Origin of the sequence: Pradoshia eiseniae (assembly GCF_002946355.1) — a bacterium.
Taxonomy (GTDB): domain Bacteria; phylum Bacillota; class Bacilli; order Bacillales; family Pradoshiaceae; genus Pradoshia; species Pradoshia eiseniae.
This window is the reverse complement of the sequence record NZ_PKOZ01000001.1, coordinates 535263-591282: the sequence shown is the minus strand read 5'-3', so window position 1 is coordinate 591282 and position 56020 is coordinate 535263. Positions and strand designations below refer to the sequence as shown.

General features: G+C 44.8%; 62 protein-coding genes and 1 pseudogene (2 of these 63 only partly in view). 24 read left to right on the top strand and 39 right to left on the bottom strand.

The genetic code is table 11. The annotated features are described in order from the left end of the window. A protein-coding gene (spoIIM, locus tag CYL18_RS02895) for a stage II sporulation protein M (RefSeq protein WP_104847944.1) crosses the window boundary here: on the bottom strand, positions 1-337 show its 5' portion. 305 nt of this gene lie to the left of the window's left edge; 337 of the gene's 642 nt are visible here — the first part of the coding sequence; it begins with the start codon at positions 335-337; its stop codon lies beyond the left edge, outside the window. A 165-nt stretch (positions 338-502) separates the two neighbouring features. On the opposite strand from spoIIM, the gene CYL18_RS02890 reads away from it, so the two are divergent. Continuing rightward, complete coding sequence (locus CYL18_RS02890) at positions 503-1066, top strand: GNAT family N-acetyltransferase (RefSeq protein WP_330847560.1); 564 nt, start codon at positions 503-505, stop codon at positions 1064-1066. A gap of 38 nt (positions 1067-1104) precedes the next feature. On the opposite strand, the gene CYL18_RS02885 is transcribed toward CYL18_RS02890, so the two are convergent. Genes CYL18_RS02885 through CYL18_RS19195 form a run of 3 tightly spaced genes read right to left on the bottom strand, consistent with a single transcriptional unit; the run spans position 1105 to position 2030 of the window. Further along, positions 1105-1638, bottom strand: coding sequence for a dihydrofolate reductase family protein (locus tag CYL18_RS02885; protein ID WP_104847942.1), 534 nt, complete (start codon positions 1636-1638; stop codon positions 1105-1107). Positions 1639-1663: 25 nt separating this feature from the next. Beyond that, positions 1664-1909 (bottom strand): VOC family protein, encoded by a 246-nt coding sequence (locus CYL18_RS02880; protein ID WP_146102804.1) that lies wholly within the window; start codon positions 1907-1909, stop codon positions 1664-1666. Next, positions 1869-2030 carry a VOC family protein gene (locus CYL18_RS19195; protein ID WP_161497066.1) on the bottom strand — a complete coding sequence of 54 codons (162 nt, stop codon included), beginning with the start codon at positions 2028-2030 and terminating at the stop codon, positions 1869-1871. Before CYL18_RS19195 ends, CYL18_RS02880 begins: the two co-directional genes overlap by 41 nt. Positions 2031-2411: 381 nt before the next feature. On the opposite strand from CYL18_RS19195, the gene CYL18_RS02875 reads away from it, so the two are divergent. Beyond that, positions 2412-2915: a GNAT family N-acetyltransferase gene (locus CYL18_RS02875; RefSeq protein WP_104847940.1), complete on the top strand. Its 504-nt coding sequence runs from the start codon at positions 2412-2414 to the stop codon at positions 2913-2915. 25 nt (positions 2916-2940) lie between these two features. On the opposite strand, the gene CYL18_RS02870 is transcribed toward CYL18_RS02875, so the two are convergent. Genes CYL18_RS02870 through CYL18_RS02860 form a run of 3 tightly spaced genes read right to left on the bottom strand, consistent with a single transcriptional unit; the run spans position 2941 to position 5200 of the window. Continuing rightward, on the bottom strand, positions 2941-3414 hold the full coding sequence (locus CYL18_RS02870) for an 8-oxo-dGTP diphosphatase (RefSeq protein ID WP_201741229.1): 474 nt from the start codon (positions 3412-3414) through the stop codon (positions 2941-2943). Between the two features lie 59 nt (positions 3415-3473). Then, positions 3474-4649, bottom strand: a complete 1176-nt coding sequence (locus CYL18_RS02865; protein WP_104847939.1) for a TIGR00375 family protein — start codon at positions 4647-4649, stop codon at positions 3474-3476. Beyond that, positions 4649-5200 carry an NUDIX domain-containing protein gene (locus tag CYL18_RS02860; RefSeq protein ID WP_104847938.1) on the bottom strand — a complete coding sequence of 184 codons (552 nt, stop codon included), beginning with the start codon at positions 5198-5200 and terminating at the stop codon, positions 4649-4651. The genes CYL18_RS02865 and CYL18_RS02860 overlap by 1 nt, the downstream gene beginning before the upstream one ends. A gap of 79 nt (positions 5201-5279) precedes the next feature. Between CYL18_RS02860 and mciZ the strand changes: the two genes are divergently transcribed. Both mciZ and CYL18_RS02850 read left to right on the top strand, forming a co-directional pair. Next, entirely contained in the window at positions 5280-5414 is a 135-nt protein-coding gene (gene mciZ, locus CYL18_RS02855) for a Z-ring formation inhibitor MciZ (RefSeq protein ID WP_104847937.1), read from the top strand. 59 nt (positions 5415-5473) lie between these two features. Continuing rightward, positions 5474-6394: an aldo/keto reductase gene (locus CYL18_RS02850; RefSeq protein WP_104847936.1), complete on the top strand. Its 921-nt coding sequence runs from the start codon at positions 5474-5476 to the stop codon at positions 6392-6394. Positions 6395-6433: 39 nt separating this feature from the next. Here the strand turns inward: CYL18_RS02850 and CYL18_RS02845 are convergent, their stop codons facing one another. Further along, a complete protein-coding gene (locus CYL18_RS02845) occupies positions 6434-7933 on the bottom strand; it encodes an aminotransferase class V-fold PLP-dependent enzyme (protein ID WP_104847935.1) in 1500 nt (499 codons plus the stop codon). 317 nt (positions 7934-8250) lie between these two features. Further along, positions 8251-8505 carry a YqkE family protein gene (locus CYL18_RS02840; RefSeq protein ID WP_104847934.1) on the bottom strand — a complete coding sequence of 85 codons (255 nt, stop codon included), beginning with the start codon at positions 8503-8505 and terminating at the stop codon, positions 8251-8253. Between the two features lie 131 nt (positions 8506-8636). Here CYL18_RS02840 and CYL18_RS02835 point away from each other — a divergent pair, with 131 nt between their 5' ends. Further along, positions 8637-9278: a class I SAM-dependent DNA methyltransferase gene (locus CYL18_RS02835; RefSeq protein ID WP_104847933.1), complete on the top strand. Its 642-nt coding sequence runs from the start codon at positions 8637-8639 to the stop codon at positions 9276-9278. Between the two features lie 89 nt (positions 9279-9367). Then, on the top strand, positions 9368-10291 hold the full coding sequence (locus tag CYL18_RS02830; RefSeq protein WP_236636200.1) for an alpha/beta hydrolase: 924 nt from the start codon (positions 9368-9370) through the stop codon (positions 10289-10291). Positions 10292-10306: 15 nt separating this feature from the next. Here the strand turns inward: CYL18_RS02830 and CYL18_RS02825 are convergent, their stop codons facing one another. Genes CYL18_RS02825 through CYL18_RS02820 form a run of 3 tightly spaced genes read right to left on the bottom strand, consistent with a single transcriptional unit; the run spans position 10307 to position 12591 of the window. Beyond that, positions 10307-10561 carry a DUF5316 family protein gene (locus CYL18_RS02825; RefSeq protein WP_104847932.1) on the bottom strand — a complete coding sequence of 85 codons (255 nt, stop codon included), beginning with the start codon at positions 10559-10561 and terminating at the stop codon, positions 10307-10309. 19 nt (positions 10562-10580) lie between these two features. After that, positions 10581-10754, bottom strand: coding sequence for a hypothetical protein (locus CYL18_RS19350; RefSeq protein WP_201741228.1), 174 nt, complete (start codon positions 10752-10754; stop codon positions 10581-10583). A 34-nt stretch (positions 10755-10788) separates the two neighbouring features. After that, positions 10789-12591, bottom strand: a complete 1803-nt coding sequence (locus CYL18_RS02820; protein WP_104847931.1) for a S9 family peptidase — start codon at positions 12589-12591, stop codon at positions 10789-10791. A 663-nt stretch (positions 12592-13254) separates the two neighbouring features. Between CYL18_RS02820 and CYL18_RS02815 the strand changes: the two genes are divergently transcribed. Then, on the top strand, positions 13255-14754 hold the full coding sequence (locus CYL18_RS02815) for a glycoside hydrolase family 10 protein (RefSeq protein ID WP_104847930.1): 1500 nt from the start codon (positions 13255-13257) through the stop codon (positions 14752-14754). A 91-nt stretch (positions 14755-14845) separates the two neighbouring features. Here the strand turns inward: CYL18_RS02815 and CYL18_RS02810 are convergent, their stop codons facing one another. From CYL18_RS02810 to CYL18_RS02795, 4 genes are all read right to left on the bottom strand, one after another. Beyond that, on the bottom strand, positions 14846-15175 hold the full coding sequence (locus tag CYL18_RS02810) for an iron-sulfur cluster biosynthesis family protein (RefSeq protein ID WP_161497065.1): 330 nt from the start codon (positions 15173-15175) through the stop codon (positions 14846-14848). 96 nt (positions 15176-15271) lie between these two features. Continuing rightward, positions 15272-15487, bottom strand: a complete 216-nt coding sequence (locus CYL18_RS02805) for a hypothetical protein (protein WP_104847928.1) — start codon at positions 15485-15487, stop codon at positions 15272-15274. 250 nt (positions 15488-15737) lie between these two features. Continuing rightward, entirely contained in the window at positions 15738-16085 is a 348-nt protein-coding gene (locus tag CYL18_RS02800; protein WP_104847927.1) for a YolD-like family protein, read from the bottom strand. An 18-nt stretch (positions 16086-16103) separates the two neighbouring features. After that, positions 16104-17363, bottom strand: coding sequence for a Y-family DNA polymerase (locus tag CYL18_RS02795; RefSeq protein WP_104847926.1), 1260 nt, complete (start codon positions 17361-17363; stop codon positions 16104-16106). 146 nt (positions 17364-17509) lie between these two features. Between CYL18_RS02795 and CYL18_RS02790 the strand changes: the two genes are divergently transcribed. Then, positions 17510-18007 (top strand): NUDIX hydrolase, encoded by a 498-nt coding sequence (locus tag CYL18_RS02790; RefSeq protein ID WP_330847559.1) that lies wholly within the window; start codon positions 17510-17512, stop codon positions 18005-18007. Between the two features lie 42 nt (positions 18008-18049). On the opposite strand, the gene CYL18_RS02785 is transcribed toward CYL18_RS02790, so the two are convergent. Next, positions 18050-18427: a hypothetical protein gene (locus tag CYL18_RS02785; RefSeq protein WP_201741227.1), complete on the bottom strand. Its 378-nt coding sequence runs from the start codon at positions 18425-18427 to the stop codon at positions 18050-18052. Positions 18428-18640: 213 nt separating this feature from the next. Between CYL18_RS02785 and CYL18_RS02780 the strand changes: the two genes are divergently transcribed. Further along, positions 18641-19582: an alpha/beta hydrolase gene (locus CYL18_RS02780; protein WP_104847925.1), complete on the top strand. Its 942-nt coding sequence runs from the start codon at positions 18641-18643 to the stop codon at positions 19580-19582. A gap of 96 nt (positions 19583-19678) precedes the next feature. Then, a complete protein-coding gene (locus CYL18_RS02775) occupies positions 19679-20113 on the top strand; it encodes a DUF2871 domain-containing protein (RefSeq protein ID WP_201741226.1) in 435 nt (144 codons plus the stop codon). A gap of 139 nt (positions 20114-20252) precedes the next feature. Here the strand turns inward: CYL18_RS02775 and CYL18_RS02770 are convergent, their stop codons facing one another. Both CYL18_RS02770 and CYL18_RS02765 read right to left on the bottom strand, forming a co-directional pair. Next, the gene (locus CYL18_RS02770; RefSeq protein ID WP_104847923.1) at positions 20253-22181 is read right to left on the bottom strand and encodes a fructose-1,6-bisphosphatase; all 1929 of its coding nucleotides are present in this window, start codon (positions 22179-22181) and stop codon (positions 20253-20255) included. Positions 22182-22600: 419 nt separating this feature from the next. Further along, the gene (locus CYL18_RS02765; RefSeq protein WP_104847922.1) at positions 22601-22942 is read right to left on the bottom strand and encodes an HIT family protein; all 342 of its coding nucleotides are present in this window, start codon (positions 22940-22942) and stop codon (positions 22601-22603) included. Between the two features lie 292 nt (positions 22943-23234). On the opposite strand from CYL18_RS02765, the gene CYL18_RS02760 reads away from it, so the two are divergent. From CYL18_RS02760 to CYL18_RS02745, 4 genes are read left to right on the top strand one after another with little or no spacing between them, the layout of a single operon-like run. Next, entirely contained in the window at positions 23235-24191 is a 957-nt protein-coding gene (locus tag CYL18_RS02760) for an ABC transporter substrate-binding protein (RefSeq protein ID WP_104847921.1), read from the top strand. A gap of 2 nt (positions 24192-24193) precedes the next feature. Next, the gene (locus tag CYL18_RS02755; RefSeq protein WP_104848339.1) at positions 24194-25192 is read left to right on the top strand and encodes a FecCD family ABC transporter permease; all 999 of its coding nucleotides are present in this window, start codon (positions 24194-24196) and stop codon (positions 25190-25192) included. Next, entirely contained in the window at positions 25189-25980 is a 792-nt protein-coding gene (locus tag CYL18_RS02750; protein ID WP_104847920.1) for an ABC transporter ATP-binding protein, read from the top strand. The genes CYL18_RS02755 and CYL18_RS02750 overlap by 4 nt, the downstream gene beginning before the upstream one ends. Next, positions 25977-26315, top strand: coding sequence for an antibiotic biosynthesis monooxygenase (locus tag CYL18_RS02745; protein WP_104847919.1), 339 nt, complete (start codon positions 25977-25979; stop codon positions 26313-26315). Before CYL18_RS02750 ends, CYL18_RS02745 begins: the two co-directional genes overlap by 4 nt. 47 nt (positions 26316-26362) lie before the next feature. Here CYL18_RS02745 and CYL18_RS02740 read toward each other — a convergent pair whose 3' ends face one another. The 4 genes and pseudogenes from CYL18_RS02740 to CYL18_RS02725 form a co-directional block, all read right to left on the bottom strand. Continuing rightward, positions 26363-26899 (bottom strand): aminodeoxychorismate lyase, encoded by a 537-nt coding sequence (locus tag CYL18_RS02740; RefSeq protein WP_104847918.1) that lies wholly within the window; start codon positions 26897-26899, stop codon positions 26363-26365. Further along, entirely contained in the window at positions 26889-27272 is a 384-nt protein-coding gene (locus CYL18_RS02735) for a hypothetical protein (RefSeq protein ID WP_104847917.1), read from the bottom strand. Before CYL18_RS02735 ends, CYL18_RS02740 begins: the two co-directional genes overlap by 11 nt. A gap of 312 nt (positions 27273-27584) precedes the next feature. Beyond that, a pseudogene (locus tag CYL18_RS02730) lies at positions 27585-28082 on the bottom strand (GNAT family N-acetyltransferase). A gap of 80 nt (positions 28083-28162) precedes the next feature. After that, complete coding sequence (locus CYL18_RS02725; protein WP_049670461.1) at positions 28163-28363, bottom strand: cold-shock protein; 201 nt, start codon at positions 28361-28363, stop codon at positions 28163-28165. Positions 28364-28817: 454 nt separating this feature from the next. Here CYL18_RS02725 and CYL18_RS02720 point away from each other — a divergent pair, with 454 nt between their 5' ends. Continuing rightward, the gene (locus CYL18_RS02720; protein ID WP_161497064.1) at positions 28818-29141 is read left to right on the top strand and encodes a GNAT family N-acetyltransferase; all 324 of its coding nucleotides are present in this window, start codon (positions 28818-28820) and stop codon (positions 29139-29141) included. On the opposite strand, the gene CYL18_RS02715 is transcribed toward CYL18_RS02720, so the two are convergent. The 6 genes from CYL18_RS02715 to CYL18_RS02690 all read right to left on the bottom strand — a co-directional run bounded on the left by CYL18_RS02715 (position 29134) and on the right by CYL18_RS02690 (position 35031). Beyond that, positions 29134-30330, bottom strand: a complete 1197-nt coding sequence (locus CYL18_RS02715) for an MFS transporter (protein ID WP_104847915.1) — start codon at positions 30328-30330, stop codon at positions 29134-29136. The genes CYL18_RS02720 and CYL18_RS02715 overlap by 8 nt on opposite strands. 102 nt (positions 30331-30432) lie before the next feature. Continuing rightward, on the bottom strand, positions 30433-31191 hold the full coding sequence (locus CYL18_RS02710) for an alpha/beta hydrolase (protein WP_104847914.1): 759 nt from the start codon (positions 31189-31191) through the stop codon (positions 30433-30435). 17 nt (positions 31192-31208) lie between these two features. Beyond that, the gene (locus CYL18_RS02705) at positions 31209-32030 is read right to left on the bottom strand and encodes an ABC transporter ATP-binding protein (protein ID WP_104847913.1); all 822 of its coding nucleotides are present in this window, start codon (positions 32028-32030) and stop codon (positions 31209-31211) included. 13 nt (positions 32031-32043) lie between these two features. Continuing rightward, positions 32044-33060: a FecCD family ABC transporter permease gene (locus CYL18_RS02700; RefSeq protein WP_104847912.1), complete on the bottom strand. Its 1017-nt coding sequence runs from the start codon at positions 33058-33060 to the stop codon at positions 32044-32046. After that, a complete protein-coding gene (locus CYL18_RS02695) occupies positions 33053-34084 on the bottom strand; it encodes a FecCD family ABC transporter permease (RefSeq protein ID WP_104847911.1) in 1032 nt (343 codons plus the stop codon). Before CYL18_RS02695 ends, CYL18_RS02700 begins: the two co-directional genes overlap by 8 nt. Next, positions 34084-35031, bottom strand: coding sequence for an iron-hydroxamate ABC transporter substrate-binding protein (locus tag CYL18_RS02690; protein ID WP_104847910.1), 948 nt, complete (start codon positions 35029-35031; stop codon positions 34084-34086). Before CYL18_RS02690 ends, CYL18_RS02695 begins: the two co-directional genes overlap by 1 nt. 421 nt (positions 35032-35452) lie before the next feature. On the opposite strand from CYL18_RS02690, the gene CYL18_RS02685 reads away from it, so the two are divergent. Next, positions 35453-35680: a hypothetical protein gene (locus tag CYL18_RS02685; RefSeq protein WP_104847909.1), complete on the top strand. Its 228-nt coding sequence runs from the start codon at positions 35453-35455 to the stop codon at positions 35678-35680. A 193-nt stretch (positions 35681-35873) separates the two neighbouring features. Here CYL18_RS02685 and CYL18_RS02680 read toward each other — a convergent pair whose 3' ends face one another. Together CYL18_RS02680 and CYL18_RS02675 are read right to left on the bottom strand one after the other, a co-directional pair. Then, the gene (locus CYL18_RS02680) at positions 35874-36329 is read right to left on the bottom strand and encodes a CoxG family protein (protein ID WP_104847908.1); all 456 of its coding nucleotides are present in this window, start codon (positions 36327-36329) and stop codon (positions 35874-35876) included. Positions 36330-36377: 48 nt separating this feature from the next. Beyond that, complete coding sequence (locus CYL18_RS02675; protein ID WP_104847907.1) at positions 36378-38006, bottom strand: FAD-binding protein; 1629 nt, start codon at positions 38004-38006, stop codon at positions 36378-36380. A gap of 221 nt (positions 38007-38227) precedes the next feature. Between CYL18_RS02675 and CYL18_RS02670 the strand changes: the two genes are divergently transcribed. The 4 genes from CYL18_RS02670 (at position 38228) to CYL18_RS02655 (ending at position 42737) form a co-directional block, all read left to right on the top strand. Beyond that, complete coding sequence (locus tag CYL18_RS02670; protein ID WP_104847906.1) at positions 38228-38869, top strand: TetR/AcrR family transcriptional regulator; 642 nt, start codon at positions 38228-38230, stop codon at positions 38867-38869. A gap of 135 nt (positions 38870-39004) precedes the next feature. Further along, positions 39005-39961 (top strand): oxygen-dependent tRNA uridine(34) hydroxylase TrhO, encoded by a 957-nt coding sequence (gene trhO / locus CYL18_RS02665; RefSeq protein WP_104847905.1) that lies wholly within the window; start codon positions 39005-39007, stop codon positions 39959-39961. Between the two features lie 440 nt (positions 39962-40401). Then, complete coding sequence (locus CYL18_RS02660; protein WP_104848338.1) at positions 40402-41466, top strand: YkvI family membrane protein; 1065 nt, start codon at positions 40402-40404, stop codon at positions 41464-41466. Positions 41467-41645: 179 nt separating this feature from the next. Then, the gene (locus CYL18_RS02655; RefSeq protein ID WP_104847904.1) at positions 41646-42737 is read left to right on the top strand and encodes a YkvI family membrane protein; all 1092 of its coding nucleotides are present in this window, start codon (positions 41646-41648) and stop codon (positions 42735-42737) included. 22 nt (positions 42738-42759) lie between these two features. Here the strand turns inward: CYL18_RS02655 and CYL18_RS02650 are convergent, their stop codons facing one another. Further along, a complete protein-coding gene (locus tag CYL18_RS02650; RefSeq protein WP_104847903.1) occupies positions 42760-43503 on the bottom strand; it encodes a polysaccharide deacetylase family protein in 744 nt (247 codons plus the stop codon). Positions 43504-43720: 217 nt separating this feature from the next. Between CYL18_RS02650 and CYL18_RS02645 the strand changes: the two genes are divergently transcribed. After that, positions 43721-44179 (top strand): GNAT family N-acetyltransferase, encoded by a 459-nt coding sequence (locus tag CYL18_RS02645; protein ID WP_104847902.1) that lies wholly within the window; start codon positions 43721-43723, stop codon positions 44177-44179. 126 nt (positions 44180-44305) lie between these two features. Next, the gene (rarD, locus tag CYL18_RS02640) at positions 44306-45232 is read left to right on the top strand and encodes an EamA family transporter RarD (RefSeq protein ID WP_104847901.1); all 927 of its coding nucleotides are present in this window, start codon (positions 44306-44308) and stop codon (positions 45230-45232) included. A 425-nt stretch (positions 45233-45657) separates the two neighbouring features. On the opposite strand, the gene xylB is transcribed toward rarD, so the two are convergent. Both xylB and xylA read right to left on the bottom strand, forming a co-directional pair. Next, on the bottom strand, positions 45658-47160 hold the full coding sequence (gene xylB, locus CYL18_RS02630; protein ID WP_104847899.1) for a xylulokinase: 1503 nt from the start codon (positions 47158-47160) through the stop codon (positions 45658-45660). Positions 47161-47184: 24 nt separating this feature from the next. After that, on the bottom strand, positions 47185-48504 hold the full coding sequence (xylA, locus tag CYL18_RS02625) for a xylose isomerase (protein ID WP_104847898.1): 1320 nt from the start codon (positions 48502-48504) through the stop codon (positions 47185-47187). Between the two features lie 155 nt (positions 48505-48659). On the opposite strand from xylA, the gene CYL18_RS02620 reads away from it, so the two are divergent. Then, a complete protein-coding gene (locus CYL18_RS02620) occupies positions 48660-49832 on the top strand; it encodes an ROK family transcriptional regulator (protein ID WP_104847897.1) in 1173 nt (390 codons plus the stop codon). 136 nt (positions 49833-49968) lie between these two features. Here the strand turns inward: CYL18_RS02620 and CYL18_RS02615 are convergent, their stop codons facing one another. From CYL18_RS02615 to CYL18_RS02600, 4 genes are all read right to left on the bottom strand, one after another. Then, complete coding sequence (locus tag CYL18_RS02615) at positions 49969-50454, bottom strand: pyridoxamine 5'-phosphate oxidase family protein (protein WP_104847896.1); 486 nt, start codon at positions 50452-50454, stop codon at positions 49969-49971. A gap of 110 nt (positions 50455-50564) precedes the next feature. Continuing rightward, positions 50565-51893 (bottom strand): TrkH family potassium uptake protein, encoded by a 1329-nt coding sequence (locus CYL18_RS02610; protein WP_236636199.1) that lies wholly within the window; start codon positions 51891-51893, stop codon positions 50565-50567. Positions 51894-51908: 15 nt separating this feature from the next. Next, positions 51909-52574 carry a potassium channel family protein gene (locus tag CYL18_RS02605; RefSeq protein WP_104847894.1) on the bottom strand — a complete coding sequence of 222 codons (666 nt, stop codon included), beginning with the start codon at positions 52572-52574 and terminating at the stop codon, positions 51909-51911. A 44-nt stretch (positions 52575-52618) separates the two neighbouring features. Beyond that, on the bottom strand, positions 52619-52807 hold the full coding sequence (locus tag CYL18_RS02600) for a hypothetical protein (protein WP_146102803.1): 189 nt from the start codon (positions 52805-52807) through the stop codon (positions 52619-52621). A 251-nt stretch (positions 52808-53058) separates the two neighbouring features. Between CYL18_RS02600 and CYL18_RS02595 the strand changes: the two genes are divergently transcribed. After that, the gene (locus CYL18_RS02595) at positions 53059-53352 is read left to right on the top strand and encodes a KOW domain-containing RNA-binding protein (RefSeq protein WP_104847892.1); all 294 of its coding nucleotides are present in this window, start codon (positions 53059-53061) and stop codon (positions 53350-53352) included. A gap of 144 nt (positions 53353-53496) precedes the next feature. Here CYL18_RS02595 and CYL18_RS02590 read toward each other — a convergent pair whose 3' ends face one another. Beyond that, positions 53497-56020, bottom strand: the 3' end of a protein-coding gene (locus CYL18_RS02590) for a Cna B-type domain-containing protein (RefSeq protein WP_456238402.1). Its footprint extends 2780 nt past the window's final position; the window shows 2524 of its 5304 coding nt (coding positions 2781-5304); its start codon lies beyond the right edge, outside the window; the stop codon is at positions 53497-53499.

The window sequence follows — 56020 nt, the reverse complement described above, 5'->3', positions numbered from 1 at the left end:
AACCAATGACGATTCCCTTAATGAACAGCAGGATAAGAATAATCGGCAAACCAATGATGGAGATGCCAAGGATCCACATCAGAATGAAATACTTCGCATTCTCCTTCACGCTATAGAAAAACATCTCACCAGATGCCGACACCTTTCCTTGTTTAAGCTCTCCAAAAAACTGGGATAAGTAATAAAAAAGGTCCTCCTTCTGAATCAGTGACAGGCTGTTGACGATGATTGCACCAAAGATGATACCCATCATAAACAGCACTGTTACAAAGATAAAAATGGACCGATAATCTCTCAATGTAATAAATACCGCTCGTCGGTAATAGCTATTCTTCACTAAGATTCAACCCCCTCCTGCTCGTTTACTAGATTCTATGTATTTAATAGGATATGTATTCTAGTAAATTTAAAGAATAGAAGTCAGAATCTTGTGATATAATCTGTTTACTTTTACAAATAGAAAAGGCTGGAGCGTTTTCCAGCTGGGAAAGCAGGGGGATACATGATGAATCCAATCTTATTAGACATTCCAGAGCGAATAGAAGGAGAAAGAATCTATCTTCGCTCATGCAAGCCGGGCGATGGCCCAATGGTCTTTGAAGCCGTGAGCGCCTCTATAGAGGAATTAAAGCCTTGGATGCCTTGGGCGAATGGGATACAGTCAGAAGAGAGGACAGAGGCCAATATCCGGGAATCATACGCTGATTTCATTCTGCGCAAGGACCTCCGCCTCCATATTATGAGAAAAGCTGATGATGCCTTCCTTGGCTCTACAGGCCTGCACCGCATTGACTGGGATGCCTTGAAGTTTGAAATCGGCTATTGGGTGGATAGCCGTCATGCGAAGAATGGCTATGTCACAGAAGCGGTCAATCTCCTTACCCGCTTTGCCTTTGATGAATTAAACGCCAACCGAATCGAAATTCGGGCCGATACCGAAAACAAGGCATCTCGGCGCATACCGGAAAATACCGGATTTACCCTTGAAGGCATCCTCCGTCATGACAGCTATAACTCAACCGGCTCCATTCTTACGAGCACCTGTGTCTATGCCAAAATCCGCTGATGCTTATGCGCGCTTTCTCCTCTAAGGGATGGCGCCTCTTACTTGTTCACCTGATAAGACAGCTCGACAAATTGATTGAACTGCCTCACCCGCTTCAAGGTTAAATCAAGCTCCACGCCGCCCTTTCCAAACAATGGCGTACCGCTGCCAAGTACAGCCGGGGCCACCGTGAGAATCAGCTCATCCACAAGATTCTGTTTTAAGAAGTGATGCAGCAGCTCTCCGCCCCCCACGAGCCAAATGACCTTGCCTGGCTGGCTTTTCAATTGATTCGTCAACTGTGCGGGCGATTCATTGACGAAGGTCACATATTCAGTCTTTTCACGAACAGAGCGCGAAAACACATAGCATTCCTTCCCTTTATAAGAGAATTCACCCTTCTCATGCCTCATGATCCAATCATATGTTTTCCTGCCCATGAGAATCGTATCTACCGTCTCATAGAATTCCCCAATCCCATTGTCCCCCTCTCCTTCAACTTGAAAAAGCCAATCCAATGATTCATTCTCGGCAGTAATATAGCCATCCAAGCTTGTCGCAATAAACACGGATAATTTACGGCTTCCATCCATTCTTCTTTCCCTCCAGATTATTCATTTATTTGCTCGATAAACGTAGCTTATAACCGTCTGGGTCAGCGATAGACGCTTCCTTCCCCCACTCACTCTCATTCGGATTCTGAACAATCAGCACACCTTCCTCTTTAAGCGCCGAGACCATAGCTTCGATATCATTCACCCGAAAGTCCAATCCAATCCCATGGTCTGCCGGCTCTGGTTCACTTGTAAGATGCAGCATCAGGCTAACCTTTTCGAATTCGTCTCCAATCGAGAAATACGCCATTCCCCCCATCCGCAAAATCAAACGAAAGACCGAGCACATCACGGTAGAAGCGGATGGAGCGTTCCATCTCTCTGATATGAATGACAATCATGTTCACTTTTTCAATCTTGAATGCCTTCAAAATATCCCTCATCTCTATTATCTGGTTCTCTTACTATTTTTTCGATAAAAATAAGAAATCTCCTTCTCTTCAAAATTCCCGCTCTATGCCCAGGCAAAAGGGATTAAGGATGGGAAAAAGGTGGGTGAAAGATGGGAGAAACTAGGAACTTCCCACCCTATACCCAGGCAACGCGGGGGGAAGGATGGGATATGCGTGGTCGAAAGCTGGGAGAAGCCAGGCACCTCCCACCCTATACCCAGGCAAGATGGCTGAAGGGTGGGTAAAAGGCGGGTGAAAGATAGGAGAAACTAGGAACATCTCATGGTAAAATGATATAATAATCATAAAATTCCAGAAATGAATGACATTTAAACTAAGTAACACAAAGGAGACTAGATAATGAGGTTAATAACCGACCGACTCCTCATCCAGCCTGTGTCCCCTGAACTGAATCAAGCTGCCGTTAAACAAGGCTACTTCAAGGGGCATATCGAATTATACCTTAATGAGCTAGAAAAGGATCCAAACCAGCTGTATTGGGGACCGTGGTTTGTCATGCTGAAGGAAAGCGTCCATATTATCGGCGACATTGGCTTCAAGGGCAGACCGGATGAAGAACGAATAGCTGAGATTGGCTATGGCTTTTTAGAGGAATACCAAAACCAAGGCTATGCGACTGAGTCTGTCCGAGCCCTGATTGATTGGGCATTTGAGACGGATGAAGCAGATATTCTCGTTGCTGAGACAGCCAACGATAACATCGCCTCCATTAAAGTGCTGGAGAAGCTTGGTATGCAAAGAATTCACGAGGCTAATGGGATGATTTATTGGCAATTGCTAAAAGACGGCATACATAAGGGCATGATCAACGAAAAAGACGGAGAAGCAGAAAAGGAGATTTAAATGAAGTGCTCCTTTTCTCATCCGTTTACGTTTTCTTCATGCTGAATGTACCCTCTTCATTTTTCTCTTCATCCCAAATCACCTGAATTTCAAACGTTCCTTCTTCAAAAAACAATGGGAATCTCCTTCGTATGGAAGGTTGCATAGGGAGGTTATCAACCTCGTCCAGATGAACCCAAACAGGCTTGCCTTCGCGGGCATCTTCCAGCAAGGTCCCGCTAAATGTGTCAGCCTTATAATTAAAAATCATATATCTATCATTCTTGGCCGGATTAACATATTCATATAATCCCTTATATTGAAGATGGCTCACTTCCAAGCCCGTTTCCTCTTTTACCTCCCGAATTGCCGCTTCTGTCAAGCTCTCCGGAAATTCCACTTTTCCCCCTGGAGGGATGTACCCTTTAAAATCATCATGCTGTCTATCTAACAGCAGAACATAATCCCCTTTTTGAATTAAACAAACAGTCCAGAGTCTATAATTAATAGCCATCCCCATCCCCCTTTATGCAAAAAGGAGGCTCCATCATAGAATAGAACCTCCAAATCATCCTTCACTTATTCCTGAATCACTTTCCCATAAATTCCGCCGCCGCCCTTTTGCAGGGATAGTTCGCCTCTCCTTGCTTGCTGGATGAGACTGGCGATTTTCTCTGGCACAACCTCCAATAATTCTTCAAATGAAGCGTCATGGATGACGGCCATTTCTGAGCCAAAGCGACTGACCAGCTTATCAAGCGTTTTTGGACCAAGCCCCGGCAAAAACTCTAACGGGATGTGGTGAACATAGGGTGGTCGGAAAGCTTTCGATTCTTTTGAAGACCGATCTGCAAGCTCATTAATCCGCTCAGCCACACCTTTAGTGACTTGAGTGGAGCCGCAATATGGGCATCTCGCTTCATAGGCTTCAAGCATCTCACCGCAATTCTCACAAACCGTCTCATGGTATTTACCGAGGTATGGGTTCAATCCATAATTAGCGCGAATTCCTCGGCCACCCTCCCCGCGAAGCGCCTTCTTCCATTCCTGAAAGCTTGGCTCTTCAAGCACAAGCTGCTGGTACTCCCGTGCAAGCTTCGGCAAGGAATGGGCATCACTGTTCGTCAAGAACGGATACGCATCCAGCTCGCTTAAATGGGAAGCCATCGTTGTATCTGCGCTTAACCCTAATTCCACCGCATCAATGAGGGCAGGATCAAAAATTTCGGCGAGTGACTGATGGACCCCCTTGCCATAAAGGCTTTTATGCGGAGTGAATATATGAGCCGGAATGAAGAGGCCGCCGAGCTCCTTCACCTTCCTTTGCAGGACGGTTCCCTGCTCATAGATGCGCTGTGAGCTAAGTGTGATATTCTTTACGCGCTCAGAGAACCAATTCGAGAACAGCTCCATTTGCTGCAAAGCCGGAAAAAAGGCGAGCACATGAACCGGCCCCTTGCAATGTTCATCATTGATCTCAATCTCGCTTCCTGGAATCAGCACGGTTCCATCCTTGTATCTCAGACCGCCTTCTTTCAGTTCAGCTAAATCTCCCTGCTCAATCAGCATTCTGAGTTCGCCAATCACCTCAGGCACATGGCAGTCAATGACCCCAACCATATCCAGTCCCTTACGATTGGCCGCATAATCCAAAATGCCTTCAATCGTTAAAGAACGCGCCCCCGTGATTTTGACTGGTTTGCCGCTCAGCGTTCTCCCCACATGGACGTGAAAATCCCCATAATAAATGTTCATTACTTCAATAGCGCCTCTTGCAATTGCAAGTATTGAATGGCGTAAGCTGTTTTCGCATCTTGAATTCTCTCTTCCTTCACAAGCTCAAGCGCTTCTTGAAGCGTCACTTCCATTAAGTCAACGAATTCATCCTCATCAAGACCCTTTGCATTCTCTTTCTTTTTTAGGCCCTTCGCCACATAAATATGTATGATTTCATCCGCAAATCCAGGAGAAGTGTATAGGGATATCAGCTTGTCCATGGATTCACACTCATAACCTGTCTCCTCTTCCATCTCGCGCATTGCACAAGCAAGCGGCTCTTCACCCTCATCCAATTTCCCGGCTGGAATTTCCACTAGCGGTTTTTCCATCGGCTTGCGGTATTGCTCCACTAAAACGATTTTTTTGTCATCCGTCACCATGATGATGGCCACTGCGCCTGGATGCTTAATCAATTCTCTCGTAGATGTCTTGCCATTTGGCAAAAGAACCTCATCCACTCGGACATCCAAGATACGTCCTTTAAAAATCGGTTTTGTGTTTACGGTTTTCTCTTCATACTTATACATTCTTATCTTCTCTCCTTTGGTCTAACAGATGCATTTGTTCATATATTCTATCATATAGCATGTCCAAAGGGGTGGGGCAATGAGAGTGAAAATTAGTGGAAATCAAATAATTATGAGCGGAAAAGCCTGGGAGATACGGGCAAAATTACGGGAATACAGCCAGAAATATGTGTATGTCATTGACATGATTCTCGATGTCCCACGTATAAAATGACGGATGTCACTCCTTCCTATACAATAGAATCAGTGCATAAAAATCGAAGGAGTGATCTCATGAAAAAACGCCAGCTTGGACAATCAGACCTATATGTATCTGAAATGGGACTTGGCTGCATGTCACTGGGCACAGAGGAAAAGAAAGCTTCCTCCATTCTCGCCGAGGCGCTTGATTCTGGCATCAATTATTTCGACACAGCTGATCTGTATGATTTCGGGGTAAACGAGGAAATCATCGGCAAGGTTCTAAAGCCGCACCGCAAGAATCTCATCCTCGCAACCAAGGCAGGCAATCGCTGGAATGAGGAGAAGACAAGCTGGAGCTGGGACCCGTCAAAGACCTATATTAAGCAAGCGGTCAAAGACAGCCTCCGCCGCCTGCAAACCGATTATATCGACCTCTACCAGCTTCACGGGGGAACACTGGATGACCCAATCGATGAGACGATTGAGGCATTCGAGGAATTGAAGCAGGAGGGATTGATTCGTGAGTACGGCATTTCATCCATCCGACCGAATGTCATTCATGAATATGCCCGCCGCTCCGGCATCATCACCAACATGATGCAATACAGCCTGCTTGACCGCCGTCCGGAGGAATGGTTCACACTTCTTAAGCAGCATCACATAAGCGTCATTGCGAGAGGACCGCTCGCCAAAGGGCTTTTATCAGAGAAAATGCTCGCCAAAGCCTCGCAAAAAGTACGCGAAGATGGCTATCTCGATTATTCATACGACCAACTCAAGGAACTCCTCACTTCTATTAAAGAAGCATTCAGCGAGCGCTCAATGAATGAGATTGCGTTCCAATATGTTCTTTCTTCACCCGTGGTCGCTGCCGTCATCCCTGGTGCCAGCAGCCCCGAACAGCTCCGCGAAAATGCCGCAGCTGTCAAAAGCAAGCCGCTCAGCGAGGAAGAAGTTGCGCTGCTTCGCTCACTGGCAAAGTTGAACGTCTATGAAGCGCATCGCATCTGATAGGCAAAAATCCCCGGCTAGATGGCCGGGGATTTTTTTTCATACATAAAAGAGCCAGTCGAAATCCTCCCGATGCAAATCTTGATAAAAATAATCATTCGTCATCGGATCATACACATATTCCTGCTGCCACTCATCAAGATGATCCATAATGGCCCGCATCGCCAGCAAGAATTCATGCGCCTCCTTATTCGTCATGACAGGATGCAGCGAAAATCGAATCCACCCCGGCTTGGCGGATAAATCTCCTGCCTCCACTGCCTTCGTGATTTCATTGGACTGTTCCTTTGAGATGTTCAGCAAGCAATGCCCATATGTTCCTGCACAGGAGCAGCCTCCGCGGACCTGGATGCCGAAGCGGTCGTTGAGCAGCTTCACGATTAAATTATAATGAACGCCTGGAACTATAAAGGATATAATACCCAATCGTTCCTCCTGGCCACTGAGCACCTCTATTCCCTGAATCGCCTTTAAGCCAGGCAGGATGATTTCTAACAATTCCTTTTCCCGAGCGAGCATCTTCTCAACTCCCATCTCTTCCTTAAGCCTTATACATAAAGCTGTTCTTATGCCTTGCAAAATCCCAGGTGTGCCGCCGTCTTCTCTTGTCTCAATATCCTCATAATAACTATGCCCGCCCCAAGGATTCGTCCACTTCACCGTTCCGCCGCCCGGGTGGTCGGGTACTTGATTATGGTACAAGGACTCGTTCAGCACCATCACACCGCTCGTCCCAGGGCCCCCAAGAAACTTATGAGGGGAAAAAACAATAGCATCAAGCGCCTCAAGCGGATCGCCAGGATTCATATCTATTCGGACATATGGCGCAGATGCCGCAAAATCAACGATGCATATTCCGTCATGCTGGTGCATAATGCGGGCGAGCCTATGATAGGGGGTCATCAAACCCGTCACATTCGAGCATGCCGTAAACGAGCCAATCTTTAGCGGCCGCTCCTTATATAGCGAGATCAGCTCCTCTAAAGTATCCGGGTTCACTTCCCCGTTCTCCCCCTGCGGCAGGACGATCACATCACAAACCGTCTCAAGCCAGGAGGTTTGATTGGAATGATGCTCCATATGCGTAATAAACACAACCGGCCGGTCCCTCTCTGCCAGCTGCACCTGCGGCATCCATGCCTCTGGAATACGCAATCCAAGCATACGCTGAAGCTTATTAATAACAGACGTCATCCCGAACCCATCCAAAATAAGCGCATCCCTCTCCGATGCGTTGACATGCCGCTTAATGATTTTTTTCGCATGATGATACGCATTCGTCATATATGACCCTGTCTGATTTGATTCCGTATGTGTATTCGCCATAAAAGGCGCAAACTCTTTCATGATTTTCTCTTCAATCGGCCCATACAAACGACCGCTCGCGGTCCAATCCGCATAAATAATCGGCATTTCCCCATAAGGTGATTGGAACGTCTGATTGATACCGACAATCTCTTTCCTGTACTTTGAGAAATGCTGCTCCAATTCACTAAACCACGTCATTTCCTGATCACCAATTCGAACCGATAACACCATTCATCTCACCTTCAATCCACAATCAATCACAAACAGTATATGTGGAGCAGGGCGAATTGCCATTGTTATTTGCGGGCGGGGATTCTCGGTTGGGGAAGCATGCTTTGACCACTCCTTTGGCAGACTTTCGACCGTTCTTTCTCTAACCCTTCACCTTCTTTGCCTGGACATAGGGTGGGCTTTCTCTGACGATTCCCACCTTTTGTCCACCCTTTCCCCATCCTTCACCCACCCATGCCTGGGGCAAGAATAGGAGCATTACAGCAAAAAAGACGGAGAAAAACGCCACAAGCGTTCTTCTCCGTCTTTTTTACCTATTAACCTTTGAACTTCTTCCAGTTCAGGTCGCTTTCATTCAATAGCTCTTCAAAGCTTTTATTCTTTTCTCTGCGCTTGCGTTCCTCGCGCTTCAAACGCTCCGCTTCTTCCTGGCGCTTCTTTTCGGCCTCTTCCCATTCACCTTTCTTCTGACGCAGCTTACCTAATACGTCGTCATTAAGCAAGTCACCAAGGTGAAGGCTTGTATCCTCTTGTTTGGCAGGTTTTCGCTGTGGTTGTTTTTTTCTGGCCATAATGCTGTTCTTTCTCCTTTTTTCTTACAGTATATCACTCTATGCCTTGTTATTTTATCAGAATGGACGGCACGTTAAAACTCCTTATTCATATAGATATGATAAGAATTAGTGAGGGAGATGGATAGAGGATGGGCAGGGAGTTCGATCAATTATTTGATGAGTGGGCATCAACCTATGATGAGACCGTTTCGGGGATCGATCCTGAGTATGCGGAAGTGTTTATGCACTATGAGAAAATATTGGATGCCGTAAGCACTAAGGTCAGCGGCTATGTTCTTGAATATGGCGTCGGCACTGGAAATCTGACGGAACGATTAGTGAATAGAGCACAAAAAGTGATTGGCATTGAGCCATCTGCAGAGATGCGGAACATCGCCCGGACAAAACTCGGCTCCGTTCCTGTCATGGATGGCGATTTCTTTCTTATTCCTACTACAAATCACCCTATTGATCATATCGTGAGCACATATGCCTTTCATCACCTGACCGACCAGGAAAAGGAGAAAGCAATCGCCCTTTACTCATCGGTACTGGCCCCGGGAGGCAGCATCGTCTTTGCGGATACGATGTTTCTCACCGATGAAAAAAAGGCTGAAACCATCCAAAGGGCGGATGCAGCGGATTACAAACGCCTCGCCGAAGATTTACGAACCGAATATTATACGACCATTCCTTATTTACAGTCTTTGCTGGAAAAGCATCATTTCACCTCTTCCTTTAAGCAGTTGAATCCGTACGTCTGGATTATGGAAGCGGTCAAGCGTTCATAGTTGGCGCCTCTTCCTTTTCTTTTTTGATTATTTTCATTTTCTCAAGGAATGATAAACTAATATCATAGAGAGAATTGGAGGGACATCAATTGAAAAAAAAGAAGAAGTGGCTCGCTCTTGCAGGAGGGGTGGCCGCTTACATCACCGGGATTGGCCTCTTTGCATCAAGTCAGCTTATGTATATGAAGAAGAAAGAAGTCGAATTTGTCCTTGAGCGTGAGCAAAAAGCCGGCCGTTTGGACCCCGTGGCATTCAAGAACATGCCTCAAGAAGAGCGCTGGATACAATCTAAGCACGGCTATCGCCTTCATACTATCTTCGCCGAACCACATCCAGAATCAAAGAAATGGATGATTATATTGCACGGAATTACCGAGAATAAATGGAATTCCGTACGCTTCGTGCAATTATTCGCCAAAAAAGGCTTTAATGCGGTCATCTATGATCATCGCCGTCATGGCCAGTCAGAGGGGAAAACGAGCAGCTACGGCTATTATGAGAAGGATGATTTGCAATCTGTCGTTGAGGAACTAAAGGCATGCAAGGGTGAGGACATCCTGCTCGGCATACATGGGGAATCCATGGGGGCCGCCACCCTTTTGCTTTACGCAGGAATGAAGGATGGCGGGGCAGATTTTTATATAGCCGATTGCCCATTCTCCGAGTTCTCTGAGCAAGTAGCCCACCTCCTGAAGCGAGACTACCACATCCCCAGATGGATGGTGCTCCCATTCAGTGATTGGTGGCTCAAACGACGGGATGGATACACGCTCAAAGATGTATCACCATTGAAGGCAGTCGAAAAAATCAAGGAACCGGTCCTCTTCATACATACACTTGAAGATGCCTATATCCCACCTTCGATGAGTGAGAAGCTTTATGAGCATAAAAGAGGACCAAAGCAATTATTCCTTCCCGAAAAGGGTGCTCATGCTCAAGCCTTCAATACGAATCCAGAAGCCTATGAAAAGGCAATTGACTCGTTTTTGGAGACGTATGTGCCCCGCGCTTAGTGTGCGGGGTTTTCTTTATAAAAGATAAATCAAGCCCGCCACCCCTAAAGAGACCATTCCAACCACCCCTGAAATCATCGCTATTTTCGTCCGAAAATGCCTTTCTTCTGCCGTTTCTGATTGAAAATTTGCTCTGTATTGTCTCCCATCTGTCCAAGCTCCAATGGTAATGCCGGAAATCAAAAGACCTATCATACCAGCAATAAGGAATATCTCCACATTAAGTCCTCCCTTAATAAAAGCAAAGCCGCAAACATCTAAATCTACCATGTTTGCAGCTTCTTCTTTTCTATCCCTCTATCTTATTCGTCGATGTTTTTAATGCCCCATTCTGGTCAAGGTAGATATCCAGAAAGGTTCCATCCGTAAATTTCATGACGACCGCCATATCCGTAACCACGATATCTTCAACTTTCCGCCCTTTTATTTTTTCGGGTGTCACTTCGAACTCTTTTACGTTCATTTTAAAATCCCCTTACCATTTTAAGTCTCTACGCTTAATGTACATTGGCTGTTTTAGATGCATATTTCTCCATAAACTCCAGCACCTGTCTAAACACCGCAATCTCATTTTCCTTCTTGGCAAATCCATGACCCTCGTCTTCCATGACGATGTAGGTGATATCCCGACCCTTTTCCTTCAAGGCTTCGACGATTTGGTCGGATTCTGCTTTGACGACACGGGGGTCATTCGCACCTTGAACGACCAGCATTGGCTTAATCATTTGATCGATATAGGTACTTGGTGAATATTCGATTAGTTTCTCACGGTCTCTTTCCGGATGCCCGACCCACGCATCCATGGCAGACTTCCAATCTTCAGGGACTGAATGGATGAAGGAGAATAGGTTCGATGGGCCGCATACATCGATGACCGCCTTGAAATAATCAGCATGGCGCCCATGCAGGAGCAAGCTCATGTATCCGCCATAGCTCCCGCCCATCACGATGATTTCACCCTTCTTGGCATAGCCTTGGTCGATGAGCCAATCTAGGGCAGCAATATTATCCAAACGTGGACCCGCTCCCCATGCCCGCTCCACCATCTTCGTGAAGTTCAGCCCATAGCCAGTGGAGCCGCGGAAGTTTGGCGCGAAAATGCTGTATCCATTGCTCAGAAAATATTGAAAAATGGCATTGAAGGATTTTCGTTCCGCATGCTGCGGTCCCCCGTGCGGCCACAAAATCATTTCACCCTTATCATGCTCCTCTTTTGCTTTATAAAATAAAGCCTCTATCTCAAGCCCGTCAAAGGATGGATAGGTCACGACTTCCGGTGCAACGAAATCTTCTTCTGCCATGCCGGCCATTTTATTGCGGGTAATCTGGACCCACTTATCCCCTTCACGCTTATACACATTTCCGAGCTGCACAGAGCCTCCGCCGAGAAGATAGACGGTGCCTGATTTCGCGACAGCCACCTTGGTGATTAAATCACATGGAATCACCATATTCCCCCATAATCCTTCATCCAAATGATAGGCGTACAGTCTGTCTTCCACACCTTTTTCAGCGGTGATATAAAGAATCCGATTTTCCTTGTCATATATAAGGGTAGTGAAGCCTTCTTTCGGTATCTCCTTTACTTTCGTAAACGTCTTTGTCTCCAAATCAAACTTGGCGAGATAAGAGAAATCAGCCTCATAATCCGTTACGAGATACACTTCTGTCGGAGATGTGAGCACAGCAAAGCTGACCGTATGTTCCTTTTCAGTCGGAGGCGTCAATAAAATCTCTTCCTCTCCCACCCTTGCGTAATAACGGGAATTTGTATTCGAGAAAAATTGGTAATAAAGAGTGGTTGTCTCATCCTCACTCACTTCTGCTATGTACGTGGTGCCGCCGCTTCCCTCTAATACGGTCGTTTCCTCGCCAGTGCTGAGCTGCAGACAATAGGTGTTTAGGTAACTGGGATTCTCTTTTGAGGAGGAATAATATAGTCGCTCGCCATCGCTAGATAATTGAGGACTGAAATTGCGGGTGTTTTCCTGATAGACTACTTTTTTCATTGCTCCGCCGTGAGGCTTAAGGGCATAAAATTGTGTGTTCTCGTCACCGTCATGGTCAAATCCGGCAATTACGAACCTTCCTTCCTGGTCATAAAGCAGCTCATGGCATGGCTGATTGTTAAATGTTAGCCGATAGGGAAATGCATTGGGAAGATCCATTGCCCAAAGATTGTACTTCCCGCTTATGTTTGTGCAAAATATAAACTGTTTCTCATCCGGACTTACGGCAAAATCAATAATCGATACAGTCTGCAGCATTTCTTCCACGTCTGGCTTCGGAAATTCTATCATCTAAAAACCCCCTTATCGTTTGGTTTAATCATACCAAAAATATACATTTCTGTTGTATATTTTTTATAAAAACGTATGCCATCAGAAAAAGGCCTCTCGAGACTTATACCAGTCCTCGTTTCTGCTTAAAATCTGTTTATACTTCTATATATCTGCTTACTTAACATCCCGTAATGCCCATTGGTTCCTTCGCTCCATAGACACGATTCTATCTTATTGATAGAATTTAAGAGACATTTGGAATTATATGTAAAATAAATGCAATAAATCTCATACATCCAGGTTATTCCTATCCATAAATCCATGACAAAGAAAGGAGAAAGTTTGTATGAAATGAACTTTGTCTTAGTTCTTCATTGAAAGCCGCCGACATGCTATAAAGTCGAAAACTATCAAGAGTGATAAGAATGCTTCTCTCAATACGCAGAGCTCTCGTTCTTATTCAGCCGATATAAAATGCCTAGAGTAATAAACTCCCCCTCCCCTGCCTTTGACTATATACTGACAAGCCTCCAAACACCGTTAAATAGACAAACATTCTTTTCACACTGGACATCAAATCATCTGCCTATAACAGCCGATATAACAATTCAAATGAACCATTCCTGGCATGTATCCTTATGACCATGGGCTATCCTATTAATCTATTAATGAGGTGAGAATATGAAAAAACGCTTGTTGATGATTTCCTTAACCTGTCTGTTTATGGTATCCGGTCTATTTCCAAACCAGCCAGACGCCGCTGGAACTGGGCAAGATGAATTCAGGGCTTTTTGGGTTGACGCCTTTCATGATGGATTTAAAACAGAGGACCAGGTAGATCAGCTGATTGAGGATGTGGAAGCAGCCAATGCGAATGCCGTGATTGTGCAAGTCCGCAGAAGGGGTGATTCCTATTTCAATAAAGCATTGGAGCCGCGCACACAGGACCCATCCTTGCAGGAAGACTTTGATGTTTTAGAGGATCTAATAGACAAAGCCCACTCAAAAGGAATTGAGGTTCATGCCTGGTTAGCCACCCTGCCAATTTGGAACTCCCTCACGCCGCCAACTAGCCCTGATCATGTGTTCAATACAAATGGCCCCTCTGCTGAAGGCGAGGATTTTTGGCTCATGACGAATGCAAATGGCGCGATGCGCTCAGGGGCAGATTATGTGCTTGATCCCGGCCACCCAGATGCCCTCGATTATACGGTTGATCAGTACGTGAATGTTGTGAAGAACTATGATGTTGATGGCATTCACCTTGATTTGGCCAGATATATGGGAACAGATTGGGGATATAATCCGACAAGCATTGCCCGCTATCAGGAAGCCTTCCAAACAGACAGCATCCCAGAGCCGAACGATCCAAACTGGGCAGAGTGGAGACGAGAGCAAATCAACTCCATGGTCAGGAAAGTCTACCTGAAAGCCATCGCTCTCAACCCGCAGGTGAAGGTATCCTGTGCCACAATCGCTTGGGGAGCCGGTCCGAAAACACAGGAGGAATACAATAACACGCGCACGATGACCGAAGTATTCCAGGATTGGCAAAGCTGGCTGCGGGATGAAATCATTGATCTGGCCATTCCAATGAACTATGACAGAGAGCATGTGGAGAGCCAAAGACAATGGTATGATGAATGGATTGCCTTCCAAAAAGCCAATCAATTCAACCGCCAGATTGTGGCCGGGCCGGCCGCTTACCTCAACTCCATTGATTCGACGCTTGCTCAAACAAGAAGGGCACTTGCTCCTGATGATGAAGGCCGCAAGCTTGCCGGCGTCAGCTATTACAGCTATGCTGTCACCGATATGGACAATCAGCCCCGCAGCACCTTTTTAGATGCGCTTGTGAACGGGACCGAAAATGAGGCTGCCGTCTTCCCTGGCAAAGCAGACGTCCCTGAAATGAAGTGGAAAACGAAGCCGAAAAGCGGCTATTTAATGGGACAAGCACTGACCTTCAAAAAACAAGACATCACTGATTCCACCTTGGAAATCAGAGGAGCAAAAGGATTCAAGAAAACCATCAAAACTGACGGAAACGGCTGGTTTGGCCTTAGCGGCTTAAAGCCTGGAGTCTATGTCGTCAAACTGTCCGGCGAGCACAAATCCCCTGCCTATCCCGTCATCATAAAAGCAGGAAAGGTCAAGAATATGACGGTGATTGGAAAATAAAAAAGAAACTGACCTAATGAGCTCCGCAGGCGGGCTTTTAGGTCAGTTTTCGCTTTTAGAGATAATCTTATTTGGTTATTCCGCCTGTTTTTCATCCAGCGGATACAATCTTGCAAGACATCATCGGATTTAAGTATTGATTGGGGCTTTTCAGCTGAAATGTCCCTGCCCCATCCGTATAATCAATGAGGATTTTCTCATCGAGAAAGACTTCATGATTTTCGTTAATGTAAACCGGGTAAGCATTCGTCTCCCACTTTTTCATCCCCTCCGGCACCTCATCTAGCACAAATAGGTTCCAGACGCCGCTCATGACACAGCCGCACCCTTCGGTTTCATATTTCAAATGGAAGTGCCCTCCTCTTCCTTGCAGCTGATCACTTAACTTATCTAGCGCTCGTTCTGTCCAGATAATTTCCATTTCACTTCCTCCTTTTACTTTCCTGCTTATTTTACCCATAAAAAAACGGTATTCTTTTATGAATACCGCCTGCTCTCAAATGAAAGCGTTTTATTATCAATGCAAATTGGTCGTTCTATGTTTTTCGATCAGGTTTTGTAAGACTGCGACAGCTTCGCCCCCGCTATAGGTTCCTTTGTATTTAAAGCCGTGTTCTTCACAATACTTCTGTCCCAGCGCTACTGCATCTTCTTTGGTCATTTCTTTTTTGAGCTCACCGATGACCATTCCGTATGGCGCTTCATAGATTGTACTGTATTTTTCTTTTTCCATGTTATCCTATACCCCTTTGTATTGTTATTCCCTTGACTAGCCTTCGAGAATCACAGATAACAGCGTTCTTTTTGCCGTTAAATGACCATCTATACTAAGTGGGATGGTCTTTCTACCATTATAGTATACTATTATCGGGGATTTTGTCTAATTATAGGATTTTTTCTGTGAAATTCCTCCTTCCGTTCCCTATTTCCAGCACATGACCTACCTTCCTATTCTTTGATTATATGCACCGCTTTCGTTATGCTTACCTTGTTTCATTAATGAATTGGACATCCGTCAGCTCAGCATACGGAACAAATCGGGTTTCGCCATTTTTGCCGGCTATATGCAGCTTTCTCGCTTGGTCGTTGCAGAAATGGATGCACCCCTCCACGGATTCGTAGCGGTGGGCATTCGCTTTGTAATAGGTGATACGCACCATTGCCCCGTATTCCATCGCTTCAGCAATGGTATGACTGATTTCCTCTATTCTTTGTTCATCCAGTTCATTTCGTGTTTCGTAGCTGTCCTCCCGGGCCCACTCTCTCAGCAAGGAGACATGCTCCGGCAGCATCAATGATGTCCATTTAATCTTTCCTCGGTCCCGAATCATTTAATCTCTCCTCCAAACTTAGGCTTGATGCCCTCCGACCAATGTGCTTCTCTGCTTAGCCGTGCCGGCCGACGTATAGGACACGGCCCGCAAAATCGCGTCAGATCCATATTTACGGCGCATGCGGTCCATGACAAAGCCAAGCTCCCGCTTGCGCCAGCCATCCTGGTCGAAGAGACTGATTTGCATTTCCCTCTCAGGCGTAACATTCGAAAGCGTGATGGAAAGCTTCCGAACCGTCCTCCCCGTATAAAATTTGTCGAATAAGAAGAGACACATTTCATAAATATCCATCGTGATATTGGTCGGCATCTCCCGTGTAACGGAACGGTGAAAGCCTCCGCCGAATTCATCCTTGCTGTAGTAAACGCCAAGGCTGACAGTCCGCCCGGCCATTCCTCCTTGACGGGTCCTTCTCGCCACCTCTTCGCACATTTCCAAAATCACATGCTTGATTTCTTCCCGCTCCTTATAATCACGCAATAAAACCTGCCCCTTGCCGAAGCTGACCTGACCTTCCATGATAGGCGCTCCAATCTCGGATAAATCAATTCCCCATGCATGGTGATAAAGCTGATTGCCCATGATGCCGAATTTCTTCTCGAGAGCGGCGAGGTCATAGCGGGCAAGCTGCCCGACAGAGAAGATGCCCATCGCATTCAACTTCCGCTCCAGTGGTTTGCCAATACCCCACATCTCGCTCAAGGGAGAAAGCGGCCACAGCTTTGTCTCGACATCCTCATAGCCCCAAGCCGCGATGCCCTTCTTTTTCGCCTCAAGATCGAGGCAAAGCTTCGCCATCAGCATATTTGGGCCGATTCCAATCGCGCATGGCAGCTGGAACTCCCGGTCAATCTCATCCTTGATCTTCTCCGCGACCTCCCATACATCTCCCCAAAGCCTCCCTGTTCCGTTCACCTTTAGGAAGCTTTCATCCACACTATATGTATGGATGGCGTTCTTCGGCACATACCGATTGAATAGCCGGCTGATTTCCGTCGAGATTCGTAAATAAGTGGACATACTAGGATTAACAAGCTGAATCCGCGAATCGTGTGGAATTTCAAACAGCCTTGACCCCGTCTTAATGCCGAATTCCTTCTTCATCTTAGGAGATGAAGCAAGCACGACCGAACCGCTCCGGTCTGTGTTGGCCACCACCGCCAAATAGCATTCAAGCGGGTCTAGTCCCATCATCACCGCAGAACAGCTAGCAAAGAAACTTTTCATATCTACACACATCACATAATCATTTGGCAAATTGCTGTAATCCATCATCCCATGAACCTCTTTCCAATAAAAACAGAATATATGTTCGCATTGCATTATACCCATAATCTTAAGCGAATATACGTTCGTATTCAATGGTAATTTATTTACAATCAGTTTCAAAAAGCTTCTAGCAGGGGCAAAAATGGATTATAGTGGAGAAAAAGATAAGTGAAGCGCCATTGGAAAGCGGGGATTATATGGGATACATAATGGAGTTGCGCAAAATAGTCGGGAGCAGGCCGCTCTTAATGGTAGGGGCATCCGTTTTAGTGGTGAATCCCAAGGAAAACCTATTGCTGCAATTGCGCAAGGATAACGGCCACTGGGGATTGCCAGGAGGGGCGCTTGAGGTGATGGAATCGTTAGAAGACACCGCAATCAGGGAATTGCTTGAGGAAACCGGCCTATCGGCAAATGCCTTGGAATTCTTTGGAGTGTTCTCAGGTATGGAATTTCACTATATTTATCCGCATGGTGATGAAGTATACAACGTGATCGCCGCCTTTGTTTGCCGGGCATATGAGGGAGAATTGAAAGCGCAGCCTGAAGAAGTTTCCGCCCTTCGCTTCTTTCCGCTTAATGCTTTGCCGGAACAGATAAACGGCCCAGATTTTCCCGTCATCAAGCGTTTTATAGAGGAACGAGGATAGCCTTGTTCCTCTTCTTTTTATGAAGCTGCTTTTTGTCTGCCCTTAAGCAGCAATGGCCGTTATCCAAAAACAAATGGCTGTAAGTAAAGCCAACGGAGCCATCACCCATTTTTCCTTTCTGCTATTAGAAAGCAGGTTCATAATCATATTGAATGTCAGGTAAGCCGCAAAGAAAAAACAAATGCCTTTTGTGAGGCTAATCGTGAATAAAGAGGGTATAATACTAGCCGTCTGCAACAATATGATGATGGCAAATAGCTGGACACATACAGAAAAGCCGCAAAGAATTCTCATTCTTTTAGGCATTATGATATATTTACCGCCCATTGCGAATTCTCCATAGGGAAAGCCTAAAACAAGCAAAGCATATAGGATAGCAACGAATATAAAAGCCATGCTTCCAATAAGCGCAATTATCATTTAATGGCCTCCCTTTAAAAAAATTTACTTTAGTAAATATTCTTATTATCCACAGTTCTTATTCATCACAAATAAATCCTTCTTCCCCCTCTCCTATCAACACGAAACAAAGAAACCTTTGCGAAATCAGCTATTATTTAAATATAATTGAACGAGAGTATAGACTTCTTAAGAGATTAATAATCTAGTAGCAGGAGGAGAAAAAGAGAAAACATGAAGAAAACCATCATCATTATCTCCATCATTCTCGCCCTGATCATCGCAGGGATTATCGGAGCGAGCTTTTACTTCTATAATGTGGCGGTGAAGCGTGCGGACAAGGATTTCCTGAATTCAGACCCGAATCTCGCCGTTTCAACCCCTCAGACCTTGCAGACAGAAGCAAAAAAATGGGCTGGTACCGTTAACTTTGAAGAGATTGCAATCACCTCCAATGACGGTCTGGCATTAACAGGCTATTATTTGCCGGCAGAGGAAAAAACAAATAAGACGGTTATCATCGCACATGGCTATGCCGGGCATGCCATCGGGATGTACGCTTACGCGAAATATTATTATGAAGCACTCGGCTATAATGTCTTGATGCCTGATGCACGCGGACATGGGAAGAGTGAAGGGGATTATATTGGATTCGGCTGGCATGAACGCAAGGATTATATCCAATGGATTGATTATGTGCTCGACCGAAACGGCAAGAACAGCAAGATTGCCCTGCATGGTGTTTCCATGGGAGGTGCGACCGTTATGATGACAAGCGGCGAGGAATTGCCGAAGCAGGTGAAGGCTGTTGTCGCAGACTGCGGCTACACATCGGCACTCGATATCCTCAGCTACCAGCTTGGAGAAATGTACAGCCTGCCGAGTTTCCCGCTTATCCAGAGCACTAGCCTTCTAACAAAATTACGTGCCGGCTACTCATTTGAGGAGGCTTCGGCAGTTGAGCAAGTGAAGAAGACCTCCCTGCCGATTTTCTTCATTCATGGGGAAAAGGATACCTTTGTGCCGTTGGAAATGGTCCATGAGTTGTATGAAGCGGCAAACGGGGAAAAAGAGCTCTACATCGTACCGGGTGCCGAACACGGAAATGCCTATAATGCAGACCCGGAAACCTATGAGAAAAAAGTGGCAGAATTCTTGGCTTCATACATGAAATAACAGCAGGCCGTCCTATGAGGGCGGCCTTTTCTAATGCTATCACCCTCATAAAACATTATGTTAAAATAATATAAAAATATAGAAAGGGGATACATAATGAAAAAGCTCTATTATTCCGCCGTCACCTATATGGCCCTGGCACTAATCAGCGGCGTCTTCTTCAGAGAGTTCACAAAACTGAACGGGATTTATGAAACGACAACGCTCGGAAAAGTGCATGGCCACCTCTTTTCATTAGGATTCATCGTGTTCTTGATAGCTTTATTATTCGAGAAAACATGCCAGATCACTCAGGATGACATGTTCCAATTCTTCTTTATCGCCTATCATATTGGTCTAGGTGTCTCAGCAACAGCTATGACAGTAAGAGGTGTCCTTTCTGTCCTTGAGCTGAAAGGCAGCCTCGAACTGTCATCAGGACTTGACGCCTCCATCTCAGGCATATCCGGCATGGGGCATATCGTCATGTCCATCGGCCTCGTTCTTTTCGTCCTGATCTTGAGGAACCGGCTCCTAAAGCCTTCTGCTTGACTAAGGCTCAAAATCGTCCCGAATGAGGGATCCCTGCAAAGCAGAAATGCTGTATATCATCAGTATTTCTGCTTTTTTTATATGGCGCCTAAACAAAAAAAGCTCAGCCAGAAATCCTGGCTGAACTGCCTTATTGTTGTCATTTCATATAACGATATTCGCGCAAGCTATTTAAGATTTCAATTTCCTGGATGATTTTCTCTCCAATATTGGTTTCCCGAACCTTTTTCCGCTTTAATTCCTTATCGACCAATCTCTTTATGGAAAGCACATCTGTCCCATTAAGCAGAACATCTTCCTTTGAATTAAAATGCTTATGGGCAACTAACTGCATGCCATAGGAATTATAGAGTAATGTATACCCCGCGATGCCGGTTGTGGATTGATAAGCTTTGGAGAAGCCTCCGTCAATGACAATCATTTTTCCATTCGCCTTGATTGGATTTTCCCCATCAATTTCTTTCACCGGTGTGTGTCCATTGATGATATGGCCCGCGTCAGGGTTTAAATCAAATTCCTCAAGGATTTTGCGGCAGACCTCCTCATTTTCCCGTAAATGATAGTATGGGTTCTTTCTCTCTTTATGGGTTGCCTTGTCCTTGATAAAGTACCTCTCAAAGGTTGTCATTTCTCTTTTTCCAAAGAGGGAGGAATATTCCCCTGTCCATAGATACCAGACCATATCTGTCGCAAGGTCATCCGTCTCTTCAGGATGAGCGAAAGAATGACGTAAATATTGTTCAAACACATCCAGTAATTCACGGCCTGAATACGTGTTATTTTCGATAGACATTTTCTCCATCTTGCCATCTTCATCCAACGGAATGCATCCATGCATTAATAGGTTGCCATTATATTTTAAGTAAAGGCTCCCCTTCTTCATCAGGAAATTCATATGTCTTGCCAGCTTTTCAGAATGCTGCACAGAGAATAATAGCCGTTCCATTACCTGCTTTTCTTCCTCTAACAATTGACCAGGCTGCTCAGAGTTTACCGTAGCAAAGCAGGTGTTTTCAAGAGGATACGTCTTCCCGTAAAGCGTGATTTCTTTTTTGTCATAATCAATTTTCTCCAGCAAAAGTCTTTCTGACATATTGAAATACGGTCGTCTTTTGATAATCGGCATTTCAAGTTTGAACTGGATCATCGCAATGGCTTGGTGGATTTTCGTTATTTGCAGCTTTTCATGATTTGATAGCTTCTTGTCTGAATGTACCTTAGGTCTAAAAGCCGGATTGTCCTCATAATATTTTTCCGCAAGGGTTAGCAGCGGCCTCAGGTTGATTCCGTATACATCCTCAATGATATCCAGGTTGTCATATCTTGCGCAGATACGAATGATGTTTGCGAGACAAACGAGTGAGCCTGAATACGCACCAATCCACAGCACATCATGGTTACCCCATTGAATATCAAGAGAATGATAATTAATCAGGGTGTCCATGATTTTATCTGGTTCAGGTCCGCGGTCATAAATATCGCCAACGACATGGAGATGATCGACGACCAATCGCTGCGTTGTATACGCAAGGCCCGTCAAGAGTTTATCAGCCTGGCCTAAGGAAATGACTTGGTCGACAATCTCTTTGTAGTATGGCTCCTTGTTCATTTGATTCGTTTTATAAAGCAGCTCTTCAATAATAAACACGAACTGGCTAGGCAATGCTTTTCGCACCTTTGACCGTGTATATTTCGATGAGGCATGGGAAATAAGCCTGATCATTCGCTCGATGGTCACGATATACCACTGATTTAATTCTTGCTCATTATCAAATTGATTTTTGACTAGCGTTAATTTTTCTTCCGGATAATAAACCAGTGCCGCAAATTCATTAATCTCTTTTTCTAACAAAATATCTTGGAAGAGGTCTCTAATTTTCTCTTTTACATTTCCAGAACCATTCCTCAATACATGCTGAAAGGCTTGATATTCGCCATGCAAATCACTGACAAAATGCTCTGTCCCCTTCGGCAGATTAAGGATCGCTTCCAAATTGATAATTTCTGTTACGACTTTTTCTTCACAATCATATTGTTGAACAAGTAAGTCTAAATAATTTGCTTTCAACTTATGTATCCCCTTTACGATATTTATCTCAAGTTATCTGATGAATAATTAGTATAATTGTTCTTCCGCGCAACACTCGTCACCCTTCAGGTGACGGATCCATTCAAGCTCTCCACTAATCTTGGATTAGTGATAGCAGTTTTAATCCTCTACTATATAATCTAAACTACCTATCTCTATTAGGCAATATTTCAATAGCAATATGTATATCATAATAGTTTATCAAAGTGTCTGATTACGAGCTTTTTCAACAAGCGGATATTCCAAGTTGTTATTCTTGAAGAACACATAAAAGAGCAGGGAAATTCACCCCCGCTACTTTACTGACGATTATAAATATCAAGGAACATGTCGATACCATCTGCACGCAAGGCCAATATTATCCTAATCAATTATATTGCAACAGCGCCCTGACCCACCTAATCCGTGATGCGCTCTCCGTAATGTACATGCCAATGCATATGCTTATTACTTTGATAGCCGCCTATATTGGTCGATACCTTACAGGCGCCATATTTTTCATTTACCGATTTGGAGACTTTCTGAATCACGGCAAATAGATCGACCATCAGATCCTTTTCCTCCGGTGTCACATCGATTAATGAAGGTATATGTTTTTTAGGAATAACGACGATATGTACCTCATAAAACGGACGTGTATGATAAAAAGCCAGGGTATTTTCTGTTTCCCACACTATATCGACCGCTGTATTTCCGCTTAACACCTCATCACAATAAAAATCCTCTACTTCATTAGCCATTCATTCCAACTCCCAACAAGATTGATTCATTATACTAATACGGCAACAATCTCTTATTCCCTGCTAGACGAATTAATTTTCCCGTCAAGCTCTGAAGTCACATAATCCGCTCCGATATTACATCTTAAAGTGCTTTTTTCCTCTCTTTTCCGCTATCACCCAAATGGTTTTCATTAGAAATATTGCACTTTTTTCCATATTAAGAATTGACAGTCTAATTGATAACGATTATCATACTAAGTGATAATGATTATCATTACCAATTAATCAGAAATAGGGAGGACTTACGTATATGCGACAACGCTTCATTTCACCTGCATTAGCAATCACTTTTCTGCTTGGCGCCTGCAGCTCTGAGGATGCGAACAGTAAAAGTAAAACAGAAAAAACGGGAGATTCAACTTCATCCATAACGCTGACTGATTTCGCCGGACGCGAAGTTTCCATTGAGAAAGTGCCTGAAAGAATCGTATCCTTGAGCGGCGGGGATATGGATATCATTTATGCGCTAGGCGGTGAGGTTGCTGGGCGACCGACCTCTTCTCACGAAGAAAACGATGCTCCATATAAAGATGCTATACAAATTGGTTCCACTCATCAGTTCAATCTTGAGAAGATTGCCAGCCTTAAGCCAGATGTTATTATTGGCAATAATCCAATGAACACAAAGGATGTTGAGAATTTTGAATCGATTGGCGCTGAAGCTCTCTTAACCTCAGCCAACTCAGTCGATGAAATCAAGAAACAAATAACCCTATACGGAGATATGCTTCAAAAGCAGGAGGAAGCAGAGAAATTGACTGAAGAGATAGATGCGGATATCAAGAAAATGTCGGCTGGCAGCACGGAAAATGAAAAACGCGCCCTGCTTGTTTACGGAGCCCCAGGTACATATATGGCCGCTCTTCCTAATTCATTGAGCGGGAACCTGCTTGAGCTTGCCGGGGGAGAAAACATCGCCTCTGATTACCCTGCGCTCGAGCAATATCCGCAATATGCACAGCTCAACACAGAACGCATTGTGGAAGCAAATCCAGAATACGTATTTTTGCTGACACACGGCAACCCAAAGGAAGTTAAAGCCGGTTTTCTAAAAGAAATGTCTGAAAACCCAGCTTGGAATAACGTTGCTGCCGTCAAGAATGACAAGGTCGAGATTCTCCCTGCTGATTTATTCGGAACCAACCCAGGCACAAGAATAACGGAAGCCATCTCTTATCTAGATAACATCTTGAATGCCGAAGAATAATGATGAAGATTGAACAGCGAACATTCAGAAGGAAGATGCTCTTTATTGTTTTGCCGGTTTTCCTGCTGCTTGCTTCCATCTACGGATTGACTTATGGTTCAGTGCCCCTTTCCCTTGTAGATGTATGGAATGCGCTGACCAACCAAGGCACAGACATACAGGAGACCATCATTAAGGATCTGCGCCTGCCCCGAGTCATCATCGGATTATTGGTCGGTGCATGCCTGGCTGTATCTGGCGCACTATTGCAGGGAGTCATGAAAAATCCGCTCGCAGATCCAGGAATCATTGGCGTTACCGCAGGAGGCGGTCTGGCAGCCTGCGTGATTATGCTTATCTTTCCTGCTCTATCGTATTTATTGCCGCTCGCAGCATTTGCCGGTGCCTTCCTGACCTCGCTCATCATTTATTTTCTTGCCTGGGACAAGGGAGCCTCCCCGCTCAAAATCATCCTAGCGGGTGTCGCCATCAGTGCCCTTTTGAGTGCTGTGCAAAGTGGCATCATGAATATTTACAGTGATCGGGTCCAATCCGTCCTGTCCTGGCTGTCCGGAGGATTGAGCGGGCGGAGCTGGTATCATCTTGAATTCATGTACCCTTATGCGCTTACAGGTCTTGCATTATCATTCTTTGCCATCAAGCCAGTCAACCTCCTCCTGCTTGGTGATGATTCTGCGAAGCTGCTCGGCCAAAGGGTAGAGTTGACCCGTCTTATCATCATTTTAATTGCCTCGTTCCTTGCCGGCGCGGCGGTAAGCGTAGCTGGGCTGGTCGGTTTTGTCGGCTTGGTTGTGCCGCATATCATTCGCATTCTGATTGGGAGCGACTATCGATACCTATTGCCGTTTTCTGCCTTAGGCGGTGCTTCCCTCGTCGTGTTCGCCGATACGATTGCAAGATCTTGGTTTGATCCGATTGAATTACCGGTCGGCATATTGCTGGCCGCTATCGGTGCCCCGTTCTTTATGATTTTATTGAAGAAAAGGAGTTTGGTAGGATGAACGCCATTAGAGCGAGTAACCTGTGCCAGAAAGTCGGCTATTTCCAACTAAAAGACATCAGCCTTTCCATTCCAACAGGCAAAATGACGGCCATTATTGGGCCGAATGGTTCAGGAAAGTCCACCTTCCTGAAAATCACAGCACAATTAATGGGAATGGATGAGGGGGAAGTCCTTATTCACGACAAACCGATTCATACATACAAAAGACGTGAACTGGCCAAGACCATTTCCATGCTTCCGCAATCAAAGGAAGGATTGCCAAACTTGAGCGTTAAGGAACTCGTCTCCTATGGACGTTCACCCCATCATTCATTTTTGAATCAAGGCAGCAAAACGGAGGATGAGGCTATCATTGACTGGGCATTAAAGATTACCAGTACGAAAAAGCATGAGAACCGGATGTTCCATGAGCTTTCCGGTGGGGAACAGCAAAAGGCGCGGATTGCGATGTCCCTTGCGCAAAAGACGGATATCCTGCTTCTCGATGAGCCAACAACTTATCTAGACATAGCCCATCAGCTAGACTTAATGGAAATGCTGCAGGAAATTAATGAACAGTATGGAATAACCATCGTCATGGTTCTGCACGACCTTCAGCAGGCCGCGGCATACAGCCATCACATGATTGCTTTAAAGGGGGGATGTCTCGTAGACCACGGAAAGCCCAGGGACCTTCTAACTGCATATTTTTTACAGAAGGTTTATAATATTAATGCACATGTTTATTTTGAAAACGACTATCCAATCATTATTCCACAACTCAAACAAAGGAGATTGATACCATGATCGTTGTACAAAACAAATTCCAAACGAAAAAAGGCTTTGGCGAGAAAATGGGTGCCCGATTCACCCAAAATAACTTAGAAACATTCAAAGGATTCATCCGTGTAGAGGTTCTCTTGACTCAAGGCATGGAAGAAACGGACGAGCTAAGCGTCAATATGTACTGGGATGACAAAGAAAGCTTTGAAACTTGGAGAAACAGCGATTCCTTCAAGAAATCTCATGCGCGCCCAGCTGAAGGCTCAACGGAAGCGCCAAAAGAATCCCCAATCATCAGCAATAAAATCAGCATCTTTGATGTGGTGGCCGTTAAAGAAGGAGCAATCTCCCAGCAATAATCAAAAACAGCGCTCGATATTCACCGAGCGCTGTTTTTCTTATCATATTAACTCTTGAAGATTGTACTAATGATTTTATCAACGGACATAGTGCTGTCGATTTCAAATACGCCTAGACGAAGCTTGCTCTCGACACCTTTTTTCTCAACAGCCTTAACGAAGCTGGATGCATCCTTAATGATTTTCCCAGCCACGAGGACCTGCGCTACATCACCGCTCGTCATGCCGCTCGCGACATTGATGATTGTTTTATAGACAACCTTGTCTGCATTCTTTTCGGCATCCTTTTCAGCTGCGGCTTTCGCTTCCTCTGTTGCTGCTGCTTTTGCTTTCTCTTCAGCAGCTGCGATTTCTTTGGAATATTCATCACTCGTCAAGACCACATAACCAGCAGTCTCAAGTTCGCTCTTCATATCCTCTTCAGATAATACCTCTGTTTCCGTAACCGTAGCTGATACGGTCTCTTCCTTTTTAGAAGTTTCTTTTGCATCGGCATCCTCTGAGGAGAAGAAATAAATTCCGCCAAGGATGGATGAAGCAACCAAGATGCCTGAAGCAAAGCTGCTCATTACTTTATGCGTCATTTGCTAGCTTCCTCCCTCTGTTCCTTCCGGAGTCATAAGGAGCCAGGATCTCTTCTACTTCCTGCTCAGCCAACTTCGTTTGAGCAGCGATACTCTTAATGGAATAGCCCCTCTTATAAAGGTCAAGCATCTTTCGCATTGTGCTGCGCGCCTCAGAGTTCAAGCCCATAACACCGGCTTCCTGAGCGGTAATTTCCTCGTCCATTTCTAGCTTCCGGATTTGCTCTTTCAATTGATTCGTCTCATCTAACATAACCGCATAGTATGTATCGATTTGTTTTTGATCGTCTCTTGACTGTTTTTTCATTTTTATGAAAGAAGCAATAAATAACACTGCGGAAACCGCAAATAAAATCACTAAAGCCATTTGCATCTGTCCATGTTCCTCCTACCTTAGAAATCTCTCATTCATTATACATGCAAAGTCGAGTTTTTTCGATGATATTCTCTAATCCCCAGAAAAACCCATCATTCTCCCTATACTTCCAGCTAACCCTTCATCCCTTCCAATTTAAATAGTTCCTTATTTATAGAATACGGCAGGAATACCAGCTTTTTGTATGTCGAATAGCACAAAATTTGTCGCATACTGCTGAAATATATGCTATACTCGTAGAGACCTAAAACTGCAAACATTTTACTTACCATTTTACATCGCCCTGCTGAAATTCAGCAGGGCATTTTTTTACGTGTCCTGCGCATCAATCACTTTATATAAAATTTCCGCAAGAAGCCCGCCGATTTCACACACTTTTTCAGATTTGAAAGCCATATCTTCGCAATATCTTTCTCGAGGGGAAGTTTTGAGGGTCTATGATTGCCTTCAAGGAAGTTATCCCTGCGGCCACAGCTTTCGTGATCAAGGCTCCGGCGATTTCTGTCCCATACCCCTTCCCCCAATGCTCCGGCCTATCATATAGCCAATTTCATCCTCTCCACCCTTTTTCTCATCAGGCGTTATATGACCAAGACCAAGGTATTCATGCGTACTAGCATCGAATATCTTATAAGAACCGCTATCTGCATATTTCTGATTGCGTTCAAGCAATGCTTTGAAATTTCCTTGCGCTTCCTCTAAAGGGATAGAGCGTTCCGTAATCTGGGCCATAACCCTTTCATCAGAAACGAGTGCAAAATAATAATGAAAATCGGATTGATGAAACTTCTCTAATACAATGCCCATCGTGTTCCCCCCATAAGTACTGAGAAAAATAAAAAAACAGACCCAATTACTCGGGTCTGTTTCGATAAGTTAAACTTATATTAGTTTTTTTGAACGTTAGTAGCTTGAGGTCCGCGTTGACCTTGTTCTACTTCGAAAGTTACTTCTTGACCTTCGTCAAGAGTTTTGAATCCTTCACCTTGGATCGCTGAGAAGTGAACGAATACATCGTCTCCACCTTCACGTTCGATAAATCCAAAACCTTTTTCTGCGTTAAACCATTTAACTTTACCTTGTTCCATGTTTGTTGCCTCCTAGTGCGATAGCACATTGTATTACTATCCTTGCTTATCGATCGTAAAGACGAAATATTGTTCAACTTTCAACCGTAACAAACAAAAATAATTCTTCCTTATAATAACAGGTTAGTGAAAAAAACGCAAACATTTTAGAAGCGTTTTCTTTCTTTTTCTTTTCTTAAGAATGAAAAACCTCTAGAATGAAATCGAAAGGCACATACATTTATTTTTTCCGCGTCACTAAAGGATTTCCTTGAACACTCTGAAGTATTCCGTTTGCATGGCACTACCCCTTATCTATCACGTCTTTCCGATAAATACCCGTTCATACAATAACTAGCCCGATGAGAAACAGGATTATAAACTGATAAAATAAAAACATTTCGGAGATGATGAATTTTGATAAAAGAAATAAACCTTCTATTCCCCCCTCGCAGCCTCAAGCAATATCGACTCAGTGTATAAAGACTATAGACAAATTCCGAACAGAAAGCTATTTGGCTGCCAAAAAGATAGCCAGTTAATCGGCTGCATAGGCGGGGAACAAAATAGTGATACTTTCATCATCCGGCATATCGCTGTTACCCAAGAGAAACGCGGCTGCGGCGTCGGCAGTTCTATGATTCAATTTATTTTAAATGATCCCTCAATCAAGACAGTCATCGCCGAAACAGACAAAGAAGCTGTCAGCTTCTACCGCAAATTCGGCTTCCACATTACCTCTTTAGGTGAAAAATACCCAGGAGTAGAGCGATTTGCTTGCCAATATACACTCAAGTAGCCTTACGCACAGCCTTCATAGAATATAACTGGATCCACACACCACCAGCCAGCACAACACTGAAGACAGCCATAATGACGGCTGTCGCTTGAAGGCTGAAGATTTCCGCAAACAATCCAAGCAAAAAGGTAAATAAGATTTGGATGCTGCCGAAAACAATTGTAGCCGCACTGCCGAACCGGCCCATTAAATGCGCCGGAACGTTCTGTTGATAATACGTTTCGTATCCTGTGTTACAAAAGGACATAACAAATCCAAGCAGGATAAAGCTTGCTATGCCAAGCCACAGGACGTTAGTTGCATAAAAAACGGTATAGAAAAACATCGTGAAGAAAAGGCCGAATCCAATATACGCTTTTACAGACAGTTTCGCCGTCAAGAATGCGGCTGCAATGCCGCCGGCAATGGCTCCTCCGCCTGTCAGCGCGACAATAATTCCGTATAAGCTATCTGATGCTCCGAGGTTCTGTTTAATGAAGGTCACCTCTTGAGAATCTAGGGCAAATGCAATCATTAAGGTCATTTGAAAGCCCACATAGAAAACGGCAAACGAACGATTGCCTCCGAGAAATCTCCATACCTCGATAAAATCCTTCCCTATAGCCGCAACCGTAATCGGGTTCCCCTTCAGCCTCTCTTCATCCTCCACCTTAGGCAAACGAGAAATAATGAGCGCACAAATAAAAAACGTCAGGCTGTTCAGCCAGATGGCAGCATCAGTACTATAGAAAAGGATGATGAGCCCCGCCAATGCTGGCCCGAGTAAAAAGGACCCAGAATTGAATGTCCCTAAGATGGCATTAAACCGCTGTCGCTCCTCGTTTGGGATGTGTTTCGTTATGTAGTATGTACTGCTTGGACCAAAGAAGCTTCCGGCTACATTGGCAATAAAGAATATGACATAAATGGAAGTAATGGAATCCATAAAGGGAATAAGCAGTATTAAGAATCCTCTAAGCAGGTCCGCCCATACCATCAACTTTTGTTTATCCATCCGGTCGATGAGCGACCCGGCAATGAAACTCGTCAATATCTTTGCCGTGGGCCCCACTATATAAATACCAGCCACCGCGCCGGGTGAATGGGTCAAATTCAGGACATATACATTCAAGGCGACAAGATACACCCAGTTCCCTAAATAGGAAACACCAAGCCCGCTGAGCAGCCAGTGATACTTCCTCCAGATCACTGAACTCCCTCCTTTTTTCTCACTCTACCTAAATACTATTCCCCCTAAGGGTTGAAATTCCCTTTTCCAAAAATGAAATAAGACCCTCCATTTAAGAGAGCCTTATCCATTTTCTCTATTAATATAGCGCAGCGCCCTGCTTAGCACAGTCGGCACAACCGAGATATGATTTTCACCAGGAGCTTCGATAAATGCCGCCCGAATCTTGCCGGAATCCTGCAGCCTTGCATACAGGTCCTCTGCATCCTGCCTTATACGCTCCTTCTCCTCAGATCCGACAGCCACAAAAAGACGCTGAGCATCAATCATAGATTGGCTTAAGAAGTCCTGCTCAAGCCCTTGCATCAAGCGGCGGTTCCACCAAAGTGACGGGCTGATTGCCATATAATTTTGATAGGCACCCGGCTTCGCAAAAAGCGCATAGACCGTAAAAAGGCCTCCAAGTGAATGGCCAAAAAGTGTTTGCTCCAGTCGATTTACCGGGTAGCGAGCTTCCACAAATGGCTTAATAACCTCCTCCAACGTACGAAGAAAATCCTCCGCACCGCCTGATTCTGGCCATGGCAGTCCATTTGGTCTCGTTGGCATATTCAGCGAATCCTTCTTAGGTGTATAATCCCAAAAACGTCTTGGATGGAACGGAAGATCTCCAGGATAGCCAACCGCACACACAATTGCTGGTCCTACTCCTGTCTTTTCATACCGTCTCGCCTGAAGGGAAACGATATCGGCTACCGTACGGAAATACGCATTTCCATCAAGCACATAAATAACCGGAAAGCCCTCTGGAGGCGGCGTTGTGTCTGGCTTGTATAGAAATAGCTCATAATCATCTATGCCATGCTGCTCTGTATGTCGCATTCCCTTCCCCTGCCTTTCTAGTTCGATAAGATTTCCTTATAGATTGTTTCATCCGTCACACTGTCATATCCCAAGCAGACAGGGACACCATCATAGGGATCCTTGATGATGCGCGCATCAATATCAAAGACATCCCGCAGCACATGAGAAGTCATAATTTCCTCCGGCTTGCCAATTGCCTTAATTTGACCTTCCTTCATCGCAACGAGCTGATCGGAGAAACGGGCAGCGTGATTGATGTCATGAAGCACCATGACGACTGTGCAGGCATGCTTCTGATTTAATCTCCGGACGTTTTTAAGAACATCAAGCTGATGGGCCATATCCAAATAGGTGGTCGGTTCATCCAATAGGAGCAAATCGGTCTCTTGGGCGAGGGCCATGGCAAGCCAAACCTTCTGCCTTTGCCCGCCCGATAATTGATCCAATTCCCGCGAACGGAAGGCTGTTGTTTTCGTGACCTCCATCGCCCATTCAATCACTTTCCAGTCAGCTGAGGTGAGCCTATGCCCCCTCTTTTGATGCGGGTATCTTCCATAGGATATGAGCTCCTCCACCTTTAGCTCGGAAGGCGCGGTCGGGTTTTGTGACAATAAGGCAAGCTTCTTTGCAATATCCTTTGTCGCCATCTGACTCAGGTTCTTCCCAAGCAGGAATACCTTGCCGGACTTTGGTCTCAGGATTCGCCCCATTGCTTTCAGCAGAGTGGATTTTCCGCAGCCATTTGGACCGATAATGGTTGTTATGCTTCCTTCATTAATAGAAAGGCACAGGTCACGGAAGACCGTTCGTTCCTCATAACGGGCCTCTAATTGTTCGACCGATAATATAGTTGCCATATACGCTTCCCTCCTATTGCTTCCTTTTCACGAGTAAATACAGAAAATAGGGCACACCAATTATGGAGACGACAATTCCCACCGGAATTTCATTGGGCGCGAAAGCCGTTTTCGCGATAAAGTCAGCGATGAGCACCAAGAGCATCCCAACGGCGCCGCTCACTGGAATGATAGACCGGTGCCTTGTTCCGACCAGGCTTCTTGCGATATGCGGTGCCATAAGCCCGATGAACGATATGCTTCCGGATACGGATACACAGCTGCTGATGATCCCGATGCTTGCCAGCAGCAGAATAGACTTTTCACGCTCGACCTTGACACCGATGCTCGTTACGGTTGCTTCCTCGAGCTGGAACAAATCAAGCAGATGCGCCTTCTGGAAAACCACTGGCACCAAGATAAGGAGCCAAGGCAGCATCGACAAAATATAAATCCAATTCGCATTATAAATGCTCCCAGAAATCCATACCGTCGCCATTTCAAAATCAGCCGACTTCATCTTCAAGGACAAATATAAGGACAGTGCCCCAAACCCGGATCCAATTGCGATGCCCGTCAGCAAAAGGCGCTCTGTATCAAGCCTTCCCCCTTTAAAAGAGAAGAAATAAATCGTCAAGGCAGCGATTAACCCTCCGACAAGGCCGAATATAGGCTGCAACATAATGCCCATTGTGCCAAGATCACTTATCTGCCCTTGAAAGAAGAACATAAAGATGACAATGGCCGCTCCTGCTCCAGCATTAATGCCAAGGATGCCAGAATCAGCAAGCCCATTGCGGGTAATCCCCTGAATGACCGTCCCTGCCACCCCGAGACCCATGCCAACGAGCGCGGCAATCACAATCCTCGGGAGCCGAAAATCAAAGATAATCAGTTCGAACCTCGGGTCATCATTGGTACCGAGCAATGTCCCAACCACCTCACCGACAGTCATATCAAATGCCCCATTCGTTAAGCTGATATAGATTGTCACCACAATTAAAAGGGCAAAGACAGACAGCGTACCAAACAGACGCTTCTTCTTACGCATGCTTTCCTCCTCCCTTCGTCCGAATTAAGTAGAGGAAGAACGGAACACCAATTATGGCTGTGACGACACCAATCGGCGTTTCAAATGGATAATTGATGAAGCGGCTGGCCAAATCACAGCAGGCCAGAAAAATGGCCCCGATTACGCCCGAACAAGGAATGAGCCAGCGATAATCAACCCCAACCAAAAAGCGTGTGATATGGGGAATGATTAGTCCTACAAAGCCAATCTTTCCGACAAGCGCAACAGCCGTCCCAGTCATCGCGATGACCGCAATCATCGCCAATGCCTTCACGACCGTTGTACGCTGCCCCAAGCTAACAGCCGTCTCATCGCCAAGGGAGAGAATCGTCAATGAACCTGACAGAAGCAAGGCGAGAATGAACCCGACGAGTCCTAGCGGCAAGGCCAAAAGCAGCATGTCCATATCTGCCTGATGAAGCTTGGCATTATACCAGAAGCTAATGTCCTGTGAGATTTGGAAATAGGTCGCCATCAATGCTGACAGGCTACTCAGGAATGTTCCAATCACCGTCCCAATAATGGCGAGACGCACCGGGGACAAGCCGCCCCGGAGCAGGGAACCGAAACCAAAGACAATCAAAGCGCCAAAGGCAGAACCTGCCATCGACAGCATAATCATCGTCAGATTGGAGGCTCCAGGCAAAAGGATCATCGCAATCGTGATAAAGAAGGCAGAACCATCGGTAACCCCCATGATAGAGGGCGAAGCAAGATAATTACGGGTCATCCCTTGCATGACAGCTCCCGAAATAGCCAAGAACGCTCCAACCAATAAGGCCGCCAATACTCTTGGCAGCCTAGAGGTCACGATAATGGCATGGTCGACATTTTCCCGGTCGTAATGCAGAATCGCATCAAGCACAATCGAGAAGCTCATATCCTTTGCCCCATAAAGGACAGACAAGATGACCACCGCCACCATAATGAAGGGAGCGACAATGAGGATGGCTATAGGCTGGGCAGGCTTCCATTGTGCACTCTTTTCCTTACCCGTAATCATTACTTGCTCAAGTTTTGCTGAACGGCTTCAAGGAATTTTGTCTTGCTCCAGGCTGTTCCGCCTTGGGCGAGCGGTTCAACGCTATTGACGAAAACTTGATCAGTTTTTACGGCATCAAGCCCATTCCAAATCGCATTCTTTTGAAGCTCGTCTAAGGCTTCCGGTTTATCCGCATTTTCGCTTTCTTCAAACTGAAGGAAGATATAGTCCGGATTCATTTCCGCTAATTTTTCAAGCGAGATTGCTTCCTGTGCTTTTGCAGCAGCCACTTCATCCGGAACCGCAAAGCCAAGATCAGTGTATAATACCGGGTTTAAGTATAAGTCAGTTCCATAGATCATTAGATTGCCGGCACGAAGGCGTATGACAACCACTTCTTTGTCCTTCATTGATTCAGAGACAGCATCCTTCACTTTTGCGGCATCTGCCTTGTAATCCTCAAGAATCTTCTTTGCTTCATCCTCTTTACCGGTCAGCTCAGCAACCGCTGTTAAGTTTGCTTCCCAGTCGGTTGACACATGGGAGATCGGCATCATTGGCGCGATTTTCTCAAGCTGTGTTTTTACATCTTCCTGAAATTTAGATGTACCAAGAATGATATCCGGATTCAAACCAAGAATGGCCTCATAATTCGGCTGTCTCTTATCACCGATAAGTTCAGCCCCTTCTAGGTCCTCAGCTAAATAGGAAGGAAGCTCATCACCCACAGCAAGGGCTCCAGCCGGCTTCACGCCTAACAGAGCCAAGTCTTCCATAGATTCAAGGCTCGCAGCCACGATCGTCGGTTCAGCCGGCACCTTATACTCCTTGTCCATATATGTAACGGTATGCTCCTTTGGCTCCGCTTCAACCTGTTTCGACTTGCCGCTTGTAGCCTCGTCCTCTCCACATGCAGCTAAGAAGAGTGCTAATGCAGCAGTAAACCCAACCTTCCAAAATTTCTTCATATGCCCTAACTCCTTTGTCAAAATAATATGTATTGATAGTGATATTGATAATCATTATCATTTATATACATTACCACTTCCTGCAATCTTTTCAAGAAAAAATCAGTCTTTTTGGAAAATTAGGTATAAAGATTCAATTTATTCTTACTAGTTAGCAAGTATTAAGAAATAACAGTCTCTCACATAGCGATGAGATAATAGTTTTTTGAAATAGGATGGAATGTGGCATCTTCTCTTGGCAGGGGCAAGGAATTCAGGTAGATACTAGGAGCATAAAGACGATAATATTCGATGAATTCGAGGATTATGAAAATATCAATAAAGGAAGGCTGTTTTCATACAGATTTCTCTTGAAACAATATTTTCAGTATTATATTATATTAAAAAAGTAAGATATGTTTTAAAGCAAGGAGGCTATATCATGTTTAAAAATCCAGCTATATGGACAATTATAACCGCTATTATTACAGCTCTTGTTTATATTGATGTCTTTTATCTTGACCTCTTTATATTCACTATTCCTTTAGCCGTTGTCATTGCTCTTATTTCTACCATTGTCGCCGTAAAACAAAAACAATATATTTATATATTTTTCAATATACCATTAGCGATCATTGCATGTGCGTGCTATGTCATATTCCCTTGGTAAAAATCAGCTTTCAAAGGATGCCTCATTCAGGTGTCCTTTTTTTATTTGTCTAAAATGATGAAGGGAATCGCATGTTCCAAAACTTCTGCTGGATAGGTAAGACAACGCAAGTCCTTTCTCAGCAATCTAAAGCTGCATGCAGTCAAAAGAAAACCGAAGGCACTAAATTGCCTTCGGTCATATGTTTGATGGGTTAGATAGAAACGCCATTAACTTCTTTGATTTTATTAGCTACTGCAACAGTCAGCTCTTCAGCTGTTTTCGGAACGAAGTTCTTTAGGATAGAGTTCACCATAGGTCCCATCGCGCCACCTGCTGTGATATCAAGATTGCCTGTCATGGTTGTATTATTCTCATCGATTGCTTCTGCCTGGAAGTAGCCGCCGCCTTTAAAATTATCGGATAATCCTTTCAAATTAAAGGTTACAGTTGTCGGCTCTTTCCACTCTGTAATATCAATCTTCAGCTTGACAGTTTTCTTCATGAATCCTAGGTCTCCCTTAAACGCCCAAGTAGATTCATTTTCATTAATAATCTCATGCTCAATATAACCCGGAACAAGCGGTGCCCACTTGTCCATATCGCTTACGAATGTCCAAATTTCCTGAATTCCTACTGGTAATTGTACTGTATGTGTTCCTGCTGGCATGTGAAATGTCCCCTTTTTATAATGGTTTAGTTAACTTCTTTCCCTTGGTTACTCTGCTTTGCCAATCGCTAAGCCGGCAAGATAGCCGAATGTGATAGCTGGTCCAATTGTTCCGCCAGCACTCACATATGATTGTCCAAAGATACCCATTGCTGCGTTTCCGGCTGCATACAATCCTTTAATAGCTTTGCCGCGGTGATTAAGCACTTGGCCATTCTCATTAATGCGCGGTCCGCCATTCGTTCCTAATGAACCGTAGTAGACAGGAACGGCATAGAATGGTGCCTTTTCAATCTTGCCAAGGTTTCTCTCTGGTGTTCCTCCGCCAATTTCGAGTCCTTCAAAGAAGGTTGTCCCGCGGTGGAAGTCAGTATCCTCTCCTGCTTCAACCTGTTCGTTCCAGCGGTTAACCGTTGCTTCAAGCGCATCTGCATCAATATTGATTTTCTCTGCCAATTCACGGATGCTTTCAGCCTGTGGTACCCATTCAGGAGCCTCTTCACCAGGCATCATCGTGATGATCATCGTACGGTCCTTCATCTGCTGGTCAAAGACCATCCAGTTGTTCTTCTCGTTTGGCCACTCCACATTGACTGGGTCATAATGATGGAATGCTTTTGGTAGATCATTATAGGTAGAACCTTCATGAACGAAGCGTTTACCTTTACTGTTGACGAAGATGCTGTTAGGGCCGAAACGTCCGCTGCCGCCCAATTGGTTCATGACGCGATCTTCATATTCAAAGGTTGGATCCTGCATCGCTGGATACCACCATGCTTCACTCATATTACCCAAGGCTGCGCCTGCTTCCATCGCCATGATCAGCCCGTCTCCCTCATTGCCCCAAGGAGTAAGCGGGTGCGTGATTTCGCCTTTTAAGAAAGTCTTGATCAATTCTTTATTCCATTCGAATCCGCCAGAGCCCATGATAACCCCTTTGGATGTGCCGATGTAGATTTTTTCATCTCCTTGCTCTGCAACAAGGCCGATTACGTCTCCCTCATCGTTCAAGACAAGCTCTTTCCCTGGTGTTTCCAAAATGATTTCAATACCGCGGTCAAGGCAGCCTTTCACCATGGAGGCAATCAAGGAACGTCCCATTGTAACGATATTATTTTCCATCCGCTCGGCAATCTTCATGAAGTCGATTCCGCCCTTTGCTCCGCCCTCTTCAAGCGTTAAAGGAGGGAATGTCGGGTTATTACGGATTAAAGCGCCGTATTCTCCGATTTCGTTCATGTCATATGGCAGCGGGTCAAGAGAGCGGCCTGCCTTTGTGCCTTCGAAATATCCATAATACTCTGGATAGTTTTCCGGTACAGCAAAACGGACTGGTGTATTTTCATGCAAATAGTCAATCGCTTTGTAAGCGTTATCAACATATACTTCAAGCAGCTCAGGATCTGGTTCTTTTCCTCCTGTGATTCTGCGAATGTATTTCAAGGCATCTTCTCGAGTATCCTCAATACCCTTTTCCTTCATATAACGATTCATTGGAATCCAAGGTACCCCGCCCGAGAAGGCTGTTGTTCCGCCGATTTGATGTGTTTTCTCTAAAACTAGTACTTTTAACCCCTGATCATGCGCCGTGATGGCAGCTGTTAAGGCCGCACCGCCTGTGCCCATGACCACAACGTCAACTTCGCGGTTCCATTTCTCTGGTTTTCTCGCTGGCATAGCCGTTCTCCTCCTAAATGTAAGTATGATGACAATCCTGCAGAAACTAACTCCCTAAATGGTCGTTTCCATAAAATGATAGTTCAACTATCATTTTCATTTACATCCTACCAAAAGATTTATTAGCTTGTAAAATAATTCGCTTACAATTTTTTATTTTAGAAAAATTCAAGTTTATGATAAGGTTTATATCGTGGACAATAGTATGAGGTGATAATGAAATGGCCAGCCATTTAAGCAATAGAGAACTAGCGAAGAAAAAAAGAAAAGAAACCATATTGGCTGCGGCCGAGAAACTGTTTCTTCATAAAGGTATCGATAATACGACAATGGACGAGATTGCAAAGGAAGCCGATATTGGGATTGCGACATTATTCCGTTACTTCCCGAAGAAGGAGATCATTATCCAGACTGTCGCAACGGCCAAACTGCAAATCCTGATGGATGCCTTAAAGGAGATTGAGCAACAAACTTCCTCCTGCATGGAAATGATGACAGCCGTCATGGATTTCTTTATTAACCAAATGTCCGAAGATGAGGGTGCCTTGCCTAAGCTGCTCGATAATTTCATCAACTATAAGGCCGTCGCCATTGATTCATTTGATGACCTCGACATGTACTACGAAATGCGGGATGAGATATCCATCGTATTCACTCGCATGATTGATAAGCACAAAAACGACGGGACCATCAAGCAGGAGCTGAGTACAGCTCAAATATTATCTACCATTCTAAGTAATTTCTCCGTATTTACATTCAAGCTTTCCCTAAAAGGAAACGAGAAACTGCCAGCACCTGAGCTTACTTCTGAGGAACAATTAATCATCATGAAGCGCGTCTTCCTGGATTATTTAAGACCGTAACAATTTCCATTAAGTTTCCGAATTAGTACATTTTACTAATCCCTGCTATAATATTCATTTGTAAGAGAACAGTATCTGAAAAATCACCTTTTTAATACGTATATCTTGCAAATATAAATTTAGGGTGGTAAGAACATGAGTAAGTACAGAGTATTGCTGTATTATTACTACACTCCGATTGAGGAGCCAGTAGAATTTGCGGCGGAGCATTTAGCGTTTTGCAAGGAGATTGGCTTAAAGGGCCGTATCCTCGTTGCCAAGGAAGGCATTAACGGCACCGTGTCAGGAGATTATGAACAGACACAGGCCTATATGGACAAAATGAAAAGCGATCCTAATTTCAAGGATATCGTTTTCAAGATTGATGAATCTGACGGGCACGCCTTTAAGAAGATGCATGTGCGCCCGCGCCCAGAACTCGTGAATCTAAGCTTAGAGGATGACATTAATCCAAATGAGCTGACAGGACGCTACTTAAGCCCGAAGGAATTCTTTGAAGGCCTGCAGGATGAGAACACCATTGTCCTTGATGCCCGCAATGATTATGAATATGATCTTGGCCATTTCCGCGGCTCGATTAAACCGGATATCAAGAACTTCCGTGAGCTTCCGCAATGGGTACGCGATAACCGCGATATGTTTGAAGGCAAGAAAATCTTGACCTACTGCACAGGCGGAATCCGCTGTGAGAAATTCTCCGGCTGGCTCGTGCGCGAAGGCTTCGAGGATGTCGGCCAGCTCCATGGCGGCATCGCGACATATGGGAAGGATCCGGAAGTTAAGGGGCAGCTTTGGGACGGACAAATGTATGTCTTTGACGAGCGCATTGCCGTGCCGATCAACCAGGTTGAGCATGTCATTGTCGGCCGTGACCACTTCACTGGCGAGCCTTGCGAGCGCTACGTGAATTGCGCCAACCCAGAGTGCAATGATCAAATTCTCTGCAGTGAAGAGAATGAGCACAAATACATGCGCAGCTGCAGCCATGAATGCCGCACCCATCCTCGTAACCGCTACGTTGTTGAGCATGATTTATCGGAAGAAGACGTACAGGAACGATTAAGCAAGCTTGAAGCAGCATCTGTAAGCTAAGCTGCTGAATGATATTAAGAGGAGAAATGTTGAGTACCAGCATTTCTCCTCTTTTTTGTTGTCGTTTAAGCGGAATGTCTGGCAAAATAGTGTCTTAAGAATAACGTTTTTGTTCCTCGTTATACTCTCATCATTGCTCAATTGGGCAAAACTTCAATCTTTAAGGACGAAAAATTTCCAAATATGGCCGAACACCTATATTAAGAGCGAAAACTTTTCTTTATGAGCGAAACAATAGCCGTAAAGGCAGTAATCATGCGACATGTGGTATATGATCAATGTATGAGTGAAAGCGGAGATTTTTTGGCAGAATCTCACTAAAAGCATAAAAAAGGATTATCTTCTAATATTTGGGGTATGAGCGAAAAGGAGGGTTTTTACCTAGAGGAAGAATGAGCAAAAATCCTCAAATCTTTTTCATAACCATGATAGGAGGCCATATGAAGAATAGCATAAAAATCGCCAGCGCCTTTATCGGAATTATAATTGGCGCAGGCTTTGCATCAGGACAAGAGATTTTGCAATATTTCACAAGCTTTGGCATGATGGGGACCGTTGGTGCGGCCATCTCCATCGTTTTATTCGGATTTTTAGGGATGGTCTTAACAAAGATTGGCAGCAGGCTTGATACCGATTCCCATAAGGAAGTCATTTATAAGATCAGTGGGCGCTATTTAGGGATCCTCATTGATTCTATCCTCGTATTTATCCTTTTCGGCATAGGAGTGGTCATGATTTCCGGCTCCGGTTCAATCTTTGCCCAGCAATTCGGGATGCCGCAATATGTGGGTATCATTCTCATGACTGTCCTTGTATTGATCGCCATCTTATCCAATGTCGATCAGGTCGTAAAGATTATCGCCTCCATTACCCCTTTTCTCATTATTGGTGTCGTGGTCCTATTCGTGTATAGTCTGGCAACGAAGGATTATTCCTTCATGGAATTAGATGCCTTGGCGAAGGAGCAGCCTTCTGCCACCGCTCATTGGTTCACATCCGTCATTAATTATGTTTCACTCGCCATTACAATGGGCGCGTCGATGACACTCGTAATGGGCGGTGATGAATCGAAGGAGCGAATTGCCTCATACGGCGGTATGCTAGGCGGTATCGGAGTCGGTATCCTTATTGTCATTCACCATCTGGCCATTCTTGCCAAGATTGATGTGGTTGGAGATTACGATATGCCATCCCTCGGGCTTGCTAATCATATTTCCCCGATTTTTGGCGTCATCTACTCTGTCATTCTGTTCGGGATGATTTTTAATTCAGCCGTTAGCATGTTCTTCTCGTTCGGTACTCGCTTCTTTACACCGAAAACGAAGAAATTTAATTGGTTTGTCGGCGGTACTTTGCTGATTGCATTTGGAGCCAGCTTCTTCGGATTCAAGCAATTAGTCTCCATCTTCTATCCCCTTTTCGGCTATTTGGGCATGATTCTGATAGCAATCCTTATTATTGCGTTTATTCGGATGCGGCCATTAAAGGAAATAGAGAAGGAATGATTTAAGGAGGGGAGCATGGAAAGAAGATGCTCCCTTCTCTTTGTTTGTTTTTCCTTTCCGTAAGACCATATCGCTTTCAATTTCCACAATATTCCTTTAATCTGGTGTTATGTCTTGAAAGCTTATAGTACAAATACGTTGAAATCTACAGATTTCATCCAAGAAGAGGTATCCTACATATGAAAAAAAGCATTTATTTAGCCGGGGCTTTTGTCGGTGTCATCGTTGGCGCCGGGTTTGGTTCCGGGCAGGAAATCCTGCAGTTTTTCACTAATTTTGGGATGTTTAGCATCCCCGCGATTCTATTGTCTACCGTTCTATTTGCCTTTGTTGGCATGCAGGTGGCTCAGCTAAGCAGTCATCTTCAAGCCACATCACACAAAGAAATCATCACGGTCCTCTGCGGCCGCTATCTCGGCAATGCGCTTGATATCGTTCTATCATTCTTCTTATTCGGCGTCGGGGTCATCATGATTGCCGGAGCAGGTTCCATCGTTACGCAGCAATTCGGGATTCCTGCTTTCATCGGGGCTATAGGAATGACGGTCATCACCGTCCTGACGATGCTTTTGAAGGTTGAGCGGATTATCGGCATCATAAGCTCAATCACTCCATTCCTGCTCGTGATTGTCATCGTGATTGTTGCCTATGCGCTGATGAAGAATAGCATTAACCCGGATCAAGTCAATCAATATGCGGATAGCACGAAGGCATCCGCTGCTAACTGGGTCTTGAGCGGACTGCTCTATGTATCCTTTAATGTCGCGGTTGGTTTTTCCATGCTTTCAGTGATTGGCGGAACATTCAAGGACAAGAAGCAGGCAGGAATAGGCGGCATCATCGGGGGAATACTGCTAGGGGTTCTGCTTCTTCTTATCAATGCCGGTATGATGACGGATTTAGCCGTCATTAAGAACATGGACATGCCAACGCTTTATTTAGCGAATATGATATCGCCAATCGTCGGGAATGTCTTATCTATCATTCTGCTTGCGATGATTTATAACACATGCGTCGGCATGTTCTACTCCTTTACTGTTCGCTTCGTTCCGCAAGGACGTTATTTTGGGGTATCGGTCAGTGTGGTTGGCATTATCGGTTTTGCGCTGAGCTTTGCCGGGTTCACCACCTTGGTCAATACGGTCTACCCAATCATGGGCTATGTCGGCTTTATGCTGCTTGCCGCCATTACATGGTCATGGATACGATCGGTTCACCATGCACCGCTCCAAAAAAGCTCCATGCAGATTAAGGCGGATAAATTTAATTAACAAACCATAGAAGGCATCGGATCTATTCCGATGCCTTCTGTCTATTTCTATCCACTCGCTTAGCGAATTCATCTAACGTCATGGAACCCGTTACGAAAATTCGCGACAATTCATACTGCCTATCTTTCCCTCCGCTCTCATTAATGGACGTTGCCAAGCCGAAATCATACACCTTTTTCGTTTCATCAATCACCCTTTGATTGAAGCTTCCAAATGGATAGGCTAAGGCTATTACCGGCTTGTTGGTGATTTTCTCGATTGCTTCCTTCGAGCCTTTCAATTCAGCAGCCAGATCTTTAACCTTCGTCAGATTCGGATGAGTCGCTGTATGAGATTGCACAGAAATCAGGCCTGATGCAGCCAGCATGTTTAAATCAGATTTTGATAGACGGTTTTTGCGCCCTAAAAAATCAGAAATCACGAAAAATGTCCCTTTCGGCGTGAAATCATCTGTTTTAAGCTTCTTAAAGATTTCATAGGCTTTCAAATTGTTCTTATATCCATCATCGAAGGTCAGGAATACAGGTTTATTGACCTTCTCCCGCTTATCCCATTCCTCAAAGGTAAGCGGGGTAAATCCATGTTCACGCAAATAAAGAATCTGCTTCTCGAAATCCTCTGGAGACACATATAAATCTTTGTCCCCTTTCCCTTCGAATTTAGCAATGGAATGATACATCAGGATTGGAATTTTCTTTTCCGCCAATACACCACCCGGCAGGCAAAGGACAAGCAAGCAGGCGAGAATGATACTTTTCCGCTTCATAAGATAAGCCTCCTTTTTGTCCTTAACATTTCCCATGGCAGGGATATTATGCTATTGGAGACACAAAAAACTAAAATAGACAAGAGGTCGATGTGCCTGGAGCTATTCCTGCTTTGATTTCTTTACCTTGTCGAAAAGATTTCCGCCGCCCCATATACTTATTATGGTAGGTTATAAATAGAGCGGCTTATTCATTATCCAGCAAGGAGGGAATGCTTTGGTTAAATTAGAAAAGATGAATTCAAGTGAGTTTCAAAGATACCTCCGTTTTGCCATCAAAAACTATGCGGCTGAACATGTTAAAGCAGGAAATTGGGACGAGTCAGAGGCAGTTGGCAAGGCGGCGCAAGAATATGAAAAACTATTGTCTGACGGTGAAAAAACGGCCAATCAATACCTTTTCACCATTCGAGATGGAGAGCATGAGGTCGGGATTATTTGGCTTGCCAAGCGCTCGTCCGAAAAGGGGTTTATTTATGACATCTATATTAGAGAAGAACATCAAGGCAAGGGTTACGGAAAGAAAGCCATGGAAGAAATAGAAAAAGAGGCAAAGAATCTTGGTTTAAAAAGCATAGGACTCCATGTCTTTGGCCATAATGCGGCAGCCAGAGGTTTATATGAAAAAATAGGCTATACGGAAACAGATATCCTCATGGAAAAGAAGCTCACATAACCCTAGCTCATGCCTTCCCTAGTCAAAAGAACTCTCCAGATATCATCCATCCATATTCCCTTATTCCGGATACAGGAGTATAATGAAGGACAGCAAAATGCAGAACTTACAGAAAGAAGAGTGGGTATGGAAAGAGAGAAGAAATTAGGAATTTTGGTTGGGGCAGGCTCTTATTTCATTTGGGGCATCCTGCCGATGTATTGGAAGCTCGCGGGGGAGATTGATGCCATTGAAATACTGGCCCATCGTATGATTTGGTCATTTGTTTTTATGGTGATATTGATTGGAATCTTCGGCAAACGGAACAGTGTCATGGCGGAGCTTAGGCAGATTAGCCGACAGCCGAAGACGCTATTCGCCATCACAGCAGCAACCCTGCTGATTTCCGTGAACTGGTTCTTGTTCATTTTTTCCGTGAATGGCAATCATATTTTATCCGCTAGTCTTGGTTATTACATAAACCCGCTCGTTAATGTGGTTTTTGCGATGTTGCTTCTGAAAGAAAGACTCAGAGCTAGCGAGACAATCGCGGTCTTAATCGCAGCAATTGGCGTGATTCTCCTATCCATCAGTCAAGGGGCCATTCCATGGACTGCCATCAGCCTTGCGATTACATTCAGCCTGTATGGATTGATTAAAAAAACGGTCAAGGTGAATACATGGACCGGACTGACGGTTGAAACCATGCTTCTAACCCCATTGGCGCTTATTTACTTGCTCTTCTTTGCCGAACATGCCTTCATGGGCTATGGAGCAAGCTTGAATGCAGTTGCCATCGGGGGCGGTCTTGTGACGGTCGTGCCGTTGCTCTTGTTCTCATCGGCGGCCAAGCAGATCAGTTATATCATGCTCGGCTTCCTGCAATACTTGGCGCCAACCCTCATGCTGATTGTGGCGGTATTCGTATACGGGGAGACATTGACTGCCTTTGAATGGATATCCTTCCTAAGCATTTGGATAGCCCTTATCATCTATACAACAAGCAATATCGTCTTTGCTAAAAGACAGAAACGGATAGCTCAGTATAAGATGAATGCCAATCACTCCGTATAAATAAACAACGGCGGACAGTTTTCTCTGTCCGCCGTTTTATATGCACGTAACCTTTCAACATATTCGTGAGAGAAATAATTTCAGAAGACCCGGTATGCTCAAACGCACCCAGATTCTCGCAACAATGAATCCGCATAGACTGAAACGTTGGATCATCCGCATGCTAAACAGCTGTTTCATGGGAGTTTCTATCCCCATGCTTTTGCCTATATACTCTTTTCCTTTCCCTGAATTATTCTTCATGGTTTTCCATCCATTTCTTCTCTTCATTTTCGACCACAAAAATTATATCACAATATCATATTATTCCCGCTTTTCTATTAAAATTGTTAGATTGGAGCATAAAAAAGAGACCCTCATCAAAACAGTACTTACTGCTTTGATGAAGGCCTCAGCCCTATACTAATCTTTCGCTTCTTCACACTTTAACGGTATTCCATCAAACTCTCGCATATTTCCTTCGTTTGCGGATACACCTTCTTATAAAGTGCGTAAAGCTTGCGATAGTGCTCCACATTCTCTTGATTTGGCATATATTCATCCTTATAGGCGGTGAATACTTTCGCGCATTCTGCTAAGCTTGCGAATAAGCCGGCGCCATAGGCCGCAAGAATAGCCGCCCCAAGAGCTGGACCTTGCTCCTTATTTAATGTGACGACACGGGCTGAGAAGATATCGGCCTGCATTTGCAGCCACGCCGGATTCTTCGCACCGCCGCCTATTGAGACAATCGTATCAATCGTTTTTCCCTTCTCCCGGAAAATCTCAATCGATTCATTCAAGGAAAATGTAATGCCCTCCATGACAGCCCGGGCGAAATGGGCTCTCGTATGGGTCGCATCCACTCCGATGAAGCTTGCGCGTATCTTCGCATCCGGATGCGGTGTGCGCTCCCCGGATAGATAAGGAGTAAAGAGGAGACCGTTCGCGCCGGGGTGAATATCCTCCACTCCGGCAAGCAATTGCTCCATCGTTTCCTCTTTCGCAAACTGTTCCTTAAACCAGCTGAGCGAGTAGCCGGCGGAAAGTGTGACTCCCATCGTATAGAAGGCATCTTCTTTCCCATGATTGAAATAATGAACGAGTCCGCCGAAATCAAGGTCATCCTCTGCCTCATAGGATAGAATGACTCCAGAGGTGCCAATGCTGCAAAGAGTAGCGCCCTCACTTAGTATATTCGCCCCAATCGCCCCGCAGGCATTATCCGCTCCGCCTGCAAACACCTTCGTTTCTGCTAAAAGACCTGTGTTCCTCGAAAATTCAGGCGTCAGCGTCCCGGCAAAGCCATGTGACTCAAGAAGCGGCGGACAAAGGCTATCCTTTATCCCAAAGATATCACATATCTCCTTGCTCCACTTCTTATTCGGAACATCTAAAAGGAGCGTTCCGGCCGCATCCGAATATTCGCTATGAATCGCCCCTGTCATCTTAAAACGTACATAATCCTTCGGCAGCATGAATACGGACGCCCTCTCAAAAAGGTCTGGCTCATGCTCCTTCACCCATAACAGCTTTGGCAGGGTGAATCCTTCCAAGGCAGGGTTTTTCGTGATAGATAGAATACGCTCCCTGCCTGCCGTCTGATAGATTTCCTCACATTGCTTTGTCGTTCGCGTATCATTCCAGAGAATGGCCGGACGCAGCACTTCATGACTCTCATCCAAGAGAACAAGCCCATGCATTTGCCCAGAGAAGCTGATGCCGACAATATCATCCAAGTTCCCTTTCCCTTCAAACCGCGTGACAAGCTCCTTCAGCACCTCTGTTGTTTGCTCCACCCAGTCCTCCGGTGCTTGTTCACTGTAGCCTGCTTTCTTTTGGATGAGCGGATAAGGTTTCGTTGCCTCACCGCACACCTCTCCCAGCTCATTCATAAGCAAAGCCTTGACCGAGCTTGTCCCAAGGTCAATTCCAATCACATACTTCATCTCTACCGGCTCCTTCCACATCCATTAGCGAAGAACATCTAGTAAATAAGCATTCACAATCGCTCTCAATCGTTCCTGTCTGCCAGACTGATTAGCAATCTCTCCAAGCCCAAGCGCATATTGCTCCAATGACTTCAAGTCTGCTTTTCCTTCGACGATTTCAAGCCCTATGCCATCCTTGAAGCTGCTGTAGCGATCCTCAACGAACTCATCCAGCACCTTGTCATCGATTAACTTCTGCGCGACCTTCGCGCCAATCGCAAAGCTGTCCATGCCAGCGATATGGGCGTGGAATAAGTCTTCCGCTTCAAAGGAGCCCCTTCTCACTTTCGCGTCAAAGTTCAACCCTCCTCTTCCAAGGCCGCCATTCTTGATAATTTCATACATCGCTAATGTCGTAGAATACAAGTCTGTCGGGAATTCATCCGTATCCCAGCCAAGGAGCGGGTCGCCTTGGTTTGCATCAACGGAGCCGAGCATACCATGAATACGGGCAACGCGTAGTTCATGCTCAAATGTATGGCCGGCAAGTGTCGCGTGGTTCGCTTCTATATTAAACTTAAAGGAATCCGCCAAGTCATAGGCTTGCAAGAATGATAGGGCAGTCGCCACATCATAATCATATTGGTGCTTGGTCGGTTCCTTCGGTTTCGGTTCAATCAGGAACTGGGCATCAAAACCGATTTCCTTCGCATAGTCAACCGCCATATGGAAAAGACGGGCCAGATTATCCAGCTCAAGCTTCATATCTGTGTTCAATAATGTCTCATAGCCTTCACGTCCGCCCCAGAACACATAGTTCTGTGCGCCAAGCTCCTTGCCGACTTCAAGCCCCTTCTTAACCTTCGCTGCCGCGTAAGCAAATACATCAGCATTCGGGCTAGTGCCTGCCCCATGTACCCAGCGCGGATGGGAGAACATATTAGCCGTGTTCCAGAGAAGCTTTGTCTTGCTTGTTTTCATGTAATCCTTAATCATCGCGACAATAGCATCCAGATTTTTATTCGTCTCAGCAAGGCTCGTTCCTTCCGGTGCAATATCGACATCGTGGAAGCAGAAGAATGGGACTTGCAATTTTTCGTAGAATTCAAATGAAGCCTCTACACGTGCCTTCGCCAAATCCAATCCAGATAAGTGGTTGTATGGTCTTAGCATCGTGCCTTGTCCGAATGGATCCGTACCCTCTGCGGTAAAAGTATGCCAATAAGACACAGCGAAACGCAGCAATTCTTCCATCGTCTGTCCATTCACTTGCTCTTTCGGATTGTAATAACGGAATGAAAAATCCTTTTGGCTGTTCGGTCCTTCATACTGAATCTGCTGTACATTTGAAAAATAGCTCATCTTTTCTTCCTCCTCGGTCCTTTATGTAATCGTTTACAACCTACAGGAAAATTGTAGCATGGAAAACTTTGTTTGTCTAACGAATAAACAAAGTTTTTAAATTAATCATTCTTATGGTATAACTAATTATAGGAGTACACGAAGGAGAGGAAACAATGAAGTGGAATCAGCAAGTTGTCAAACTGAACAATAAACAAATCATCCTGCAGGCAATCCGCGATAAGGCGCCAATCTCACGTGCCGACTTATCCCAAATGCTCGGACTGACTAAAGGAACAATCTCCTCTCTAGTGAGTGAACTGATTGAGGAGAATCTTTGCTTGGAATCAGGCCCCGGAGAATCAAGCGGCGGCAGACGCCCTGTCATGCTTCTATTCAATAACAGCGCTGGATATACCATCGGCATTGATGTCGGTGTCAATTACATACTCGGCATACTGGCCACCTTGGACGGAGCGATCATCCGCAAGAAAAAACAACGAACCGAAAATAAGGATTATCCCGCTGCTGTCGCCAAGATTATCTCCATGATTCAGGATCTTCACCAATCCGTTCCTGAAAGCCCTTATGGCGTTGTCGGTATCGGCATCGGAATTCCCGGTATTGTCAATAACGAAGGCGATATCTTACTTGCCCCAAACCTTGGATGGGAGCATAAGAATCTCCGTCAGGAAATCGAGAACGCTTTCTCTATCCCAGTCATCATTGAAAATGAGGCAAATGCAGGCGCCTATGCGGAGAAAACCCTCGGTGCTGGCCAGGAATGTGACAATATGGTCTATGTCAGTGCCGGCATCGGGATTGGCGTCGGCTTTATCTTGAACGGACAGCTCTTTAAAGGGTCTAACGGGATATCCGGTGAAATGGGGCATATGTCCATCCAATATGACGGACTCCCTTGCCCATGCGGAAATAAAGGCTGCTGGGAGTTATACGCATCTGAACGCGCATTGCTTAGGAAGGCCGAATCCCTTCTGCCTGACCAGAATGATCTTTCCCTGGAGGATTTGATGAATCCAGAAGCTCATGATCTGAAACCGCTATTTTGTGAGGTTGGAACCTTTCTCGGCATCGGCATCACCAATATCGCCAATACGTTCAATCCTGAGAAAATCATCATCGGCAACCGGCTTGCTATGGCAAAGGACTTGATGACAGATTCCATCATGTCAACGGTAAAGAAAAGAAGCCTAAAGAACAGTCAAACCGATCTTCAAATCAGCTTCTCCAATCTATCCGTCTATTCGGCCGCATTAGGAGCCGCCGCCTTTGGGGCAGAGCATTTTCTTGCGATGGATCTGCATCAAAAAAAGGTAAATATCTTTTAGTATTTACCGATAAGTATCATGTAAGAGTAATCGCAGCTGCTCTCAATTCCTTAAAACCCTCCTTCCTGCTGGTTAGGAGGGGATTTTTTTGCCTAAATAAGGAGCCTGCCCTAATTGAGCAAGCCCCTTTGCTTTACTAAAACTTGATGGTTTTATTCATGTCAGAAGGATCTTTTTCATCACTGCCTGTCATTTTCTTGAACAGGTTAACCGCATTCTTCGTCATGCTGCCCGTTTCCCAATACTCAGCAGACCTGACATTCACCTTCAACAAAACTAAATTAGGATCATCATAGGAAGTATCAAGCATCTTCTCATACGCTTTATTCCAATACTCACGCTTCTTGTCCATGTCCTCAACGATTTCTACTTTCCCGCTGACAGAGACATAGGATTTGCCTGCATAGGAGACGTTCACTTCACTATCATGCAGGATCTCGCGGTATTTATCCGTATCCTTCATCGTGAAGAACCAGAGGTCGCCATCAAATTCGACCTCCTGTGTCATCATCGGGCGTGAGAGCAGCCCTTCTGGTGTGCTCGTTGTCAGCATAGCTGTATCAATATCTTTAATTAAATCACGCAGTTTTTCAATTTCTTCTTTGTTATAGTTATTCATCATCCTGTTATTTCCTCCCTTAGCTTTTGTAGGTATGATACCCTTCTAGATTCCTCTTAATCATTTCTAGCGATATAAAAAACAGCCAAGCAAATGGCTTTGGCTGAAGAACGTTATCCGATAAAAATATCTTCCTCTGGATAGCGGATTTTCGATTCCTTTGATCTTGCAAAAGAGAACGCCAATGTCAAAGGTCCAATACGACCGATGAACATGAGAATAATAATCAGTATCCGCCCAACCAGTGATAAATCAGGTGTAAACCCCATCGAGAGCCCAACGGTCCCAAAGGCCGAGAATGACTCAAAGAGGATGACAGACATTGGTGCCTCCTCGGTAATGGTCAGCAGGAACGCTGTCAGAAAGACAAAGAAAAGTCCAATCATGGTCACTGCCAATGATTTGATGACAACGGTTTGATGAATGTTGCGTTCAAACATAGCCGGATTCTTCTGCCCCCGGATATAGCCCAAAACAGACCAGACGATGACGACGAAGGTTGTTACCTTAATCCCGGACCCGGTAGAAGCGCTGCCGGCACCGATAAACATGAGCAGCATAATCAAAAGCAGGGATCCGTTTGTCATATCGGCGATATCAACTGTATTGAAACCAGCCGTACGCGGAGCAATTCCCTGGAAATATGACACCCACAGCTTCTCTCCAAGCGGCAGCGAGCCAATCGTCGCCTCGTTTGAATATTCGAGCAGGAATAACAAAAGAATCGCTGTCACATTCAGCACCAATGTCCCGATAAGCATGATTTTCGAATGGAGCTTCAGGTTCTTAAAATTCCGCTTATTCGACAGATCAACGAATACAGTAAACCCGAGACCGCCGGTAATAATAAGAAAAGATATGACCAAATTGATGAGCCCATCATGCGAAAATCCAATTAAATTATCCGAAAACAGGGCAAAACCCGCATTATTAAAGGCCGAAACCGAATGAAACAAGCTATAGAACAAACCTCTCACAGCCCCATATTCCGGAATCCATTTGAGCGAGAGAATGGCAGTGCCGGCAAGCTCAACTGCGAGCGTAAAAATGAATAAGATTTTCACGAGGCGGATGACACCGCCAATAGAGGTTTGGTTAAATGATTCCTGCATGAGGAGCCTCTCCTTCAGGCCAATCCTCTTCCCAAGCAGGATGAGCGTAAAGATGGCAAAGGTCATCAAGCCGAGGCCTCCGATTTGGATCATGACAATCATCACGCATTCCCCGAAGACCGAGAGAGTTGTCCCTATATCTATCACGCTAAGCCCAGTCACCGTCGTCGCTGATGCCGCCGTGAAGAACGCCTCCATCCAGGTGATTTCCGCCTTGGTCGAGATCGGCATCTTAAGAAGCAGGGTTCCCAGGAGGATAACGAGCGCAAACCCCAGCGCCAGAACTTGAGGGGGTGTGAGATTGATCATTTTCCGCTTTCTTTGCTTCATCCTCATCCCCCTATGCTATAATTCTTTTTCGCTAAATTGGGTGAGATCTGATTTCTTGCCAATCATCATCAAGATATCCCCCTCTTGGATGACTTCACCCGGAAGTGGCGTCATAATTAACTCAGCGTTTCGCCAAATGGCCACAACCGTGCAGCGGTACCGCTGGCGAATGTTAACCTCAACCAGCGTTTTCCCTGCAAGCTTATCCGTCGCCTTAATTTCCATCATGCTATGCTCTTCTGTTAGTGAAATATAATCAATGACATGCTGGGAGACGAGATGCTGTGCGATACGCGTGCCCATATCCTTCTCCGGGTGTATGATACGGTCAGCCCCAATCTTCTCAAGCACCTTATGGTGATACTCATTCTGAGCCTTCACCCATACATTCTCCACGCCGATTTCTTTTAATATCAAGGTCGTGAGGATACTTGCCTGGATATCATCTCCGATCGCAACGATGACATAGTTGAAGTTCTTGATGCCAAGCGCCTTAATCGTCGCTTCATCTGTCGTATTGGCAATCATCGCATGCGTAGAGTAAGCAGAGTATTCCCGGACCAAGTCTTCATTGGCATCAATCGCTAAGACCTCACGTCCCATATTGAATAGCTCTCTCGTTACCGCGCCGCCAAATCGGCCAAGTCCGATGACTGCATATTGTACTTTCGATCCCATCATCAGCCCTCCCTGTTCGTCATTAGTATATTGAAATACAATAAATTTCATCCAAAATCTTTAAGTTCAGGAAATATAAAAAGCAAGGTTAGTGGTGCTAACCTTGCTTCTGCGTTAATTCCCCATTTTTCTTGAGGTAATCTTCTTATAATTCTCTGTTTCCGTTTTCTTTGACACATCTGAAATCGACTTCCTGTTTCCGCCTTCTCTTCCGTTGCTTCAGCAGCCTGCTTCACCGTCCTGATGCTTCCCTTTTTCCCTGAGCAGTCAAACAAAAGAACCCTACAGACAATCATCATCCAGCAACCTATTAATCTCCTCACCTTAATATATCAATATAATTCATTTCGTATTTTTAAACATAAGCAGAAAAAAAGGTATATTCTATTTAAGAAGTTGTGTGCAGAGAAGATTACATTTGCTAAAAAAAGGGTAAATATAATTGTATAAAGTTCGACCAAATTCGACATAAAGGATGTTGAGAACCATGAAAACATTCAAAGTTGGTGACCGAGTCTATGTAAAAGAGGGTACCGAAATGATTGAGGGCACAGTTGCCAAAGTCGATATGGACAATGGAATTGCAACTGTTTATTTCGAAAAACCTTACTACAACCTAAGAACAAGAAAATTCCATTATACAGCCTTGCGTACAATGGACGAAACAGAATTAACAGCTGATGACTATTTAGACTTAATGAACCTAGCCCTCTCTCTTGGGGATGATGAGCTATTCGAATCTTTCAAGCAAGATTTGAATAACTGCAATACGCTCAGCTAATTCTTTCCCATCTATATAAATAGCAGGATTCAACTTAATCGCTAGGCGGAGATGACTCCGCCTTTTTGTTTGCTTACATATGAAGAAAAGGATGGCTGCCTAAATTCGGCGCCATCCTTTCTTTACTGCTTACTGGTCATTCGATTAATGTTTATCTTTTGTTCTCGTATAATATAAACCGATACCAGCAAACATGAACATAACTAATGCTAAGAAGAGGTTCAATCCATCATCGCCTGTTTTTGGATTCACAATATCCTTCACAGTCGCCACTACCTTTTCGGTTGTGGTTGGCTCTTCCACCTCAACAGCCACTCCTAATACATCTGTGACAATAACCGTTGCTGTAGCTTTTTGGACGATTTCTTCCCCATCAATCGTTACAGTTGCTACTGCAAGGTTGGTTAATTCACCGATATCATCACTAGTCGCTTCATGGGTAACTGTGAATGTTTTAGTTTCCCCTACATCCAGCTGGCTGATTGTTTCATCAAGGCCAACCATTTCATCGATGACCTTCACATCAGTCAATGCTGTATTGCCTGTGTTAGTGACATCGATGGTGTAGGTGATGGTTTCACCCACTTCGACTTCGTCTTTGTCGGCTGTTTTGTTGATTGTAAGACCTGGGTCACTTTCAACAACGATTATTGCATCATCTTCGTCAAAGATACCTGTGTCGTTGTCGCCAACTTTGACTGTTGCAATATTCTTATATGTTGTACCGGCCACATCTGTCATCGGAATCTCGAAGTAAACATCAAATGTTCTTGTTTCTCCAGCTGCCAAATCAAATGGACCATCATAACCCTCAGCAGTCAAATCGATATATCTTTCGCCGTTTCTCAAGAATACACCTTCTAGGGAGATACCTTCTAAATCCACATTACCATCATTCGTTACCGTAATAGTATAGTGGACCTTGTCCCCATTTTTGTATTCCTCTTTATCGGCTGTTTTATCGATTTTAAGGCTAGGTTCACTTTCCACAATGACGATTTCTTCATCTTCGTCAATGATTTCAGTGTCGCCAACTTTAACTTTGACTTCAACAACATTCTTATATGTTGTACCGCCTTTGTCAGCTTCAGGAATCTTGTAGTAGACATCAAATACTACTGATTTACCTGCCTTCAAATCAAATGGACCATCATAGCCTACAGCAGTCAATTGCTCGATATCGCTATTGCCGTCTTTGGAGAATACACCTTCTAGGGAGATGCCTGCCAAATCCACGTTGCCATCATTGGTTACCGTAATAGTATAGTGGACTTTGTCTCCGTTTTTGTATACTTCTTTATCGGCTTTTTTAACGACTTTAAGGCTAGGGTTTTCTTTGATGTTTTCGATAGTTTTCGCAACAACTTTATGATCCTTATCGATTGTTACCTTCCACTCTGTTTGTTTACCAAATAGGTAACCTTCAGGAGCTTTCGTTTCCACTAATGTGTATTCACCATATTTAAGTTCATCAAATGCGGCAAATCCATTCTTATCAGTTTTTACGATTTGCTCATTACCATCTTTGTCAGTAAGAGTGAATTCTGCACCTTCCAAGACTTTAGTATCGTCTTTGGAATCAACTTTCTTCACTTCTAAGCTACCTACAGGCCCATAAACGTTAACAAACGTGACTTCAGAAGTGTTATTTTTCTTAACTTCTATTACACCAGAAGTATAGTCGTTTTCTGATTTACTGGCAGCTTTTCCATTCACATGGACACCATTAAGGATATATCCATCGTATGCATCACTTGGATCAATTTCCACAATGGAATATTCACCAGGTGTTAAGGCTGTAAGTGTTTTACTTTCTCCAGCAGGCAAGGTAATAGTTTGTTTATAATCCTTACCTGTAATGATGAAGGTGAACTCAGCTCCCTCTACATTCATCTCATCATCTTCAGAATCGACCTCTTTTTTCACCGTCAAGCTACCACGTTCGTAGTTATTGGTGATGGTGTAGCCGTTAGCCGCATCGCCAGTGATAACTGCGGTGTAGCCTTCCACCTCTTCTTCTATCACGGTGTAGTCGATCCGCTTACCATTTTTATTCACGTCGAGGTTTGTCCAAGTGTACGCCCACTCATTCTCTGCATTTAACTTAACTGGTTCACCAAAGGCTTCGCCATTGGCTTGAAGCTGCACTGTTACGGAGTCTGGGCGCTTTTCATCGTGGTTATCTTGGTCATCCCATTTCTTCTCGACGGAGACGGTAGTCTGCGCAACCTTATGGGTGTTGGTGATGATGTAGCCGCCTTCCGCTTCGCTGATAGTTGGCGTATAGCCTTTTACCTCATCCTCGACCACCGTGTACTTGATCTGCTCACCATTTTTATTCACGTCGAGGTCTTTCCAAGTGTACGCCCAGTCGTTCTTCGCGTTAAGCTTAACCGGGTCTCCATAGGATTCCCCATCAGCCATAAGCTGCACTGTTACGGAGTCAGGACGGATGCCGTCCTGGTTATCTTGGTCTTCCCATTTCTTCTCGACGGAGACATTAGTCTGCGCAACCTTATGGGTGTTGGTGATGATGTAGCCGCCTTCCGCTTCGCTGATAGTTGGCGTATAGCCTTTTACCTCATCCTCAACCACCGTGTACTTGATCTGCTCGCCATTTTTATTCACGTCGAGGTCTTTCCAAGTGTACGCCCAGTCATTCTGCGCG

What these genes read in the sequence shown, in the direction of transcription:
- CYL18_RS02695 (WP_104847911.1), bottom strand. Translation starts at nt 34,084, where the DNA reads ATGATTACGGGTAAGGAAAAGAGTGCACAATGGAAGCCTGCCCAGCCT.
- CYL18_RS02840 (WP_104847934.1), bottom strand. Translation starts at nt 8,505, where the DNA reads ATGGCCAGAAAAAAACAACCACAGCGAAAACCTGCCAAACAAGAGGAT.
- CYL18_RS02685 (WP_104847909.1), top strand. Translation starts at nt 35,453, where the DNA reads ATGTTTAAAAATCCAGCTATATGGACAATTATAACCGCTATTATTACA.
- CYL18_RS02780 (WP_104847925.1), top strand. Translation starts at nt 18,641, where the DNA reads ATGAAGAAAACCATCATCATTATCTCCATCATTCTCGCCCTGATCATC.
- CYL18_RS02885 (WP_104847942.1), bottom strand. Translation starts at nt 1,638, where the DNA reads ATGGATGGAAGCCGTAAATTATCCGTGTTTATTGCGACAAGCTTGGAT.
- CYL18_RS02835 (WP_104847933.1), top strand. Translation starts at nt 8,637, where the DNA reads ATGGGCAGGGAGTTCGATCAATTATTTGATGAGTGGGCATCAACCTAT.
- CYL18_RS02705 (WP_104847913.1), bottom strand. Translation starts at nt 32,030, where the DNA reads ATGGCAACTATATTATCGGTCGAACAATTAGAGGCCCGTTATGAGGAA.
- CYL18_RS02765 (WP_104847922.1), bottom strand. Translation starts at nt 22,942, where the DNA reads ATGGCTAATGAAGTAGAGGATTTTTATTGTGATGAGGTGTTAAGCGGA.
- CYL18_RS02890 (WP_330847560.1), top strand. Translation starts at nt 503, where the DNA reads ATGATGAATCCAATCTTATTAGACATTCCAGAGCGAATAGAAGGAGAA.
- CYL18_RS02740 (WP_104847918.1), bottom strand. Translation starts at nt 26,899, where the DNA reads ATGACGCATAAAGTAATGAGCAGCTTTGCTTCAGGCATCTTGGTTGCT.
- CYL18_RS02805 (WP_104847928.1), bottom strand. Translation starts at nt 15,487, where the DNA reads ATGGAAAAAGAAAAATACAGTACAATCTATGAAGCGCCATACGGAATG.
- CYL18_RS02820 (WP_104847931.1), bottom strand. Translation starts at nt 12,591, where the DNA reads ATGATAGAATTTCCGAAGCCAGACGTGGAAGAAATGCTGCAGACTGTA.
- mciZ (WP_104847937.1), top strand. Translation starts at nt 5,280, where the DNA reads ATGAGAGTGAAAATTAGTGGAAATCAAATAATTATGAGCGGAAAAGCC.
- CYL18_RS02865 (WP_104847939.1), bottom strand. Translation starts at nt 4,649, where the DNA reads ATGAACATTTATTATGGGGATTTTCACGTCCATGTGGGGAGAACGCTG.
- CYL18_RS02745 (WP_104847919.1), top strand. Translation starts at nt 25,977, where the DNA reads ATGATCGTTGTACAAAACAAATTCCAAACGAAAAAAGGCTTTGGCGAG.
- CYL18_RS02860 (WP_104847938.1), bottom strand. Translation starts at nt 5,200, where the DNA reads ATGTATAAGTATGAAGAGAAAACCGTAAACACAAAACCGATTTTTAAA.
- CYL18_RS02800 (WP_104847927.1), bottom strand. Translation starts at nt 16,085, where the DNA reads ATGATTCGGGACCGAGGAAAGATTAAATGGACATCATTGATGCTGCCG.
- CYL18_RS02880 (WP_146102804.1), bottom strand. Translation starts at nt 1,909, where the DNA reads ATGGCGTATTTCTCGATTGGAGACGAATTCGAAAAGGTTAGCCTGATG.
- CYL18_RS02795 (WP_104847926.1), bottom strand. Translation starts at nt 17,363, where the DNA reads ATGATGGATTACAGCAATTTGCCAAATGATTATGTGATGTGTGTAGAT.
- xylB (WP_104847899.1), bottom strand. Translation starts at nt 47,160, where the DNA reads ATGAAGTATGTGATTGGAATTGACCTTGGGACAAGCTCGGTCAAGGCT.
- CYL18_RS02750 (WP_104847920.1), top strand. Translation starts at nt 25,189, where the DNA reads ATGAACGCCATTAGAGCGAGTAACCTGTGCCAGAAAGTCGGCTATTTC.
- CYL18_RS02875 (WP_104847940.1), top strand. Translation starts at nt 2,412, where the DNA reads ATGAGGTTAATAACCGACCGACTCCTCATCCAGCCTGTGTCCCCTGAA.
- CYL18_RS02680 (WP_104847908.1), bottom strand. Translation starts at nt 36,329, where the DNA reads ATGCCAGCAGGAACACATACAGTACAATTACCAGTAGGAATTCAGGAA.
- CYL18_RS02810 (WP_161497065.1), bottom strand. Translation starts at nt 15,175, where the DNA reads ATGGAAATTATCTGGACAGAACGAGCGCTAGATAAGTTAAGTGATCAG.
- CYL18_RS02725 (WP_049670461.1), bottom strand. Translation starts at nt 28,363, where the DNA reads ATGGAACAAGGTAAAGTTAAATGGTTTAACGCAGAAAAAGGTTTTGGA.
- CYL18_RS02755 (WP_104848339.1), top strand. Translation starts at nt 24,194, where the DNA reads ATGAAGATTGAACAGCGAACATTCAGAAGGAAGATGCTCTTTATTGTT.
- CYL18_RS02785 (WP_201741227.1), bottom strand. Translation starts at nt 18,427, where the DNA reads ATGATAATTGCGCTTATTGGAAGCATGGCTTTTATATTCGTTGCTATC.
- CYL18_RS02610 (WP_236636199.1), bottom strand. Translation starts at nt 51,893, where the DNA reads ATGAAGCAAAGAAAGCGGAAAATGATCAATCTCACACCCCCTCAAGTT.
- CYL18_RS02850 (WP_104847936.1), top strand. Translation starts at nt 5,474, where the DNA reads ATGAAAAAACGCCAGCTTGGACAATCAGACCTATATGTATCTGAAATG.
- rarD (WP_104847901.1), top strand. Translation starts at nt 44,306, where the DNA reads ATGGAAAGAGAGAAGAAATTAGGAATTTTGGTTGGGGCAGGCTCTTAT.
- trhO (WP_104847905.1), top strand. Translation starts at nt 39,005, where the DNA reads ATGAGTAAGTACAGAGTATTGCTGTATTATTACTACACTCCGATTGAG.
- CYL18_RS02760 (WP_104847921.1), top strand. Translation starts at nt 23,235, where the DNA reads ATGCGACAACGCTTCATTTCACCTGCATTAGCAATCACTTTTCTGCTT.
- CYL18_RS19350 (WP_201741228.1), bottom strand. Translation starts at nt 10,754, where the DNA reads ATGAACGTAAAAGAGTTCGAAGTGACACCCGAAAAAATAAAAGGGCGG.
- CYL18_RS02660 (WP_104848338.1), top strand. Translation starts at nt 40,402, where the DNA reads ATGAAGAATAGCATAAAAATCGCCAGCGCCTTTATCGGAATTATAATT.
- CYL18_RS02615 (WP_104847896.1), bottom strand. Translation starts at nt 50,454, where the DNA reads ATGATGAATAACTATAACAAAGAAGAAATTGAAAAACTGCGTGATTTA.
- CYL18_RS02655 (WP_104847904.1), top strand. Translation starts at nt 41,646, where the DNA reads ATGAAAAAAAGCATTTATTTAGCCGGGGCTTTTGTCGGTGTCATCGTT.
- CYL18_RS02700 (WP_104847912.1), bottom strand. Translation starts at nt 33,060, where the DNA reads ATGCGTAAGAAGAAGCGTCTGTTTGGTACGCTGTCTGTCTTTGCCCTT.
- CYL18_RS02675 (WP_104847907.1), bottom strand. Translation starts at nt 38,006, where the DNA reads ATGCCAGCGAGAAAACCAGAGAAATGGAACCGCGAAGTTGACGTTGTG.
- CYL18_RS02815 (WP_104847930.1), top strand. Translation starts at nt 13,255, where the DNA reads ATGAAAAAACGCTTGTTGATGATTTCCTTAACCTGTCTGTTTATGGTA.
- CYL18_RS02775 (WP_201741226.1), top strand. Translation starts at nt 19,679, where the DNA reads ATGAAAAAGCTCTATTATTCCGCCGTCACCTATATGGCCCTGGCACTA.
- CYL18_RS02710 (WP_104847914.1), bottom strand. Translation starts at nt 31,191, where the DNA reads ATGCGACATACAGAGCAGCATGGCATAGATGATTATGAGCTATTTCTA.
- CYL18_RS02650 (WP_104847903.1), bottom strand. Translation starts at nt 43,503, where the DNA reads ATGAAGCGGAAAAGTATCATTCTCGCCTGCTTGCTTGTCCTTTGCCTG.
- CYL18_RS02620 (WP_104847897.1), top strand. Translation starts at nt 48,660, where the DNA reads ATGAAGTGGAATCAGCAAGTTGTCAAACTGAACAATAAACAAATCATC.
- xylA (WP_104847898.1), bottom strand. Translation starts at nt 48,504, where the DNA reads ATGAGCTATTTTTCAAATGTACAGCAGATTCAGTATGAAGGACCGAAC.
- CYL18_RS02845 (WP_104847935.1), bottom strand. Translation starts at nt 7,933, where the DNA reads ATGGTGTTATCGGTTCGAATTGGTGATCAGGAAATGACGTGGTTTAGT.
- CYL18_RS02735 (WP_104847917.1), bottom strand. Translation starts at nt 27,272, where the DNA reads ATGCAAATGGCTTTAGTGATTTTATTTGCGGTTTCCGCAGTGTTATTT.
- CYL18_RS02690 (WP_104847910.1), bottom strand. Translation starts at nt 35,031, where the DNA reads ATGAAGAAATTTTGGAAGGTTGGGTTTACTGCTGCATTAGCACTCTTC.
- CYL18_RS02670 (WP_104847906.1), top strand. Translation starts at nt 38,228, where the DNA reads ATGGCCAGCCATTTAAGCAATAGAGAACTAGCGAAGAAAAAAAGAAAA.
- CYL18_RS02870 (WP_201741229.1), bottom strand. Translation starts at nt 3,414, where the DNA reads ATGGGGATGGCTATTAATTATAGACTCTGGACTGTTTGTTTAATTCAA.
- CYL18_RS02605 (WP_104847894.1), bottom strand. Translation starts at nt 52,574, where the DNA reads ATGATGGGATCGAAAGTACAATATGCAGTCATCGGACTTGGCCGATTT.
- CYL18_RS02595 (WP_104847892.1), top strand. Translation starts at nt 53,059, where the DNA reads ATGAAAACATTCAAAGTTGGTGACCGAGTCTATGTAAAAGAGGGTACC.
- CYL18_RS02825 (WP_104847932.1), bottom strand. Translation starts at nt 10,561, where the DNA reads ATGGTAGATTTAGATGTTTGCGGCTTTGCTTTTATTAAGGGAGGACTT.